This window comes from Streptomyces sp. NPDC059852 (genome assembly GCF_042731455.1).
Lineage (GTDB): Bacteria > Actinomycetota > Actinomycetes > Streptomycetales > Streptomycetaceae > Streptomyces.
In genome coordinates this window covers 1-56,638 of the sequence record NZ_JBHWJK010000016.1, presented here as the reverse complement: position 1 = coordinate 56,638, position 56,638 = coordinate 1, and the positions used below count along the sequence as shown (strand labels likewise).

General features: G+C 72.8%; 52 protein-coding genes. 28 read left to right on the top strand and 24 right to left on the bottom strand.

Annotated features, from left to right (window positions below):
* Positions 1–261 precede the first annotated feature (261 nt).
* Positions 262–2,010 (top strand): lytic transglycosylase domain-containing protein, encoded by a 1,749-nt coding sequence (locus ACFV46_RS21105; protein WP_385499194.1) that lies wholly within the window; start codon positions 262–264, stop codon positions 2,008–2,010.
* Between the two features lie 127 nt (positions 2,011–2,137).
* On the opposite strand, the gene hrpB is transcribed toward ACFV46_RS21105, so the two are convergent.
* Positions 2,138–4,618, bottom strand: coding sequence for an ATP-dependent helicase HrpB (gene hrpB, locus ACFV46_RS21100; protein ID WP_385499191.1), 2,481 nt, complete (start codon positions 4,616–4,618; stop codon positions 2,138–2,140).
* A gap of 49 nt (positions 4,619–4,667) precedes the next feature.
* On the bottom strand, positions 4,668–5,513 hold the full coding sequence (locus ACFV46_RS21095) for a class I SAM-dependent methyltransferase (protein WP_361930274.1): 846 nt from the start codon (positions 5,511–5,513) through the stop codon (positions 4,668–4,670).
* Positions 5,514–5,890: 377 nt separating this feature from the next.
* Here ACFV46_RS21095 and rpsA point away from each other — a divergent pair, with 377 nt between their 5' ends.
* From rpsA to ACFV46_RS21075, 4 genes are all read left to right on the top strand, one after another.
* Complete coding sequence (gene rpsA / locus ACFV46_RS21090; protein ID WP_361930045.1) at positions 5,891–7,384, top strand: 30S ribosomal protein S1; 1,494 nt, start codon at positions 5,891–5,893, stop codon at positions 7,382–7,384.
* Between the two features lie 191 nt (positions 7,385–7,575).
* Positions 7,576–8,514 carry a PAC2 family protein gene (locus tag ACFV46_RS21085; protein WP_361930043.1) on the top strand — a complete coding sequence of 313 codons (939 nt, stop codon included), beginning with the start codon at positions 7,576–7,578 and terminating at the stop codon, positions 8,512–8,514.
* Between the two features lie 30 nt (positions 8,515–8,544).
* Positions 8,545–9,150 carry a dephospho-CoA kinase gene (gene coaE / locus ACFV46_RS21080; RefSeq protein WP_376728003.1) on the top strand — a complete coding sequence of 202 codons (606 nt, stop codon included), beginning with the start codon at positions 8,545–8,547 and terminating at the stop codon, positions 9,148–9,150.
* Between the two features lie 73 nt (positions 9,151–9,223).
* A complete protein-coding gene (locus ACFV46_RS21075; RefSeq protein WP_361930037.1) occupies positions 9,224–9,604 on the top strand; it encodes a tetratricopeptide repeat protein in 381 nt (126 codons plus the stop codon).
* Positions 9,605–9,613: 9 nt separating this feature from the next.
* Here ACFV46_RS21075 and ACFV46_RS21070 read toward each other — a convergent pair whose 3' ends face one another.
* Positions 9,614–9,952 (bottom strand): DUF6343 family protein, encoded by a 339-nt coding sequence (locus tag ACFV46_RS21070; protein WP_361930035.1) that lies wholly within the window; start codon positions 9,950–9,952, stop codon positions 9,614–9,616.
* A gap of 135 nt (positions 9,953–10,087) precedes the next feature.
* Between ACFV46_RS21070 and ACFV46_RS21065 the strand changes: the two genes are divergently transcribed.
* Positions 10,088–10,525, top strand: a complete 438-nt coding sequence (locus tag ACFV46_RS21065; RefSeq protein WP_361930032.1) for a DoxX family protein — start codon at positions 10,088–10,090, stop codon at positions 10,523–10,525.
* A 20-nt stretch (positions 10,526–10,545) separates the two neighbouring features.
* Here ACFV46_RS21065 and ACFV46_RS21060 read toward each other — a convergent pair whose 3' ends face one another.
* Entirely contained in the window at positions 10,546–11,106 is a 561-nt protein-coding gene (locus tag ACFV46_RS21060) for an RNA-binding S4 domain-containing protein (RefSeq protein WP_361930030.1), read from the bottom strand.
* Positions 11,107–11,184: 78 nt separating this feature from the next.
* On the opposite strand from ACFV46_RS21060, the gene ACFV46_RS21055 reads away from it, so the two are divergent.
* The gene (locus ACFV46_RS21055) at positions 11,185–11,874 is read left to right on the top strand and encodes a uracil-DNA glycosylase (protein ID WP_361930028.1); all 690 of its coding nucleotides are present in this window, start codon (positions 11,185–11,187) and stop codon (positions 11,872–11,874) included.
* 9 nt (positions 11,875–11,883) lie between these two features.
* Here ACFV46_RS21055 and ACFV46_RS21050 read toward each other — a convergent pair whose 3' ends face one another.
* Together ACFV46_RS21050 and ACFV46_RS21045 are read right to left on the bottom strand one after the other, a co-directional pair.
* On the bottom strand, positions 11,884–12,342 hold the full coding sequence (locus ACFV46_RS21050; protein WP_376727999.1) for a GNAT family N-acetyltransferase: 459 nt from the start codon (positions 12,340–12,342) through the stop codon (positions 11,884–11,886).
* The gene (locus tag ACFV46_RS21045) at positions 12,339–12,755 is read right to left on the bottom strand and encodes a RidA family protein (RefSeq protein WP_361930023.1); all 417 of its coding nucleotides are present in this window, start codon (positions 12,753–12,755) and stop codon (positions 12,339–12,341) included. The genes ACFV46_RS21050 and ACFV46_RS21045 overlap by 4 nt, the downstream gene beginning before the upstream one ends.
* 158 nt (positions 12,756–12,913) lie before the next feature.
* Here ACFV46_RS21045 and ACFV46_RS21040 point away from each other — a divergent pair, with 158 nt between their 5' ends.
* The 5 genes from ACFV46_RS21040 (at position 12,914) to ACFV46_RS21020 (ending at position 18,264) form a co-directional block, all read left to right on the top strand.
* Entirely contained in the window at positions 12,914–13,675 is a 762-nt protein-coding gene (locus tag ACFV46_RS21040) for a nucleotidyltransferase domain-containing protein (protein ID WP_385499187.1), read from the top strand.
* Positions 13,676–13,832: 157 nt separating this feature from the next.
* Entirely contained in the window at positions 13,833–15,737 is a 1,905-nt protein-coding gene (locus tag ACFV46_RS21035) for an FUSC family protein (protein ID WP_385499185.1), read from the top strand.
* A 46-nt stretch (positions 15,738–15,783) separates the two neighbouring features.
* Positions 15,784–17,139, top strand: a complete 1,356-nt coding sequence (locus ACFV46_RS21030) for an amidohydrolase (protein WP_385499183.1) — start codon at positions 15,784–15,786, stop codon at positions 17,137–17,139.
* Positions 17,140–17,235: 96 nt separating this feature from the next.
* Entirely contained in the window at positions 17,236–17,925 is a 690-nt protein-coding gene (locus tag ACFV46_RS21025) for a DUF899 domain-containing protein (protein ID WP_385499181.1), read from the top strand.
* A 156-nt stretch (positions 17,926–18,081) separates the two neighbouring features.
* Positions 18,082–18,264 (top strand): hypothetical protein, encoded by a 183-nt coding sequence (locus ACFV46_RS21020; protein WP_361930272.1) that lies wholly within the window; start codon positions 18,082–18,084, stop codon positions 18,262–18,264.
* A gap of 19 nt (positions 18,265–18,283) precedes the next feature.
* On the opposite strand, the gene ACFV46_RS21015 is transcribed toward ACFV46_RS21020, so the two are convergent.
* The 3 genes from ACFV46_RS21015 to ACFV46_RS21005 all read right to left on the bottom strand — a co-directional run bounded on the left by ACFV46_RS21015 (position 18,284) and on the right by ACFV46_RS21005 (position 21,493).
* A complete protein-coding gene (locus ACFV46_RS21015; RefSeq protein ID WP_385499272.1) occupies positions 18,284–20,146 on the bottom strand; it encodes an ABC transporter ATP-binding protein in 1,863 nt (620 codons plus the stop codon).
* A 208-nt stretch (positions 20,147–20,354) separates the two neighbouring features.
* The gene (locus ACFV46_RS21010) at positions 20,355–20,789 is read right to left on the bottom strand and encodes a hypothetical protein (RefSeq protein ID WP_361930013.1); all 435 of its coding nucleotides are present in this window, start codon (positions 20,787–20,789) and stop codon (positions 20,355–20,357) included.
* Positions 20,780–21,493, bottom strand: a complete 714-nt coding sequence (locus ACFV46_RS21005; protein ID WP_385499179.1) for an ATP-binding protein — start codon at positions 21,491–21,493, stop codon at positions 20,780–20,782. The genes ACFV46_RS21010 and ACFV46_RS21005 overlap by 10 nt, the downstream gene beginning before the upstream one ends.
* Positions 21,494–21,755: 262 nt before the next feature.
* On the opposite strand from ACFV46_RS21005, the gene ACFV46_RS21000 reads away from it, so the two are divergent.
* The 3 genes from ACFV46_RS21000 (at position 21,756) to ACFV46_RS20990 (ending at position 23,775) form a co-directional block, all read left to right on the top strand.
* On the top strand, positions 21,756–22,616 hold the full coding sequence (locus ACFV46_RS21000; RefSeq protein WP_361930008.1) for a helix-turn-helix transcriptional regulator: 861 nt from the start codon (positions 21,756–21,758) through the stop codon (positions 22,614–22,616).
* Positions 22,617–22,871, top strand: coding sequence for a DUF397 domain-containing protein (locus ACFV46_RS20995; protein ID WP_151783493.1), 255 nt, complete (start codon positions 22,617–22,619; stop codon positions 22,869–22,871).
* A 100-nt stretch (positions 22,872–22,971) separates the two neighbouring features.
* Positions 22,972–23,775, top strand: coding sequence for an SAM-dependent methyltransferase (locus ACFV46_RS20990; RefSeq protein WP_385499176.1), 804 nt, complete (start codon positions 22,972–22,974; stop codon positions 23,773–23,775).
* Between the two features lie 270 nt (positions 23,776–24,045).
* Here ACFV46_RS20990 and ACFV46_RS20985 read toward each other — a convergent pair whose 3' ends face one another.
* Entirely contained in the window at positions 24,046–25,539 is a 1,494-nt protein-coding gene (locus tag ACFV46_RS20985) for a PLP-dependent aminotransferase family protein (RefSeq protein ID WP_385499174.1), read from the bottom strand.
* A 47-nt stretch (positions 25,540–25,586) separates the two neighbouring features.
* Between ACFV46_RS20985 and ACFV46_RS20980 the strand changes: the two genes are divergently transcribed.
* Positions 25,587–26,153: a carboxymuconolactone decarboxylase family protein gene (locus ACFV46_RS20980; protein WP_385499172.1), complete on the top strand. Its 567-nt coding sequence runs from the start codon at positions 25,587–25,589 to the stop codon at positions 26,151–26,153.
* 41 nt (positions 26,154–26,194) lie between these two features.
* Here the strand turns inward: ACFV46_RS20980 and ACFV46_RS20975 are convergent, their stop codons facing one another.
* The 3 genes from ACFV46_RS20975 to ACFV46_RS20965 form a co-directional block, all read right to left on the bottom strand.
* Complete coding sequence (locus tag ACFV46_RS20975) at positions 26,195–27,682, bottom strand: glutamate synthase subunit beta (RefSeq protein ID WP_361929998.1); 1,488 nt, start codon at positions 27,680–27,682, stop codon at positions 26,195–26,197.
* A 166-nt stretch (positions 27,683–27,848) separates the two neighbouring features.
* The gene (locus ACFV46_RS20970; RefSeq protein ID WP_385499270.1) at positions 27,849–28,328 is read right to left on the bottom strand and encodes a DUF1772 domain-containing protein; all 480 of its coding nucleotides are present in this window, start codon (positions 28,326–28,328) and stop codon (positions 27,849–27,851) included.
* Between the two features lie 289 nt (positions 28,329–28,617).
* Positions 28,618–29,481 carry a DUF2293 domain-containing protein gene (locus tag ACFV46_RS20965; RefSeq protein ID WP_385499170.1) on the bottom strand — a complete coding sequence of 288 codons (864 nt, stop codon included), beginning with the start codon at positions 29,479–29,481 and terminating at the stop codon, positions 28,618–28,620.
* A gap of 111 nt (positions 29,482–29,592) precedes the next feature.
* On the opposite strand from ACFV46_RS20965, the gene ACFV46_RS20960 reads away from it, so the two are divergent.
* Together ACFV46_RS20960 and ACFV46_RS20955 are read left to right on the top strand one after the other, a co-directional pair.
* A complete protein-coding gene (locus tag ACFV46_RS20960) occupies positions 29,593–30,225 on the top strand; it encodes a uridine kinase (RefSeq protein ID WP_385499168.1) in 633 nt (210 codons plus the stop codon).
* Positions 30,226–30,370: 145 nt separating this feature from the next.
* Positions 30,371–30,808, top strand: a complete 438-nt coding sequence (locus ACFV46_RS20955) for a CBS domain-containing protein (protein WP_361929989.1) — start codon at positions 30,371–30,373, stop codon at positions 30,806–30,808.
* A gap of 72 nt (positions 30,809–30,880) precedes the next feature.
* Here ACFV46_RS20955 and ACFV46_RS20950 read toward each other — a convergent pair whose 3' ends face one another.
* A complete protein-coding gene (locus tag ACFV46_RS20950) occupies positions 30,881–32,008 on the bottom strand; it encodes a magnesium and cobalt transport protein CorA (RefSeq protein WP_361929986.1) in 1,128 nt (375 codons plus the stop codon).
* A 274-nt stretch (positions 32,009–32,282) separates the two neighbouring features.
* Here ACFV46_RS20950 and ACFV46_RS20945 point away from each other — a divergent pair, with 274 nt between their 5' ends.
* Positions 32,283–33,095 carry a methyltransferase domain-containing protein gene (locus ACFV46_RS20945; protein ID WP_385499166.1) on the top strand — a complete coding sequence of 271 codons (813 nt, stop codon included), beginning with the start codon at positions 32,283–32,285 and terminating at the stop codon, positions 33,093–33,095.
* A gap of 30 nt (positions 33,096–33,125) precedes the next feature.
* Here the strand turns inward: ACFV46_RS20945 and ACFV46_RS20940 are convergent, their stop codons facing one another.
* Positions 33,126–34,061, bottom strand: a complete 936-nt coding sequence (locus tag ACFV46_RS20940; RefSeq protein ID WP_385499163.1) for a carbohydrate kinase family protein — start codon at positions 34,059–34,061, stop codon at positions 33,126–33,128.
* Positions 34,058–34,966 (bottom strand): pseudouridine-5'-phosphate glycosidase, encoded by a 909-nt coding sequence (locus ACFV46_RS20935; protein ID WP_385499161.1) that lies wholly within the window; start codon positions 34,964–34,966, stop codon positions 34,058–34,060. Before ACFV46_RS20935 ends, ACFV46_RS20940 begins: the two co-directional genes overlap by 4 nt.
* A 98-nt stretch (positions 34,967–35,064) precedes the next feature.
* Here ACFV46_RS20935 and ACFV46_RS20930 point away from each other — a divergent pair, with 98 nt between their 5' ends.
* On the top strand, positions 35,065–35,493 hold the full coding sequence (locus ACFV46_RS20930; RefSeq protein WP_376728029.1) for a VOC family protein: 429 nt from the start codon (positions 35,065–35,067) through the stop codon (positions 35,491–35,493).
* A gap of 74 nt (positions 35,494–35,567) precedes the next feature.
* Here the strand turns inward: ACFV46_RS20930 and fdhA are convergent, their stop codons facing one another.
* The 4 genes from fdhA to ACFV46_RS20910 form a co-directional block, all read right to left on the bottom strand.
* On the bottom strand, positions 35,568–36,794 hold the full coding sequence (gene fdhA, locus ACFV46_RS20925; protein ID WP_385499159.1) for a formaldehyde dehydrogenase, glutathione-independent: 1,227 nt from the start codon (positions 36,792–36,794) through the stop codon (positions 35,568–35,570).
* Positions 36,795–36,975: 181 nt separating this feature from the next.
* Positions 36,976–38,259, bottom strand: coding sequence for an MFS transporter (locus tag ACFV46_RS20920; protein ID WP_385499158.1), 1,284 nt, complete (start codon positions 38,257–38,259; stop codon positions 36,976–36,978).
* A 183-nt stretch (positions 38,260–38,442) separates the two neighbouring features.
* The gene (locus ACFV46_RS20915; protein ID WP_376727983.1) at positions 38,443–38,997 is read right to left on the bottom strand and encodes a methylated-DNA--[protein]-cysteine S-methyltransferase; all 555 of its coding nucleotides are present in this window, start codon (positions 38,995–38,997) and stop codon (positions 38,443–38,445) included.
* 47 nt (positions 38,998–39,044) lie between these two features.
* Positions 39,045–39,920: a glycerophosphodiester phosphodiesterase gene (locus ACFV46_RS20910; protein WP_376727982.1), complete on the bottom strand. Its 876-nt coding sequence runs from the start codon at positions 39,918–39,920 to the stop codon at positions 39,045–39,047.
* Between the two features lie 276 nt (positions 39,921–40,196).
* Here ACFV46_RS20910 and ACFV46_RS20905 point away from each other — a divergent pair, with 276 nt between their 5' ends.
* From ACFV46_RS20905 to ACFV46_RS20880, 6 genes are all read left to right on the top strand, one after another.
* Positions 40,197–41,060 carry an MHYT domain-containing protein gene (locus tag ACFV46_RS20905; protein WP_385499155.1) on the top strand — a complete coding sequence of 288 codons (864 nt, stop codon included), beginning with the start codon at positions 40,197–40,199 and terminating at the stop codon, positions 41,058–41,060.
* A 40-nt stretch (positions 41,061–41,100) separates the two neighbouring features.
* Positions 41,101–43,245 (top strand): excinuclease ABC subunit UvrB, encoded by a 2,145-nt coding sequence (gene uvrB / locus ACFV46_RS20900; RefSeq protein ID WP_385499152.1) that lies wholly within the window; start codon positions 41,101–41,103, stop codon positions 43,243–43,245.
* A gap of 167 nt (positions 43,246–43,412) precedes the next feature.
* Entirely contained in the window at positions 43,413–43,991 is a 579-nt protein-coding gene (locus tag ACFV46_RS20895; protein ID WP_361929962.1) for a TerD family protein, read from the top strand.
* Positions 43,992–44,044: 53 nt separating this feature from the next.
* On the top strand, positions 44,045–46,045 hold the full coding sequence (locus tag ACFV46_RS20890; protein WP_385499150.1) for a TerD family protein: 2,001 nt from the start codon (positions 44,045–44,047) through the stop codon (positions 46,043–46,045).
* Between the two features lie 223 nt (positions 46,046–46,268).
* Positions 46,269–47,270, top strand: a complete 1,002-nt coding sequence (locus tag ACFV46_RS20885) for a TerC/Alx family metal homeostasis membrane protein (RefSeq protein ID WP_385499148.1) — start codon at positions 46,269–46,271, stop codon at positions 47,268–47,270.
* Between the two features lie 255 nt (positions 47,271–47,525).
* Complete coding sequence (locus ACFV46_RS20880; protein ID WP_385499146.1) at positions 47,526–48,626, top strand: calcium:proton antiporter; 1,101 nt, start codon at positions 47,526–47,528, stop codon at positions 48,624–48,626.
* Positions 48,627–48,662: 36 nt separating this feature from the next.
* On the opposite strand, the gene ACFV46_RS20875 is transcribed toward ACFV46_RS20880, so the two are convergent.
* Both ACFV46_RS20875 and ACFV46_RS20870 read right to left on the bottom strand, forming a co-directional pair.
* Positions 48,663–49,940, bottom strand: a complete 1,278-nt coding sequence (locus ACFV46_RS20875) for an MFS transporter (RefSeq protein ID WP_361930264.1) — start codon at positions 49,938–49,940, stop codon at positions 48,663–48,665.
* Between the two features lie 94 nt (positions 49,941–50,034).
* Positions 50,035–51,081: a S66 peptidase family protein gene (locus tag ACFV46_RS20870; protein ID WP_385499145.1), complete on the bottom strand. Its 1,047-nt coding sequence runs from the start codon at positions 51,079–51,081 to the stop codon at positions 50,035–50,037.
* A 117-nt stretch (positions 51,082–51,198) separates the two neighbouring features.
* Between ACFV46_RS20870 and aroQ the strand changes: the two genes are divergently transcribed.
* Positions 51,199–51,672 carry a type II 3-dehydroquinate dehydratase gene (gene aroQ / locus ACFV46_RS20865; protein WP_385499143.1) on the top strand — a complete coding sequence of 158 codons (474 nt, stop codon included), beginning with the start codon at positions 51,199–51,201 and terminating at the stop codon, positions 51,670–51,672.
* A 204-nt stretch (positions 51,673–51,876) separates the two neighbouring features.
* Here the strand turns inward: aroQ and ACFV46_RS20860 are convergent, their stop codons facing one another.
* On the bottom strand, positions 51,877–52,533 hold the full coding sequence (locus ACFV46_RS20860) for an MBL fold metallo-hydrolase (protein ID WP_361929949.1): 657 nt from the start codon (positions 52,531–52,533) through the stop codon (positions 51,877–51,879).
* A 72-nt stretch (positions 52,534–52,605) separates the two neighbouring features.
* Entirely contained in the window at positions 52,606–53,292 is a 687-nt protein-coding gene (locus tag ACFV46_RS20855) for a maleylpyruvate isomerase family mycothiol-dependent enzyme (RefSeq protein ID WP_361929947.1), read from the bottom strand.
* A 221-nt stretch (positions 53,293–53,513) separates the two neighbouring features.
* Between ACFV46_RS20855 and uvrA the strand changes: the two genes are divergently transcribed.
* Positions 53,514–56,558, top strand: a complete 3,045-nt coding sequence (gene uvrA / locus ACFV46_RS20850) for an excinuclease ABC subunit UvrA (protein WP_385499140.1) — start codon at positions 53,514–53,516, stop codon at positions 56,556–56,558.
* Positions 56,559–56,638: the final 80 nt, after the last annotated feature.

Here is a 56,638-nt window from a genome sequence, read left to right as displayed (position 1 = left end):
GCGGGACGGCCCGCCCGGCGAACGGCGTGCGGCCAACCGGGAAAAATCGGGCAGCAACGGGTGTGCGGGTAAGGGAAGTTGTCGTAGGGTCGCCTGGGTCACAGTGCCGGGACCCGCGTACGAACAGATGAACGGCGACGTAACTGTCGCCGCGAGGGCAACTGTCGTGGCGGGTCGATCGTCACTACAGGAGCGGGCCCGGCACGGCGGGTCCGGCAGACCGACACGGACGTCAGGGCGTCCACGGGAGGGGTCCACCACATGGCGGCGGAATTCGGCAGGCTCCGCAAGGGGGCGGTGAACACCACGGTCGCCGCGGTCGTGGTCGCGGCACTGGCCGCGTCCCAGGCTCCGGGAGTGACGACCGACGGCGCCGGCAGAAAGGTGACCACCGGCACCCAGCCGTCCCCGGACGCCCCCGCCGCCGACAGCGCGACCGGCAACTCGCCGTACTACACGGACCTTCCGCCGCTCAACAGCCCCAACCCGGCCCCGTCCGCGGACACCACGGTGACCCCGGCGGCCGGTGAGGCGGGCATACCCGCCACGGTCCTCGACGCCTACAAGAAGGCGGCGGCCTCGCTGCGGTCGTCCAAGCCGGGCTGCAACCTGCCCTGGGAGCTGCTCGCCGCCATCGGCAAGGTCGAGTCGGGCCAGGCCCGCGGCGGCCGGGTCGACGCCGACGGCACCACGCTGTCCAAGATCCTCGGCCCGCAGCTCAACGGCGCCGGCTTCGCGAACATCAGCGACACCGACGGCGGCGCCTACGACGGCGACAGCCGGTACGACCGTGCCGTCGGCCCCATGCAGTTCATCCCCTCCACCTGGGAGTGGGCGGGCCGCGACGGCAACGGCGACGGCCGCAAGGACCCCAACAACATCTACGACGCGGCCCTCGCCGCCGGCCACTACCTGTGCCGCTTCGGCTGGAACCTGGCCGAGGACGGCGACCTCGACCGCGCCATCCTGAGCTACAACAACTCCCAGGACTACCTCCAGCTCGTCCGCAGGTGGCTGGACTACTACCGCAAGGGCACCCACGAGATCCCGGACGGCACGGGCACCCTCCCGTCCGACCGCAGCGACGACGCGGCGGGCACCCACCCGACGCCGTCGCCCACGCCGCCCGCCCCGCCGTCGGCACCGGGCGGCCCCTCCTCCCCGGCGAAGCCCACCACGCCGTCGAAGCCCGGCGGGTCCGAGCCGGGCGACGGCGGCTCCGGCAGCCCGAAGCCGACCCCGCCGCCCGGCACGGCGCCCACCCCCACCGACACGGTGGACCACCTGGAAGACGCCGGCACCGCGAAGCTCACCGCGATGGCGGGCGACACCTTCACCGAGAGGATCAGCGCCCGCGCCGAGACGGAGTCCGGCAAGGCCGTCGCCCGGGTCCGCGTCCGCTTCACCATCACCGGCGACACCGACGCCACCTTCAGCACCGGCGAGAAGTACGCCGCCGTCCTCACGGACGGCTCCGGCAAGGCGGTCGCCCCGGCGCTCCGGGCGGGCGAGGACACCGGCGCGTTCAAGGTCCGGGCCACCGTCGTCGGCCGGGTGATCCCCGGCCTGGACTACACGGCCACCGTCACCGAGCGCGCCGCCGACACCCTGGCCCGCACCGGCGACACCGCGCTGACCTGCGTGCCCGGTGGCGAGTTCGCCGAGCGGGTCGAGGTGAAGGCCACCCACAAGGGAGCCGTCGCGGACAAGGTCGCAGCCACCGCCACCCTGATCAAATCGGCCGACGACCCGGCGGAGAACGACAAGGGCCCCTTCTTCAAGGACGCCGACGGCAAGCCGGTGCGCACCCTGACCGGTCTGAAGACCGACGACAAGGGCCTGCTGGAACTGCCGAAGCTGTACGCCGACGACACCACCGGCACCTTCCTGCTGCGGATCACCACGGCGGGCGGCGCGACCCTGACGGTCGAGCTGAAGGTCGCCGCGGCCGAGACGTCGGAGCCGGAACCGTCGCAGGAGCCCACGGAGAGCGCCTCACCCTCCGCCTAACCACCACCGCACTCCATGAAGGGGCGTCCGGCCGCCGGGCGCCCCTTCGGCCTGTGCGCGACCTGTTCTCATCCCGGCCGCCGCCCCGGCGGCCCCGAGGCGGCGCGGGACACCCAGACGGAACCCGTCACCGCCTGAGCCGCGCGTTGGTGTGCCGGGTCGGCTCGGCGGACGCCGGGTCCTCCGGCCACGGATGCTTCGGGTAGCGGCCGCGCAGCTCCGCCCGGACACCCCGGTAGCCGTCCCGCCAGAACGAGGCGAGATCCGCGGTGACGGCCGCCGGGCGCCCGGCGGGGGAGAGAAGATGGACCAGGAGCGGCACCCCGGCGACCGCCGGGGACGTGTCCAGCCCGAACATCTCCTGCAGCTTCACGGCGAGGACGGGCTGCTCCGGATCGGCGTAGTCGACGCGGATCCGGGAGCCGCTCGGCACGGTGACCCGCTCCGGGGCCAGCTCGTCCAGCCGCCCCGCCTCGCCCGTGGCCCACGGCAGCAGACGTGCCAGCGCCTGCCCGGCGTCGATCCGCCCCAGGTCCGCCCGCCGCCTGGCCCGGCCCAGCTCGGGCTCCAGCCACTCGTCCACGCGCGCGTGCAGCGCCTCGTCGGACACGTCCGGCCACGGGTCGCCCCGGTGCAGCCGCAGGAACGCCAGCCGCTGCCGCAGCACCACGGCGTCCGGCGACCAGCGCAGCAGCCCGAACCCCTCCCGCCGCAACCCGTCGACCAGGGCGGCCCGGACCAGAGCGGGGTCCGCGCCCGGCAGCGGGCGTTCCGTCAGCTCGATCGCGCCCAGCCGCTCGACCCGCCGGGCCACCACGTCGCCGTCGGCCCAGTGCACCTCCTCGCCCTCCCGGTACAGGGAGGCCGCCGCCGAGCGGGCCGTGTCCTCGTCCACCGCGGCGGCGAGCCGCACGCGCGCGTGCCCGCGCCCCACCGGCCGGTCCGCGACCGCCACCGCGATCCACGGGGCGCCCCGCAGCGGGCTGCCCTCGGCGAGTTCCGCGCGTGTGCCCGACGCCATCAGATAGGAGCCGCCGTCCGCCCTCGCCACCCGTTCGGGGAACGCCAGCGCGGCGACGAGCCCCACCGTGCGGTCGTCCGGGGCGTCCGGGCCGCCACGGGTTCCGGCGCCCGACCGCAGCCGCCGCACCTCCGCCCGCCACCGCCCCGCATAGGCGTCGCCGCCGCGCCGGGCCGTCCGCAGCGCCGCCGCGAGATCGTCGCCGTACTCCCGCGGGGGTTCCTCGCTGAGCAGCGCCACCACCTCGGCGGCCGCGCCGGGCCCGTCCAGCAGGGCCCGGCCCAGCCGGGGATGCAGTCCGAGACGGGTCAGGGAGGCGCCCCGCTCCGTCGCCCGCCCGTCGGCGTCCACGGCGCCGACGGCCGTCAGCACGCTCCGCGCCGCCGCCATCGCCCCGGCCGGCGGCGGATCCAGCAGGGCCAGCCCGCCCGCGTCCGGGTCACCCCAGCACGCCGCCTGCAGCGCGAACGCCGTCAGATCGGCCACCTTGATCTCCGGTGCCGGGAAACGGGGCAGCCGCGCGTCCTCCGCCTCGGCCCAGCAGCGGTACACCCTCCCCGGCGCCTCCCGCCCGGCCCGGCCCGCCCGCTGTCGTCCGGCCGCCTGCGAGGCCCGTACCGTCGTCAGCGCGCTCAGCCCGCGCGCGTGATCGACACGGGGCTCGCGCGCCAGCCCGGAGTCGACGACGACCCGCACGCCGGGAACCGTCAGGGAGGACTCCGCCACGGACGTCGCCAGCACCACCCTGCGCCGGTCGCCCGCCGACAGCACCGCGTCCTGCACGGCGGCCGGCGCCCGCCCGTGCACCTGCAGCACCTCCACGTCCCCGAGATCGCCCAGCTGCCCGGCGACCCGCGCGATCTCCCCGACCCCCGGCAGGAAACACAGCACGTCGCCCGGCCGCTCGGCCAGCGCCCGCCGCACCACCGAGGTCACGTGCGCGAGCAGCGCCGGATCGACCCGCGTCCCGTGCGGCGGCCGTACGGGGCGCGCGGGCGGCGCCCACACCGTCTCCACCGGATACGCGGCGCCCTCGGCCACGACGACCGGCGCGCCGCCCAGCAGCCGCGCCCACCCGTCCGCGTCCGTCGTCGCCGACGCGGCCACCAGCCTCAGCTCCGGCCGCAGCGTCTCGCGGACGTCCCACAGGAAGGCGGCCGCGGTGTCCGCGTCCAGATGCCGCTCGTGGCACTCGTCGAGCACCACCACGTCCACACCGGCCAGCTCCGGGTCGCGCTGGAGCCGCTGGAGCAGCACCCCGGTCGTGACGACCTCCACCCGGGTACGGGGCCCGACGACCCGCTCCCCGCGCACGGTGTGCCCGACGCTCTCACCGGGCCGCTCGCCCAGCAGCCACGCCATCCGCCGGGCGGCGGCCCGCGCGGCGATCCGGCGCGGCTCGGCGACCACGACCCGCCGCCCCGGCCCCTCGCCGAGCAGGCCCGCGAGGGCGAGCGGCACGAGCGTCGTCTTGCCGGTGCCGGGCGGGGCGACCAGCACCGCGGTGCCGGGCCCGTCGAGAGCGTCGGTCAGGGCGGGCAGGGCGCCGCGCACCGGCAGCGCGTCCAGGGCGTCGTAGCGGATCACGCCCCCAGTGTCGTACGCCCCACGACCGGCCCCGCCGCGGGCGGCCGCGTCAGTCCCGCTCGCACACGAAGATCGCCGTGCCCGGGATCAGGCTGCCGCGCAGCGGCGACCAGCCGCCCCACTCCGAGCTGTTCCAGGCCGGCCACTCCGGCTCCACCAGGTCCACCAGCCGGAACCCGGCCGCCACCACGTCCCGCACCCGGTCGCCGATCGTGCGGTGGTGCTCCACGTAGACCGCGCGCCCCTCCTCGTCCTGCTCCACGTACGGGGTGCGGTCGAAGTAGGAGGCCGAGACCGACAGACCCTCGGGCCCGGGTTCGTCCGGGAACGCCCAGCGGATGGGGTGGGTCACGGAGAAGACGAACCGGCCGCCGGGCCGCAGCACCCGCCGCAGCTCCCGCAGCACCAGCACCGGGTCGGCGACGAACGGCACCGCCCCGTAGGCCGAGCACGCCAGGTCGAACGAGCCGTCGGCGAAGGGCAGCGCCCCGGCGTCGGCGCACACCAGCGGGAAGGCGCTCCCGATGCGCAGCGCGTGCTGGAGCTGGCGGTGGGAGATGTCCAGGGCGACCGGGCGTGCGCCCTGTGCGGCCAGCCAGCGCGAGCACTGCGCCGCGCCCGCCCCGATCTCCAGGACGTCCTTGTTCTTCAGTCCCTCGGGCGGGCCGAGCAGCTCGGCCTCCACCTCGTCCAGGCCCTCGGGTCCCCAGACGAAGCGGTCGTCCCCGAGGAAGGTGCCGTGCTCGATCTGGTACTCGTCGGCGTTGCGGTCCCACCAGCCCCGGTTGGCGCGGGAGCTCTCCGCGGTGCCGGCCGCGCGCCGGGTCGCCTCGGGCTCCTGCGGTTCGGGGGAGGCGCCGGACGGAATGTCGGGCGATACGGGCTCTTGGATGATCGGCTCCCTCGTCGTACTCTTCCGTCACCTGAACGGCGCGGCCCCTCCCGGCGCTGTCACGCGAGGGGTGTTCCCACGGCGCGTGTGGCCTGTGGAGACAGGTTTCGTGCCGGGTATGCGGCGATCCGCCCCGGGTGTGCGGCTTCGCGCATTGACCCTGCCCGGCTGCCCCCGTATGCTACAAGTTGCGCTGCGGGCCTGCGCACCTCAGACGTAGCAGGCTGCGCTCGCATCTGTTGTATGTCCCCTCGGTTGTCGAGGCGCCATAGGGTTTTCCTGTGTGGCGCTTCCTTGGCTGTCCGGCTTCATCAGAGCGATACGGGCTCCCGGCGTAGCAGTACCTACGACTCAATGTCCGTACCGGAGCCCTTTCCCACATGACGAGCAGCACCGAGACCACCGCCACCACCCCGCAGGTAGCGGTCAACGACATCGGTAACGAGGAAGCCTTCCTCGCCGCGATCGACGAGACGATCAAGTACTTCAACGACGGCGACATCGTCGACGGCGTCATCGTGAAGGTCGACCGGGACGAGGTCCTGCTCGACATCGGTTACAAGACCGAAGGTGTCATCCCGAGCCGAGAGCTCTCGATCAAGCACGACGTCGACCCGAACGAGGTCGTCGCCGTCGGCGACGAGATCGAGGCCCTGGTCCTCCAGAAGGAGGACAAGGAAGGCCGTCTGATCCTCTCGAAGAAGCGCGCCCAGTACGAGCGTGCCTGGGGCACCATCGAGAAGATCAAGGAAGAGGACGGCATCGTCACCGGTACCGTCATCGAGGTCGTCAAGGGTGGTCTCATCCTCGACATCGGCCTCCGCGGCTTCCTCCCGGCCTCCCTGGTCGAGATGCGCCGTGTCCGCGACCTCCAGCCCTACGTGGGCAAGGAGCTCGAGGCGAAGATCATCGAGCTGGACAAGAACCGCAACAACGTGGTCCTGTCCCGCCGTGCCTGGCTGGAGCAGACCCAGTCCGAGGTCCGCCAGACGTTCCTCACCACCCTCCAGAAGGGTCAGGTCCGTTCCGGCGTCGTCTCCTCGATCGTCAACTTCGGTGCCTTCGTGGACCTGGGTGGCGTCGACGGTCTGGTCCACGTCTCCGAGCTGTCCTGGAAGCACATCGACCACCCGTCCGAGGTCGTCGAGGTCGGTCAGGAAGTCACCGTCGAGGTCCTCGACGTCGACATGGACCGCGAGCGTGTCTCCCTGTCGCTGAAGGCGACCCAGGAAGACCCGTGGCAGCAGTTCGCCCGCACCCACCAGATCGGCCAGGTCGTGCCCGGCAAGGTCACGAAGCTGGTTCCGTTCGGTGCGTTCGTCCGCGTGGACGAGGGCATCGAGGGTCTGGTCCACATCTCCGAGCTGGCCGAGCGCCACGTGGAGATCCCGGAGCAGGTCGTCCAGGTCAACGACGAGATCTTCGTCAAGGTCATCGACATCGACCTCGAGCGCCGTCGCATCAGCCTCTCGCTGAAGCAGGCGAACGAGTCCTTCGGTGCCGACCCGGCCTCGGTCGAGTTCGACCCGACCCTGTACGGCATGGCCGCGTCGTACGACGACCAGGGCAACTACATCTACCCCGAGGGCTTCGACCCCGAGACCAACGACTGGCTCGAGGGTTACGAGAAGCAGCGCGAGGAGTGGGAGCGCCAGTACGCCGAGGCGCAGCAGCGCTTCGAGCAGCACCAGGCGCAGGTCATCAAGTCCCGCGAGGCGGACGAGAAGGCCGCTGCCGAGGGTGGCGAGGCTGCCGCTCCGGTCGCGTCCGGTGGCGGTTCGTACTCCTCCGAGGGTGCCGACAACAGCGGCGCGCTGGCCTCGGACGAGGCGCTCGCCGCTCTGCGCGAGAAGCTGGCGGGCGGCCAGAGCTGACGCTCACCGGCTGACCCAGCCCTTGACCGAGGGGCCGTACCTTCCGAGGTGCGGCCCTTCGGCCGTTCCCGGACACCACCGGCCGTTCCGGTCACCGCCCGGGCACAAAACGATCAAGAACTCCTCCGTCCGGGGAATGCCGCCGCCCGTAGGGGCGTTGTCACATACGGACACGAGGAGGAGCGGTCACTGTGCTTGATCCGCAGGATTTGTACACGTGGGAGCCGAAGGGCCTGGCCGTCGTCGACATGGCGCTCGCCCAGGAGTCGGCCGGCCTTGTCATGCTCTACCACTTCGACGGCTACATCGACGCGGGGGAGACCGGCGACCAGATCGTCGAGCGCGTCCTGGACTCCCTGCCCCACCAGGTCGTCGCCCGCTTCGATCACGACCGGCTCGTGGACTACCGGGCCCGCCGCCCGCTGCTGACCTTCCGGCGCGACCGCTGGGCCGGGTACGAGGTGCCCGCCATCGAGGTGCGGCTCGTCCAGGACGCCACCGGCGCCCCCTTCCTGCTGCTGTCCGGCCCCGAGCCGGACGTCGAGTGGGAGCGTTTCGCGGCCGCCGTGAAGGAGATCGTCGAACGGCTCGGCGTGCGTCTGTCGGTGAACTTCCACGGCATCCCCATGGGCGTCCCGCACACCCGCCCCGTCGGCCTCACCCCGCACGGCAACCGCACCGACCTCGTCCCCGGCCACACCAGCCCCTTCGAGGAGGCCCAGGTGCCCGGCAGCGCCGAGTCGCTGGTCGAGTACCGGCTGATGGAGGCCGGACACGACGTGCTCGGGGTCGCCGCGCACGTCCCCCACTACATCGCCCGCTCGCCGTACCCCGACGCCGCGCTCACCGTCCTGGAGGCGGTCACCGCGGCCACCGGACTGGTCCTGCCGGGCGTCGCGCACGCGCTGCGCACGGACGCCCACCGCACCCAGAACGAGATCGACCGCCAGATCCGCGAGGGCGACGAGGAGCTCACCAACCTCGTCGAGGGCCTCGAGCACCAGTACGACGCGGTCGCGGGCGCCGAGACCCGCGGCAACATGCTCGCCGAACCGGTGGACATCCCCTCCGCCGACGAGATCGGCCGCGAGTTCGAGCGTTTCCTGGCCGAGCGGGAGGGCGACGGCTGACGGACGGCGGGGGCGTCTAGGGTTGCGGTCATGTTGAAGGTGGGCCTGACCGGCGGCATCGGTGCCGGCAAGAGCGAGGTGTCCCGGCTGCTCGTGGAGCACGGGGCCGTCCTGATCGACGCGGACCGGATCGCCCGCGAGGTCGTCGCCCCCGGTACTCCGGGGCTGGCCGCCGTGGTCGAGGCGTTCGGCGAGGAGGTCCTCGCGGCGGACGGCGGTCTGGACCGGCCCAAGCTGGGCTCCATCGTCTTCGCCGACCCCGAGCGGCTGGCCGTGCTGAACTCGATCGTGCACCCGCTGGTCGGGGCGCGTTCACGCGAGCTGGAGGAGGCGGCCGCCGACGACGCCGTCGTCGTGCACGACGTGCCCCTCCTCACCGAGAACGGCCTCGCCCCGCTGTACGACCTCGTGATCGTCGTGGACGCCGGTCCCGGCACCCAGCTGGACCGGCTGGTACGGCTGCGCGGCATGACCGAGGAGGACGCCCGCGCCCGGATGGCCGCGCAGGCCAGCCGCGAGCAGCGCCGGGCGATCGCGGACATCGTCGTCGACAACGACGTACCGCTGGACGAGCTGCGGCGGCGCGTGGAGGACGTGTGGGAGGAGCTCGTGCGCCGGGCTCACGCGACGGCCTGAGCGAGCGGCACCGACCGGAATAGGGGCTTGCGGTCCGGGCGTTGAACCCTCCCAGTGAGGGAAGGACTCTGCCGTGCCCGAGATCAGCGGTTCCGCCGGACGTACTCCGGAGACCCATGTCATCGACTTCCGCGCCGCCGAGCACCTGCTCGCCGCGCGCGATCCGCGCGGCGCGGTCAAGCTGCTCGACGGCGTCATCGCCGCGCACCCGGAGAACACGGCGGCCCGGCTGCTGCGCGCGCGGGCCTTCTTCGCCGCCGCGCAGCTGCGCCCCGCCGAGCTGGAGTTCACCATCGTCCTGGAGCGCGAGCCGGACAACGCGTTCGCGCACTTCGCGCTCGCCCGCACCTATGAGCGCCAGGGCCGCCGCGACCAGGCGACCCGCCACTTCCGGCTGGCGGCGGCCCTCGACCCGAACCCCGAGTACGTCAAGGCGGCCCGGTTCGAGGACTGAGGGTTCCCGTCAGGGCTCCTCGTGGCGTGGGGGCGGCGGGCCGTGCGGGTCGCGCGGGCCCGGTCCGTGCGGCCGGGCGGGCGGCCGCCCCGGCTCCTCGTGGGGCGCGTACGGCGGCACGTCGCGGCCGGGCTGGTAGTGCGGGCCCTGCCGGATGTGCCGGACGACCATGATCATGTCGATCGTGATCACCAGCCACAGCACTCCGCAGGCCACGGCCCAGCCGGGGCGCCCGGCGATCGCGAAGGCGACGGTGCCGAAGGCGGCCCAGGCCACGCCCCACACGCACAGCCAGAAGCGGATCCGCAGCGGACTGCGCGCGGTCCTCGGCTCACTTCCCGAACGCATGGGAACCACCTCTCCTCCAGCATCGCCGAGCCTCCGGGTACCCAGGTCGTCCTGTGGCGGCCGATGAGTTCCCGGGCGGCGCCCGGTCTACCTCCGCGACCGCACACCACGGACCGCAGCCCCCAGGAGAGACCCATGTCCGAGACCACCGCCTCCCGTACCGTCCTCGCCCGGTCCGCGACCCCGCGAGGGCGCGGGGCCCGGATCGCGCTGCGCGGCCTGCAGATCGTGCTCGCCCTCTTCTACGCGGTCGCGAGCGCGCTGCCCAAGCTGATCGCCCACCCGTCGGCCGCGGAGACCTTCGACCGGCTCGGCTGGGGGAGCACCGGGATGTACACCATCGGTGTGCTCGAACTGGCCGGTGCCGTCGCCCTGTTGATCCCCGTGCTCCAGTCGGTCGCGGCGATCGCGCTGAGCGCGCTCATGGTGGGGGCGTTCATCGTCTCGGTGACCGCCCTGGGCGGGGAGAACGCGGCGACCCCGCTCATCCTCATCGTGCCGCTGGCCCTGATCGCCTGGGCGCGGCGCGGCTCCCTCACGTGGCTGCGGCGACCGGCCCACCGGGGCGCCTGAGCGCCCCGAGGGTCACGCCGTCACCGTCCGCGCGGCTGCCCCGGGCCGCCGGCGCCGCCCATCAGGCCGCGCAGCCGCTCCAGTTCCCGGCGGTCCCGCTTGGTCGGGCGGCCCGCGCCCCGGTCCCGGACACCGGCCGGGGCGACCGCCTCGCGCGGCGGCGGGGGCGGCGAGTTGTCGACGTAGCACTGGGCCGCGACGGGAGCGCCGACCCGCTTGCGGATGAGCCGCTTGACGACGACGACCCGCTCCCGGTGCTCCTGCCGCAGCCGGACCTCGTCGCCGACGCGCAGCAGATGTGACGGCTTCACGTTCTGCCCGTTCACGCGCACATGGCCGCCCTTGCAGGCGGTGGCGCCCATCGAGCGGGTCTTCACCAGCCGTACGGCCCAGATCCAGCTGTCGACCCGCACGGGCTCGCCGTTCTGCGGCACGGCGGCCTCCGCCGCGGCCACGGCGGCGGCGATCTTCGGATCGTCGGTGTCCGGACCGTCGGTCCTGGGGCCGGCGGGCGCCTCGGCGGCGTCCGGTCCGGCCGTCCCGCCGGCCGTCTCCTCGATGTCGGTGTCCTCGGAAGGCATGCCTCGACCTTAGTCCCCGGGCCCGGCCGGTGACGGTGTCCTCCCAGCCCTCCCACCCGGGGGCCGTACGGTGGAGGGGTGGACGCGCTCGCTGATCTCGACCGCCGGATCACCGGCTGCCGGGCCTGCCCGCGGCTGGTCGACTGGCGCGAGGAGGTGGCCCGTACCAAGCGCGCCGCCTTCGCCGGCCAGACCTACTGGGGCCGCCCGGTGCCCGGCTTCGGCCCGCCCGACGCCCGGCTGCTGATCGTCGGGCTCGCCCCGGCGGCGCACGGCGGCAACCGCACCGGCCGGATGTTCACCGGGGACCGCTCCGGAGACGTGCTCTACCAGGCCCTGTACGACGTGGGCCTGGCCTCGCAGCCCACCTCGGTCGCCGCCGACGACGGCCTGGAGCTGTACGGCGTCCGCGTCACCGCGCCCGTGCACTGCGCCCCGCCCGCCAACCGGCCCACCCCCGGCGAGCGGGAGACCTGCCGGGCGTGGCTCGTACGGGAACTGGGGCTGCTGCGGCCCACCGTGCGCGCCGTCGTCGTTCTCGGCGCCTTCGGCTGGCAGGCGACGCTGCCCGCGCTGCGGGAGGCCGGCTGGACCGTGCCCCGGCCCCGGCCCGCCTTCGCGCACGGCACCCGCGTCGCGCTCGACGGGCTCGACGTCTTCGGCTGCTTCCACGTGAGCCAGCGCAACACCTTCACCGGCCGGCTCACCCCCGCCATGCTGCGGGAGGTGCTGACGACGGCCGCCGAGGCGGCGGGCCTGAAGACGTGAGACACCCGCTCAGCGGGGTCCCGGGCGCCAGACGTACCGCACGTCCGGCTCGCGCTCCTCGTTGCCGCTGCCGTCGGTGGTCTCGGCGGTGACGAAGCCGTGCCGGGCGTAGAAGCGGTGGGCGGGACCGTTGACCTGGAAGGTCCACAGACTCAGCCCGTCCGGGCGGCGCCGCTTGGCGAGGCCCACGAACCGGTCGCCCACCCCCCGGCCCCGCCAGTCGGGGTCCAGGTACAGCTGGGCGAGCCGGTCGCCGTCGAGGACCATCAGCCCGACGACCGAGCCCTCGCAGTCGGCGACCCACGTCTCCTGCGACGGCAGCACGACCTCGCTGAAGTACGCCCGCACCTCGTCGTCGGAGTGCGGCCGCACGACGGACGGCAGGGCGGCCGTGAAGGACCGCAGCCACACGTCGGCGACGGCGCGCGCGTCGGCCGCGGTGGCCCGGCGCAGGGCGACGGCACTCACGACCGTCCCTCCGGCTCCGGAACGGCCGCAGTGGCCGTGATCTCCACGAGCTGGCCCGAGTAGCCGAGGCAGGCCACCCCGAGCAACGTCGACGCGTGCGGCCCCGCGCTCAGCCCGGACGCCTCGACGACCTCCCACACGGCGGAGAGCACGGCGGTGTCCGCGCTCACCACGTACACGTCGGTCGACAGCACATGCGCCAGATCACTGCCCACGGACCGCAGCTGCTCCTCCAGATTGGCCACGACCTGCTCGGCCTGCCGCACGGGATCGCCCTCGCCGACCAGCCCGCCCTCCGCGTCGAGCGGCACGGCGCCCGCGAGGAACGCGATCCGCGTGCCCGCCTCCACGACGCAGGCGTGGGAGTACGTGGGCGGCGGGAAGAGAGCGGGAGAGGTGACGCGCCGGATCATGAAGGCTGCTCCTGGGATGCTGAGACGTCGTGAGCCGTGAGGTGCCCAATCCGCCGATCATGCGCACCCGCAGGCTGGCGCGCATCCGAATTTCCGCCGGTCCCGCCCCCGCCCGATTCCCCGTGGCGGCGTGCCACCCGCCTCCGTACGCTTCCGGCATGGCCACCGCCCCCGACGACACCGTCTTCCTCGGCACCCTCGCCGACCGCCTGGCCGCCCTCCCCGCCGTCCGGGCCGTCGCGCTCGGCGGCTCCCGGGCCCAGGGCACCCACCGCCCGGACAGCGACTGGGACCTGGCCGTCTACTACCGGGGCCCCTTCGACCCGGACGACCTGCGCGCGGCCGGCTGGGAGGGCGAGGTGTCGGAGGTCGGCGGCTGGGGCGGGGGCGTCTTCAACGGGGGAGCGTGGCTGACCGTCGACGGACGGCGGGTCGACGTGCACTACCGCGACCTCGACGTCGTCGAGCGGGAACTGGCGGAGGCGCAGCGGGGACGGTTCCGGGTGGAGCCGCTGCTGTTCCACCTCGCCGGCATCCCCAGCTATCTCGTGGTCGCCGAGCTGGCGATCAACCGCGTGCTGCGCGGCGAACTGCCGCGCCCGGACGGCTACCCCCGGGAGCTGCGGCGCACGGCGAGCGAGCGCTGGCACGGCACCGCCCGCGCCACCCTCGGCTACGCCCGGGCGCACCACGCCCCGGCCGGCCGGCTCACGGAGGTGGCGGGCGCCGTCGCCACGGCGGCCGTCCAGACCGGGCACGCCGTGCTGGCGGCGCGCGGGGAGTGGGTGACCAACGAGAAGCGGCTGCTGGAGCGGGCCGGACTGCGGGCCGTGGACGCCGTCCTCGCGGGGCTGGAACCCCGGCCGGAGGCGTTGCTGCGGGCCGTCAGCGAGGCGGAGACCCTGTTCGCCTCGCTCTGACCTGCTGCCGGAGCGTCCCACGTCCTGCCGGACCGTCACACGTCCGAAACACCGCTGTCCCCCTGGCCACACGTCCGGGCGGTACCGTGGAGCGCACAGTCCACAGCCCGGCCACCGTCGCCCGAAGGCACCTCCGCCCTCGCCCGACAGGAGCCCCGTGACCCGCCCCGCGCGCCCGGCCCGTCCGCTTCCCCCCTGGCTCGCCCACGCCCTGCGCGCCCAGCGGGGCCCGGTGCCGTGGAGCGCGGTCGTCCGGGGCGCGCTGTCCGCCGGGCCCCTCCTGCTCGCGGCGGTGCTCGCCGGCCGGGCCACCCTCGGGGTCGTCGCCGCCATCGCCGCCATGCTCGCCGGGATCAACGACCGTCCCGGCAGCCGCCGTTCGTCCGTGCACCGGATCGGGGTGCCCGCGCTGGCCGGGGCCGCCGGGGTGTTCGGCGGGACGTACGCCGGGGACCACCTGGGCGCCGTACCGCTCACCCTGGTGCTCACCGTGCTCGGGCTCGTCGCCGGCGGGGTCTGCGCGATCGGGCCCGTCGCCTCCGCCGCCGGCACCCAGGTGCTCGTCGCCGCGGCCGTCGGCGCCGGGATGCCACTGCCCGAGAGCGCGGGGCAGCGGGCCCTGGCGTTCCTCGCCGGCGCGGCCTGGCTGCTCGCGCTGCGGCTGGCGCTGCCCACGCCGGGCTCCCTCGCCGGCGACTTCCGGTTCGACGGGGAGCGGGCCGCCGTCGCCGACGTGTACGACGCGGTCGCCGCCCTGCTGGACGCCGCCGGCACCGAGCGGGCCACCGCACGCCGGGCCGCCCTGACCGCCGCCCTCGACCACGCCCAGGACGCCCTGACCGGACCCCGGCTGCGGCGGTACGCGTCCTCCTCCGCCGAGCGGCGGCTGCACGCCCAGTACGCCGCCGCCCTGCCGCTCGCCGAGGCGGCGACCGCGCTCGCCTGGGCCGGGGAGGCCGTGCCCGCCCGGGCCGGCGAGGCACCCCGGCGGCTCGCCGCCGCCGTGCGGGGCGGCACCCACACCGGGCCGCTGCCCGCGCCCTCCCGTTCGGCGCCCGCCCTGCGCGCCCTCGACGACGCGCTGCTGCACGCCGCCGAGGCGTTCGACCGGGGCCGGGAGAACCGGAACCTGCACACCCGCCGCCGTACCGTGCGGGACCGGGTCCGGGCCGTGCTCGGGGCGGGCGGACGCGAGTACGGGCTGCGCGTCGCGCTCTGCTTCGGCGCCGGCGCGGGCATCGCCCAGGCGCTGCACCACGCCCGCTGGTACGGGCAGCACACCCACTGGTACTGGCTGCCGGCCACCGCCGTCTTCCTCGTCAAGCCCGACCTCGGGCCGCTCGTCTCCCGCGTGCTGTGCCGGGCGGCCGGGACGGTCCTCGGCGCGCTGGTCTTCGCCGGCCTCGCGGCCGTACTGCCCCGGCCCGCGGGGCTCGTCGCGCTCGTGGCGGTCAGCGGCGCCCTGATCCCCGTGGCCACCCGGCACTTCGCCGCGCAGACCGCCGTCGTCACCGTCCTCGTGCTCGCCCTGGTCATGGTGGGCGGTGAACCGCAGGCGTCCGCCGGGCGGATCGGGGAGACCCTGCTGGCGTGCGCGATCGTGCTCGTCGCCGGCCATCTGCCGGTGCCCGGGCAGCGGGGCGGGGGAGTGCGGGCGCGGCTCACGGCGGCCGGGGACGCCGTCTCCGCCTATCTCGCCCATGTGCTCGACGAGTCCGGTACCCGCGCGGACGGGGACGTCCGCGAACCGCGCGCCGTGCGCTGGACGTTGCGCCGCGAGGCGTACCGGACGCTCGCCGAGGCACGGGCCGCCGTCGCGCTCGCCGCCGCCGAACTGCCCGCGCTCGCCCGGCACGCGCAGGGCGCCGACCAGATCGTCGCCACCCTCGAACAGCTCGTCGACGCCACCACCGCGTGCGCCGTGCACCTCGACGACACCGGCGGGCTCACGCCCCGGCACACCGCGCGGCTCACCGAACTCCTCGACGCGCTCGCCGGGGAACGCCACCGCACCGGGCTGCGCGTCCCGGAGGCCGCCGCGGTGTCGGCCCTCGCCGGCTGACGCCACAACGGCCACGCGGGACACCGCGGAGCCGTACCGTGACACCATGACGCCTCCTCCCGCCGATCTCGTCATCACCCGGTGCACGGTGCTCACGCACGACGAGCGGGAGGAGATCGGCTTCGCCGAGGACGCCTCCGTCATCGTCCGCGACGGGGTCGTCGAGGCGGTCGTCAGCGGAGCGGAGGCCGGCGGGGTGCCGGCCCGTGAACGCATCGACGCGCAGGGGCAGATCGCCCTGCCCGGACTGATCAACTGCCACACCCACGCCCCGATGGCCGCCCTGCGCGGGGGGGTCGCCGAGGACCTGCCGACGGACGCCTGGTTCAACGACGTCGTATGGCCCGTCGAGTCCAACCTCACCGCACGGGACGTGGAGTTGGGGGCGCGGCTGGCCTGCGCCGAGATGATCCGGGCCGGGGTCACCTGCTTCGCCGACCACTACTTCTCCATGGACGCCGTCGCCGCCGTCGTCGAGGAGTGCGGGATCAGGGCCCATCTCGGCGAGGCGTTCTTCTCCTCGCAGGGGCCCCGGGGCCGGGAGAGATCGCTGGAGTTCGCGCTGGCGCACCGTGGCGGAGCGGGCGGCCGGATCACCACCGCCCTCGCCCCGCACGCCCCGTACACCGTGGACGACGCCGACCTCGCGGCCACCGCGGACCTCGCCCGCGAACACCGCCTCCCCGTCCATCTCCACGCCGCCGAGAACCGCGACCAGACCACCACCAGCCTGGCCCGGCACGGTGTCACCCCCGTCGAGGTGCTCCGGCGCACCGGCCTCCTCGACACCGACCTCCTCATCGCGCACGGCACCGGCATCCTCGACGAGGACCTGCCCGCGCTCCGGGACGCCGGCGGCCGGGTCGCCGTCGCCACCGCGCCGCGCGGCTACCTCAAGTTCGGCTGGCCCACCACGACACCGGTCCGGGCGCTGCGCGAGATCGGCGTCCCGGTCGGGCTCGCCACCGACGGGGCCGCCTCCAACAACTCCCTCGACGTGTGGGAGTCGATGGCGCTGACCGCCCTCGTGCAGAAGTCCACGACCGGCGACCCCCGCTGGCTGACCGCCCGTCAGGCCCTGCACCACGCCACCCTGCAGAGCGCGCGGGCCGTCGGCCTCGGCGACACCGTCGGCAGCATCGCGCCGGGGCGGCGCGCCGACCTCGTGCTGGTCGACGTCAGCGGCCCGCACACCCAGCCGGTGCACGACCTGGCCGCCACCCTCGTGCACAGCGCCCGCTCCTGCGACGTGCGCACCACCATCGTGGACGGCCGGGTCCTGATGCGCGACCGCGAGCTTCTGACCATCGACGTGCCGTCCGTCGTACGGGAGTTGGGGGAGCGGCTGCCCGCGCTCCTGGACCGCGGGCACGGCCGGCGCATCCAGGAGTACGACACATAGCAGGGGTCCCGCCGAGAAATTCCACGGCGCGGCGATGAGTTCCGGCGACGGCCGCGGTCACCCCTGCGGACGGACCGTCGCACAGAAGGGGCGCCGATGTCGCTTCCGGAGATCGTTTCGCGTGAGCAGTGGCGCGCGGCACGCGAGGAACTGCTGGCCAAGGAGAAGGCGGCGACCCGCGCGCGGGACGCGCTCAACGCGGAGCGGCGCGCCCTGCCCATGGTCGAGATCACCGAGGAGTACGTGTTCGAGGGCGGCGACGGCAAGGCCACCCTGCTCGATCTGTTCGAGGGCCGGCACCAGCTGGTCGTGTACCACTTCATGTTCGCGCCCGAGTGGGACACCGGCTGCCGCGGCTGCTCGGCGTTCCTCGACGAGATCGGCCAGCTCGCGCATCTGCACGCGCGCGGCACGACCTTCGCCGCCGTCTCCCGGGCGCCGCTGACGCGCATCCTGCCGTTCAAGGCGCGGATGGGCTGGGCGGTCCCCTGGTACTCGTCCTCCGGCACCGGCTTCCACCACGACTTCGAGGCGACCCTCGAACGTGACGGCGAGCTGGTGGAGCGGCCCGGTCTGAGCTGCTTCCTGCGGGACCGGGACCGCGTCTTCCACACCTACTCGACGTACGAGCGCGGACTCGACGGGCTCGGCTCGACCACCGGGTTCCTGGACCTCACCGCGCTGGGCCGGCAGGAGGAGTGGGAGGAGCCCCGGGGGCGCGCGTCCGCTTTCGGGGCGCCCGCGGGCGGCAAGCCCGTCCGCTATCACGACGAGTACGACGACTGACACGGTCCGTCGCCCCGGATGATGCACGGTGCCCATCCGTTCACGGACAGCGGTGAACGGGTGTCAAGTACGTCTCAGTACCGTCACCGGCCGAGGCGATCCGCACCCCCCTGGCGTTAACTCCTACAAGTACGACGCCACTGGAGGTGCAGGATGGTGAACGGGCGAACGGTGCTCGAACGCTTTCCCGCGGGCGGGCCACGCGGATCGTGGCCGGCCGAGGAGTTCGCGCACGCGCGGCGCATGGAGGGCCTGCCGGCCGAGGTCGTGATGGACCTGGCCACGGACGCCTTCCTGGTGATCGTCCGCGGTGACGCGGCGGCGGACGCCACGGCCTGAGCGCGGGCCGGGCGCCGGGTCAGCGCGGCTCCGGCGCGGGCACCCGGGCCGTGAACTGGTCCGCCTGCAGTGCATACAGCTCCGCGTAGAGGCCGCCGGTGGCCAGCAGCTCCTCCGGGGTGCCGGACTCCACGAGCCGGCCCTGGTCGAGGACGTGCACCAGATCGGCGTGCCGGACGGACGCCAGCCGGTGGGTGATCAGCACGACGGTCTGGCCGGCCGAGGCCAGGGCGCGGATCTTCTCGAAGACCTCCAGCTCCGCCCGGGCGTCCAGGGCGGCCGTCGGCTCGTCCACGATGAGGATGCGTCCGCGCCGGTAGGCGGCCCGGGCGATCCCGAGCCGCTGCCACTGGCCGCCGGACAGCTCGTGACCGCCGCTGAAGTGCCGCGCCAGCAGCGTGTCCAGGCCGCGCGGCAGGTCCGCCACCACGTCCTGCGCCCCGGCCTGGTCGAGCGCGCCGGCCAGCCGCTCCTCGGTCAGCGGCGCGGACGAACGGCCGACGGCCACGTTGACCCGGGCGGTGAACGGCCAGCGCTTGAAGTCCTGCGCCACCATCGCGATGCGCTCGGCGAGCTGGTGCCGGTCGGCGGCCGACGCGTCGACGTCGTCCCACAGGATGCGGCCCCGGTCCGGGGTGTAGAGACCCGCGAGCAGCTTGACCAGCGTCGTCTTGCCCGAGCCGTTCTCGCCGACGAGCGCGACGATCCGGCCGAGCGGCAGGGTGAGCGTGACGTCGTCCAGGGCGGGGCGGGACGACTCGCCGGGGTAGGAGAAGCTGACGTGCTCGAAGCGGACCTCGCGCGGGTCCTCGGGCAGCGGCTCCCCGCCCTCCGGGATCGCCCGCTCGGCGGCCTCCGCGTACAGCCGCTGGAGATCGCCGACGAAGAGGGCCTCCTCGTGGAGCGCGTTGACCTCCAGGACGAGGCTGTCCAGGCTCGACGAGCCGGTCCGGATCGCGATGACCGCCGTACCGGCCACCGAGAGCGCCATGGTCCCGGCGAGCAGCAGCCCGCCGAGCGTCGCATAGGTCGCGACGGTCGCGAGCCCCGTCCAGGCCGCCGCGATCAGCCCGGTGCGCGCCGCCAGCCGGGCGAGGCGCGCCTGCTCCGCCTCGGCGGTCTCGGACATCGCCCGGTAGTGCCGCAGCAGGAACGGCGCCACGCCGTGGACGCGGATCTCCGGCGCGGCGGCCGGCTCGGTCAGCAGCCCGCTGATCAGCTGGCCGGCGCGGGCGTGCTGCACCCAGGTGTGGAAGGACTCGTAACGGCGCCGGGCGTTGGTCAGGGCGCTCCAGGCGCTGGGCAGCGTCATGGTGGCGAGGAGCGGCAGCAGCGCGGGGTGCAGCACGGTCAGGACACCGGCGGCGGCGATCAGCGAGATGGCCGCGTTTACGACCCGGGTGCTGTACGCGATCATGCGGCGGGCGGACGCCGCCCCGTACTGCGCCGTGTCCAGCAGCTTGTGGAAGGCGTGGTCCTCGATCGCGGCCAGCTCCACGGCCGCCGCCCGCTCCAGGTACAGCTCGGTCGCCACCCGCTCCACCTTGGGCTCCAGCCGCCCGGTGGCGTACGTGGAGGCGGCGCGCAGCAGAGTCGAGACGACCATGACGGCGGCCATGGTGACGAGCGCGGGAGCGGCGTCCCGCAGCCGCTCGTCGATGGCCCCGCCGCCGATGAGCCGTCCCAGTACGCTGTTCACGGCCAGCAGCGCGACGGCCTGGGCGAGGCCCCGCGCGACCTCCGCCACCAGCACGGTCCGGGCGGCCCGCCGGTCGGCCTGCCAGGCCAGCCGGAAGCTGGTGGCCAGCAGGGACGGCAGCCGCCGCACCATGGCCCGAAGGCTCAGCTCCAGGAAGGCGTCACGGTGCTGGTTCCACCCCATGTCGTAGCGCAGCGGTCCGCCGAACAGCAGCCGCTCCGACTCCGACACCCCGGCGTCCTCGTCGCCCTGCTTCTTCCCCACCTCACGCCCTCCCCCGGACCCGCAGCGACCGAGCGCCCACTATGGCGGGGCGGACGTGTGCGGTGGGAGGGCGCGGGCCGGTCGGGCGGATGCGCGCGGGCGTACGGGCGGTTCGGTCGGGTGAAGGTCACGCGCTGAGCTGGCGGGACCAGCTCGGGGTCGTGCCGATCACCCGGCACAGCGCCAGATACAGCGGGATCGGCGGCGTGTACGGCACCGTGCCGTCCGGCAGATGGATCAGCCGGGGCGTGTCGGGGACGATCGCGCCCGTCGAGTAGCGGACGGACTCCGGCCACTCCAGGGCGTAGTCCGAGTCCGAGGGGACGATCCACCACCAGTGCGACTCGTCGGCGTACACGCACCCCACGCGCGGCAGCCGGGGCAGCACCAGGGGCCCGATGCGGGCGGGGACCGCCACCGCGTCGCACCCCAGGGGAGCCGTCATGCCCTCCGGGAGGGGCAGGCGGCGCGGAGCGGCCGTCGTGCGCATCCCGCGGCGGAAACGGACGAGCGAGTCCAGGCTCAGCGCCTGGCCGCCGCCGGACAGACCGATCACAGCCATGCGGCGGCCCCCGTCCCGTCGTGCCGTCCCCGTGCCTCGTCGTGCCGTCCCCGTGCCTCGTCCTCGTCGTCCGGCCCGCCGGCCGGTCCCGGCTTGGGCCGGGACCCCCAGCCGAGGTCGCCTCGCGGCTCCCCGCCTGCCACCGGGTCGCCGGCCGCGGCGCGCGGCAGCTCCGCCCACACGATCAGTCCGGAACCGTGCTCGTGAGCCCCCCACGCATGGCACAGCGCGTCTATGAGGAGCAGCCCCCTGCCGTGCTCCTCCTCCTGACGCGCGGGCGACGAGTGGGGCTCACCCGCCGCGCAGCCCTCGTCGCGTACGGCTATGCGGACGAGGTCGGCGCCGTCGTGCAGCTCGCACACGATGTGTTCGCTCGCGGTGTGCACGATCGCGTTGGTGACCAGCTCCGACACCACCAGCGCCGCCGTCTCGCAGGTGTCCTCGCACACCGCCCACCCGCTCAGCCGCGCCGTGGTCAGGCGTCTCGCCTGGGCGGCGGAACCCGGGTGCGCGGCCAGTTCGAACCGGAACCGGCGCTCACCGGCCCCGCGCTGGAGGCCGACTCCCTTCCCCGCGGCGGAGTCCGTACGGGCGGAGGGAGCCCCGTCGGCACCGAGGCCGTGGGGGACCACAGTGGCGTCTGTTCCTAAGGGCGGGGACGGAATCACGCTTGCCACTATCGCCCCGCCGTGAACACTTGGCAAGTGTCACTCTGAAAAATGCAGAGTGCCGTATGACTCTCTGGAAGGGCGTGGCACACTGCTCGCAACAGCAAGCCGAGCGGCGCCAGTTGGGATCACCGAAGATCCACCAGATCTTCGAACAGATCTTCGAATGGCGCCGTCGTCCTGTCGGTGACCAGCACCCCCGCCCGTGTGCGGAGGGCCCGCTCCCGCCGGCGGGACCGAGTCGGTCAGTGGTGGATGAGCCGGCCCCCAGGGGCCGAACCCGTGTCTGGAGGTGGACGTGAGCGAACCGCGGTCCGCGCCGACGGTGGGCCAGGTCGTTCTCGGCCGGCGCCTGCTCGACCTGCGCGAAAGCGCCGGTCTCAAGCGGGAGGAGGCCGCCCGCATCCTGCGGGTCGCACCCGCGACCGTCCGCCGTATGGAGATGGCCGAGGTCTCGCTCAAGATCCCGTACCTCCAGTTGCTGCTGAAGGCGTACGGCGTCTCCGACGCGGAGGCCGAGGCCTTCGTGCACCTCGCCGAGGAGGCGAACAAGCCCGGCTGGTGGCAGCGCTTCCACGACATCCTGCCGGGCTGGTTCTCGATGTACGTCAGCCTGGAGGGGGCCGCGGCGCTCATCCGGTCCTACGAGCCGCACTTCGTGCCGGGGCTGCTCCAGACCGAGGACTACGCGCGTGGTGTGCTGCGCTCGGGCGCCATCGGCCAGACCAGCCCCGACGACATCGAGCGCCATGTCGCCCTCCGGATGCGGCGCCAGCGTCTGCTCACCCGCGAGGACGCGCCCCGGATCTGGGCCGTGATGGACGAGACCGTGCTGCGCCGCCATGTCGGCGGGCCGGAGGTGATGCGCGCCCAGATCGACAAACTGCTCGACGCCACGAAGCTGCCCAACGTGACGCTGCAGATCGCCCCGTTCGCCAACGGGGTGCATCCCGGCACGTTCGGCCCCTTCGTGCTGTTCCGATTCGCCATGCCGGAACTCCCGGACATGGTCTACAGCGAGTACCTGACCGGCGCGGTCTACCTCGACGCGCGCAACGAGGTGGCGACCCACCTCGAGGTCATGGACCGCATGGCGGCTCAGGCCGCTACGGCACATCGCACGAAGGAGATCCTGCGGGATCTCCGCAAGGAGCTGTGAATGGATCGCATCAAGCCGCGCATACCCGTCTACAACGGCATGCCCGCGCGGGACTTGGGCACGGAGGGCTGGCACAAGCCGTGGAGCGGGGGCAACGGCGGCAACTGCCTGGAGGCGATGAAGCTCGCCGACGGACGCATCGCCGTCCGGCAGTCCACCGACCCGGACGGGCCGGCCCTGATCTACACGACGGACGAGATGACGGCGTTCATCGAGGGCGCCAAGGCGGGAAAGGCGGACTTCCTGCTCTCCTGACCTCCCGCACGACCCGTTGCTCACCTGTTGTGTTCCAGCAATTCCCTTAAATTGGTGCTGAGTTGATGACGTACTGCCGACGGACCTCAGGGAGCTCGCCATGACCGGGCCGCACCCCGCCGAGATCGACACGAGCAAGCCGCACCCCGCGCGGATGTACGACTGGTATCTCGGCGGGAAGGACAACTACCCCGTGGACGAGGCCATGGGCCGGCAGATGCTGGCCCTGGACCCGCGGGTGCCGGTCATGGCGCGGGTCAACCGCGCGTTCATGCACCGGTCCGTGACCTGGCTGGCGCAGCGCGGGGTGCGCCAGTTCCTGGACGTCGGCACGGGCATCCCGACCGAGCCGAACCTCCACCAGGTCGCCCAGCGCGTCGCACCCGACGCCCGCGTCGTCTACTGCGACAACGATCCCATCGTGCTGGCGCACGCCGAGGCCCTGCTGCGCGGGACCGACGAGGGCGCCACGCAGTACCTCCAGGCCGACGTGCGCGACCCGGACGCCATCCTCGACGGTGCCCGCAAGGTCCTGGACCTCGACCGCCCGGTGGCCCTCTCGCTCATCGCGCTGCTGCACTTCGTCCCCGACGAGGACGGCGCGCACGAGCTGGTCGGCCGCCTGCTGTCCGAACTCCCCTCGGGCAGCTACCTGGTGATGACCCACGCGACCGCCGACTTCACGCCCGAGGAGTCGGAGGCCGCCGCCGGAAAGCTCCGCGCGGCGGGCGTCACCCTGGCCCTGCGCTCCCGCGAGGAGTTCACGCGGTTCTTCGACGGACTGGAACTCGTCGAGCCGGGGGTGCGGGTGCCGCACCAGTGGCACCCGGACCTGGGCGATCCCGTCCCCGGACAGGACGACGGGATCATCCCGGGGTACGGGGCGGTGGGGCGCAAGCCGTAGGCACTCGGGGGCGGCTCTCGCGGAGCCGGTGCCGGCCCTCCCGTACCGGGTGCCGGGTTCAGCAGCGCCGGCCGGCGGTGCCGGTGCGAGCCACGCACCCGGGAGCTGCTTCTCGGACGGTTCGAAGGGACGGTTCGAAAGACCCGCTCGATACGGGGCCTCCGGGTCGTCCTCCCGGTGGGGTGGGCCGCCGTCCGGGGGCGTCCCGGCCTTCCTTCGGTTCGATCAGCTGCCGCCGTCCGAGGGCGTCCCGGCCTTCCTCCGGTTCGATCAGCCGCCGTCCCCCGGTGGCAGCACCCCGCACAGGGCCTCCAGCGCGGACTCGTAGGCGTGCTCCGGGGGTGTGGCGTAGCCGACGACGATGCCGTCCCGGGCCGGCATGGCCGCCTCCGCCACGGCCGGGTGCCGGAACGCGGCGAGGCCGTCCAGCGCGACGCCCTGCCAGGCCGCCGCCTTCACCGTGGACCGCTCGGTGCCGGGCGGCAGCCTCAGCACCGCGTGCAGTCCGGCGGCGACGCCGGTGACCTCGACGTGCGGCGCGTGCGCGGCGAGCGCGGCCACGAGGCGGTCGCGCCGGCTCCGGTACCGCTGCCGCATCCGCCGTACATGCCGGTCGTAGGCCCCCGAGGCGATCAGGTCGGCCAGGCTCAGCTGGTCCAGGACGCTCGCCCACGCCTCCCGCTCACCCTTGGCCGCGAGCACGTCCCCGACCAGCCGCTCCGGCAGCACCATCCAGCCCAGCCGCACCGCCGGGGACAGGCTCTTGCTGACCGAGCCGACGAGGACGACGTGCTCGGGGTCGAGTCCCTGGAGTGCGCCGACGGGCTTGCGGTCGTAGCGGAACTCCCCGTCGTAGTCGTCCTCCAGGACCACCGCGCCGCGCGCGCGGGCCCAGTCGGTCACGGCGGCCCGGCGCTCGGCGTGCAGCGGACCGCCGGTCGGGAACTGGTGCGCCGGGGTCAGCAGCACGGCCCGCTCGCGTGCCAGCAGGTCGACGCGGGCGCCGTCCTCGTCGAGGGGGAGCGGCACGGTCCGCACGCCCGCGGCGGCGAGCAGCTCCCGGTGGAAACCCAGCCCGTACGCCTCCACGGCCAGCGGGCCGCGCAGCACCCCGCCGGGCGCGCCGCGGTCCTGCCCGAACAGCAGCCGCAGCGCGTGCGCGAAACCCGAGCAGATCACGATGCGGTCCGGCCGGGTGCGCACGCCCCGCGCGCGGGCCAGATACTCGGTCAGCGCCTCCCGCAGCTCGATCCGTCCGGCCGGGTCGCCGGGCCCGAAGACCTCGTTCGGCGCCCGGTGCAGGGCGCGCCGGTAGGAGGCCAGCCAGGCCGCGCGGGGGAACGCCGACGCGTCCGGGGTGCCCTGCCGCAGGTCGTGCCGGGGGCCGCGGGCCCGCGCCGGCGCCCCGCGGGACGGGTGCTCCGTGCGCCGGGCGGGACGGGTCCGCTCGGCCACCCGGGTCCGCTCGGCCTTCCGGGTCCGCTCGGCCACCCGGGTCCCCGAGCCCTGCCGGGCGGTGAGCCAGCCCTCGGCCACCAGTTCCGCGTACGCGTCCGCCACGGTGTTCCGGGCGACCCCGAGGTCGGCGGCGAGCGAACGGTACGGCGGGAGCCGGGTGCCCGGCGCGAGCCGCCCCGCCCGTACGGCCTCGCGCAGCGCCCGGGCCAGCGCGGCCCGCCGGCCGCCCGCACCGGCGTGCGCCGCCAGATCCAGATGCAGGTCGGCCCCGATCCGCTCGGCCGAATTGACCCATGATTCCGCCATGGAATTGCACCCTACAGCCGGTCGCCGACCGCCGTAGGTTGGAGCACATGACGACGAACACCAGCACGTCTGACGGAACTTGGGATGCCACCGGAGTCGAGGGCGGGGCCGTCCCGGACATCGGCGCGACGGTGACGGCGGCCGGGGCCGCGCGGACCCGCCTGGACTTCGCGAAGGCCGCTCCCAAGGTCTTCCGCGCGATCATCGGCCTCGACGCCGCCGCCCGGGCCGGCCTCGACCCCGCCCTCGTCGAACTCGTCCAGATCCGCGCCTCGCACCTCAACCGCTGCGCCTACTGCCTGCACATGCACACGAACGACGCCCGCAAGGCCGGGGAGAGCGAGGACCGGCTGCACATGGTCGCCGTCTGGCGCGAGGCCCGGCACTTCTTCACCGAGCGGGAACAGGCCGCCCTGGCCCTCACCGAGGCGGTCACCCTGGTGTCCGGCGGCGGTGTGACGGACGACGTCTACGCCCACGCGGCGGCCCACTTCGACGAGGGAGAACTGGCCCAGCTCCTGGGCCTGATCATGACCATCAACACCTGGAACAGGGTGGCCCTGGCGACGGGCAAGGTCGCGGGGACGGACGAGCGGCGCCAGGCGGGCCGGTAGCCGGCCGCACGCCTGCGCCGCCACCCGCACCTGTGCCTCGTCTACACCGTCATCGGCCGGTCGTACGGCGATATCGGTGCCGGCAGACGGGACTGGCCGGTCAGATAGCGGTCGACGGCCGCCGCCACCGCCCGTCCCTCGGCGATCGCCCACACGATGAGCGACTGCCCCCGGGCGGCGTCCCCGGCGGCGAACACGCCGGGCACGTTCGTCGCGAACCCGGCGTCCCGGGTGATCGTGCCGCGCGGCTCCATCTCCAGCCCGAGCTGATCGACCAGCCCGTCCGCGCGGTCCGGACCGGAGAAGCCGAGCGCGAGCAGCACGAGGTCGGCGGGCAGGGTCCGCTCGGTGCCGGGCACGGGTTGGCGCAGCGCGTCCACCTCGACCAGGTGCAGCCGCCGCACATGCCCGTCGTCGTCGCCGGAGAAGCGGAGCGTGGACGCGGCGAACAGCCGGGCGTCGGCGTCCGCCGCCGGAGCCGACCCCAGGTCCCGCGCCTCCTCGTGGGCGGCCGACAACCGGTAGATCTTCGGATACGTCGGCCAGGGCTCGGCGTCGTCGTCCCGCTCGGCGTCCGGCTGGGCGTAGATGTCCAGCTGCGTCACGGACGCGGCGCCCTCCCGGACGGCGGTGCCGAGGCAGTCGGCTCCGGTGTCGCCGCCGCCGACGATGACGACGTGCTTCCCGGCGGCGGACATCGGAGACGACTCGAGGTCCCCCTCGCACACCCGGTTCGCCAGCGGCAGATACGCCATCGCCTGCTCGATGCCGCGCAACTCGCGGCCCGGCACCGGAAGTTCACGCCAGGCCGTGGCCCCCGTGGCGAGCACGACGGCGTCGTAGCGGGACCTCAGCTCGGCCGCCCCGATGTCCCGTCCGACCGCCGTGGACGTCCGGAACCGGGTCCCCTCGGCACGCATCTGCTCGATCCGCCGCTCCAGATGGTGCTTCTCCATCTTGAACTCGGGGATGCCGTACCGCATCAACCCGCCGATCCGGTCGTCCTTCTCGTACACGGCGACCGTGTGCCCCGCGCGGGTCAGCTGCTGGGCCGCCGCGAGGCCGGTGGGCCCCGACCCGATCACCGCGACCGTCCGGCCCGACAGCCGGTCCGGGGGGCGGGGTGGCGTGAGGCCGTCCTGCCAGGCCCGGTCGGCGATCGCGCACTCGACGTTCTTGATGGTGACGGCGGGCTGGTTGATCGCCAGCACGCACCCGGCCTCGCAGGGCGCCGGGCACAGCCGCCCGGTGAACTCGGGGAAGTTGTTCGTCGCGTGCAGCCGGTTCGCCGCGTCCCGCCAGTCCTCCCGCGAGACCAGGTCGTTCCACTCGGGGATGAGGTTGCCCAGCGGGCAGGCGTCGTGGCAGAAGGGAATGCCGCAGTCCATGCAGCGGTCGGCCTGTTCGCTGATGATCGGCAGCAGCGCCCCCGGGACGTACACCTCGTCCCAGTCCCTCACCCGTTCCCCGACCGGCCGGCGCGGCCAGTCCTGGCGGGGGGTGTTCAGGAAACCCTTGGGATCGGCCATGGCCGTCTTCCTCGCGCGCGTGTGCCGCGTCCGCGGATCACGTCCGCGTGCCGGGTCGGTGTGTCAGGTCCGTGTGCCGTGCCTCGTCGGGCGGCACCCTTGCGGCCACGATACGTCCCGTCCGGCACGTGCGCAGGGTGGCCGGCAGCGCTTTCCCGGGCGGTGATCAGCTGAGCGCCAGCGCGTACGACACCGTCGCGGCGGCCGAGGCCACCGTGCGGACGTGGTTCCACACCGACCACTCCCGCACATACGCCGGCCAGTACGCGCTCGCTTCCTGGGCGCCGGGCTCCAGCTTCGCCAGCGCCTCGTTCCGGGGCACGTTCGCCGTCATCGTCACCCCGAACGAACCGAACAGATACAGCGCGCTGCCCAGCAGCAGCTCCACGGTCACCCCGTCCGGCCACAGCACGAAGGTCACCACGGCGATCACCGCGCACAGCACCGCCGCCCCCAGGAACAGCAGCATGAACGCCGGCCTCAGCGCGGCCCTGTTGATCGCCCTCATCGCGGCCACGCCCTGCGCCGGGGGCAGCGCGGCGAGTGCGGGCATCACGAACGTCGAGAACGCGCAGAAGACGCCCGCCACCAGGCCGGTCCCCACCACCCCGAGCACGACGAGTACGAAGTACGGCCCGTCCATCATGTCCAACGTCATCTCCCGTGTTCCGCCGGGTTCCTGCCCGGCCCCTCCCGCCACCACAGCTCCCCACCAGGAAAACCCTGTGCGCATACGGTGCCCATGGCCGAGCGACCCGATCACATACGTGAGCGTCCATGGGAGCGAGGGCCTTCGGCGGTTTGCCTGGCCAACGGTGACGGGGAGAAGGCGACGCGAGGTCCCCGGTGTCGGACGGGGCCTCCGGGGTGTGGGCCGGAGGGCGGTCACGGGGGCGGCGGCGCGTGATGCCCGGTCGGCGTCCGCGACCGGCCCGTCAGAGGCGGCCGGCACTGCCCGGGTACGCCGGGGCGTCGGGAGCGCCAGAGGGACCGGTTCCTCCAGCCCTTCGAGCACCGGCTCCTTCGGCGCCCGGCGGACCCACACTCCCGGCACCCGGCGGACCCGATCCCTCGACGCCCGTCAGACCCGATCCCTCGGCGCCCGTCAGACCCGATCCCCCCGCCCGCCACCCCCGCAACGCCGTCTCCACCGTCGCCGCGATCCGCCGGCGCGCCTCGGGCCGGGGCAGGCCGCTCATCAGCAGGTCGTCGTACGGGGTGTCCAGGTGCCGTACGGACGCCGCGACCGCCGAGGTGACGGCACCCTCGGACAACGCGCGCCCCGCCGCGCTGCGGCCCACCCGTCCGCTGCCCCGTACCGCGGCGTGCCCGGCGATGTCCCGCGCCCGGTCCGGTGGGCACCCCGGGAACAGCCGCCGTATCTCCGCCGCGAAGGCGTCCGTGAACCGCGCGTCCTCGTGCTCGCGCCGCCGCGCGTCCCGCGCCCGGCGCCGTCGCCGGGCCTCCGCGTCCGCCAGGCAGCGCCGCTCCGCCCGGGCGAGCCCCGCCTCCTCCACCAGGACGCCCTGCCGCTCGTACCGTCCCTTGCGCCGGTTGAACCTGACGACCACCGCCGACAGCCCGCTCTCCTCCCGCGACCGGCGCGTCAACGCCGTGTCGCCGCGTGGCAGGAACACCAGATGCCCGAGGTCGGCACAGTCCAGGCACCGCGGCGCTCCGTCCTCCAGCACGAGCATCCGCAACGGCCCCGCGTGGCACGCCGCGCAGTGCCGCCTCCGGAGCGGCTGCACGACGAGGGGACCGGTGCGTGTCGCGGGGGTGGCCGAGGGCGCTGCCATGCCCGGTTCATCCCCTCCCGGCCCGGCCGCGGAACGTCTCGGCCCACCGCGCGCCCCACGGCACCGGGGGCGCCGGGCCCCGAGGTCGCCGGCTGCCGCATCATGGGCCCTGTGCGACTCGAAGCGATCACCTGGGAGCGGCTCGCCGACCGGCTGGCCGAACGGCTTCTCGACCTGAAGCCGGCCGACGGCGGCGCCTGGCCGCGGGTCGCCCTCGACGGCGCCCCGGCGGCCCGCCCGGGAGAGCTGGCCGAGCGGGTCGCCCAGGTACTGCAGGTACGCGGCCGTCCCGCCCTCACCGTCGGCGCGGAGGGCTTCCTGCGGCCCGCCTCGGTCCGGCTGGAGTACGGGCACCGGGACGTGGACGCCTACTACGACGGCTGGTTCGACACCGGTGCCCTGTGGCGCGAGGTCTTCGGCCCCCTCGAACCCGGCGGTGACGGCCGTGTGCTGCCCGACCTGTGGGACCCGGTCACCGACCGGGCGACCCGCAGCGCCTACACCCTGCTCCCACCCGGCGGTGTGCTCCTGCTCCACGGCCCCCTCCTCCTGCGGCACTGGTTCCCGTTCGATCTGACCGTCCACGTCCTCCTCTCACCCGGCGCCCTGCGCCGCCGCACCCCCGAGGCCGACCAGTGGACCCTTCCGGCCTTCGAGCGCTACGACCGGGAGACCGACCCGGCCGGCGCGGCCGACGTCCTGGTCCGCGCCGACGACCCCCGCCATCCCGCCTGGAACGGCTGACCGGGGCCTCCCCGCCCGCCGCCGCCCCGGAGGCGGCGCCCGGCGCTCCAGGTGCGTGGGTCCGCGGGCCCGGAGAGAATTGACTCCGCCGGGACTAGCGGTGCGTCCCGCGCCGCGCCGGCCGTCCGGCAACGGGAGGTAATCCATGACCACTGCCGGAGACATCATGCACCGCGGCGCCCAGTGGATCCCGGCTCACGAGACCCTGGACCGGGCCGCCCAGATGATGCGTGACCTGGGCGTCGGAGCCCTGCCCATCAGCGACCAGAACGAACGGCTCTGCGGCATCCTCACCGACCGCGACATCGTCGTCGGCTGTGTGGCCATGGGCCACGACCCGAGCAAGGTGACCGCCGGCGACATGGCCCAGGGGACGCCCCGCTGGATCCCCTCGGACGCCGACATCAGCGATGTCCTCCGCGAGATGACGGAGCACCAGATCCGCCGTCTCCCGGTCATCGAGGACAAGCGCCTCGTCGGCATGATCAGCGAGGCCGACCTGGCCCGGAACCTGCCCGAGGGCGACATCGGCCACTGGGCCGAGAGCGTCTACGCCCGCAGCGGGGAGACGATGACGCATTGACCCGCGGCCCACGGGGTCACCTCCCGGACGCCTCCGCCCGGCCGGCCGTGCCGGACGGGGGCGTGGCGCCGCTCAGAGCCAGCCGTTGCGCCGGAATCCGCGGTACAGGACCACGCACGCCACGGATATGACGACCAGCACGAGCGGGTAGCCGAACGTCCACCGCAACTCCGGCATGTGTTCGAAGTTCATCCCGTACACGCCGCACACCATCGTCGGCACGGCGATGATCGCGGCCCACGCCGTGATCTTCCGCATGTCCTCGTTCTGGGCGACGGTGACCTGCGCCAGATGCGCCTGGAGGATCGAGTTCAGCAACTCGTCGAAGGCGAACAGCTGCTCCTTGACCCGCAGCAGATGGTCGGCGACATCCCGGAAGTACGCCTGTATCTCCGGCGCCACCACCCGGATCGGCACGGTGGCCAGTTCCTCCAGCGGACGGCTGAGCGGCACCACGGCCCGCTTCAGCTCCAGGAGTTCACGCTTGAGCTGGTAGATCCGCCCCGGGTCGGCGCGTGCGCCGTTCTCCGCGAAGACGTCCGTCTCGACCTCGTCGATGTCCTCCTGCACCGAGTCGATGACGCTCAGATAGTCGTCCACGACATGGTCCGCGATCGCGTGCAGCACCGCGGCCGGCCCCTTGGTGAGCTGCTCGGCGTCCGACTCCAGCTCCTCGCGCAACGGCCCGAGCGAGCCGTGCCGTCCGTGCCGCACGGTGATCACGAAGTCATGGCCGGTGAAGACCATGATCTCGCCCGTGTCGACCACCTCACTGGTCGACGTGAGCTTCTCGTGCTCGATGTAGCAGACCGTCTTGAACACGGCGAACAGCGTGTCGCCGTACCGCTCCAGCTTCGGCCGCTGATGCGCCTCCACCGCGTCCTCGACCGCCAGCGGATGCAGGGCGAACAGCTCCGCGATGCCGGCGAACTCTGCGTCCGTGGGCTCGTGAAGACCCAGCCAGACGAATCCGCCGCCGCGCTTGCGCACCCGCCGCAGGGCCTCGGCCGCGTCACCGCTCTCCGGAACCCGCGCACCGTCCTGATAGATCACGCAGTTCACCACCGAGGAGCCCAGCGGGGACCTGGCCGGATGGCTGAGGTCGACGCGGGGACGCCGACGGGTCAGCCGTGCCACCTTGCGCAGGCGGCCGACCTTCGACAGGCCGGTGACCTTGCGCAGATTGCCTGCCATGGACATCTGAACCCCCCTGCGTCCCTGCGTCGGATCTCCTGCGGGTCATCTCGACGGCCCCCGGGCCGTGTTTCTCGCCGCGGAGTGCGTCGTGGCCGCCAGTCTGCCAGGTGGGGGAGAGACGCGGGTGAGCCTGTGGGAGCAGCGCATTCCGCTTGGTTCCCGCCTGTGGACGACGCGGGCGCAGCCGGGTCCGGCGGCGGTGGGAACGGCGGAAATCGGGGCGGCGGGCCGAGCGTCGCCCTCTTCGGACAAGGGCGGCAACTGGGATGATCGGCCCATGACGCGAACCGACGGATACCTCCTCGACAACCGGCAGGCCGAGGCAGCCGAGCGCTTCGACGCCTTCGCCGCACTCTTCGACCCCACGACGTTCCGGCACCTCGAACGGCTCGGCACCGGCCCCGGCTGGCGTTGCTGGGAGGTCGGCGCCGGAGGCACCTCGGTGGTGTCCTGGCTGGCCAAGAAGGTCGGTCCCACCGGGCGGGTCGTCGCCACCGACATCGACACCTCCCGGCTCACCCCGGCCGCGCGCCCGCCGGTCGAGGTGCGCGTCCACGACGTCGCCGCCGACGAGGCCCCGGGCGAGGGCTTCGACCTGGTGCACGCCCGGCTCGTCCTCGTCCATGTGCCGGACCGGGACAAGGCGTTGAAGTCGATGATCGGCGCCCTGCGGCCCGGCGGCCGCCTGCTGATCGAGGACGCCGACCCGGCCCTGCAGCCCCTGCTCTGCCCCGAGGACCACGGCCCCGAGCAGCAGCTCGCGAACCGGCTGCGCAACGGCTTCCGCACCCTCCTGGCCGACCGCGGCGCCGACCTCTCCTACGGCCGCCGGCTGCCGCGGCTGCTGCGCGAGGCCGGGCTGCAGCGGGTGGAGGCCGACGCCTACTTCCCGCTCGCCTCGACCGCCTGCGCAGCGCTGGAGTCCGCCACCGTCCGGCAGATCCGCGACCGGCTCGTCGCCGAAGGCATCGCCACCGACGCGGAGATCGACCGCCACCTCGCCAACGTGGCCGCCGGCACCATGGACCTGGCCACCGCCCCGATGATCTCGGCGTGGGGCCGCAAGGCGCCGGAGGAGAACGGCGGCTGAGCCGCCCAGCCCGACCTCACCTGCAGCGCCTCATGTCGCCGAGGGGGGTCTGCCACCCACCCGTCCCACGGCCAGCGCACCGGCCCGGCAACCCTCCCGCGCCGCCTCCTCGGGACCGGTGCCCCTGAGCAGCGCGGCCAGGAAGGCGCCCGTGAAGGCGTCCCCCGCCCCGGTCGTGTCCCGCGCCTCCGCCGGTTCGGCCGGAAGACGCGCGCACACGGCCCCGCCCCGGGCCACCAGCGCCCCGTCCGCGCCCTGCTTGGCGACCACCAGCGGCACCAGTCGGCTCAGTTCGGCCGCCGCCCGCGCCGCGTCGGCCACTCCCGTGAGCAGGCGGGCCTCGTCCCGGCTGGGCAGCAGGACGTCCACTCCCGCCACCGCCTCCAGGAAGCGGTCTGCGCCCAGGCGCACCAGGAACCCGGCCGACGCCGGATCCAGACTCACCCGCACGCCCCGCGCGCGTGCCGACCGCAGAGCCGCCGCCACCAGCGCCCGGCTCGGCTCCGAGAACAGCAGATACCCCGACAGATGCAGATGCCCGACCCCGTCGAGCAGGTCCTCCGACCAGTCCCCGGGGTCCAGCCGCAGGGACGCGCCGCTGTCGGTGAGGAACGTCCGCTCGGCGGCGGCGCCGCCGTCGACCAGGCAGATCACCGTCCCGGTCGGCGCCTTCGGATCGACGACGAGCAGGGGCCGTACCCCGCCGGCCACCAGCTCCCGCTCGTGCCAGGCCGCCGCGTCCGCCCCGACCCGCCCCAGCAGCCGTACGTCCGCGCAGCCCCGGTACGCCGCCCAGCAGGCCACGTTGGCGCCCGCGCCGCCCGGCACGGTCCGGATGGCCGCCGCCGTGTCCGTGCCGGAGGCGAGCGGCCCGTCGTGGCGGGCGACGACGTCCGTCACCACGTCCCCGACGACCAGGAGGGCACCCGGCGAGGGCGCCGGGTCCTGGGCCGCCTCCGCGCTCACATCCCGGTCCAGGCCGCCGCGATCCGGCCCGCCAGCCGTACGTTGCCGCGCACCGCCGCCAGGTTGGCGCTCAGGGAGGCGCCGTCGGTGTGCCGTACCAGGTGGTCCAGGAGGAACGGGGTGACGGCCTGGCCGGTCACGCCGCGCTCCTCGCACGCCTGCAGCGCTTCGGCCAGCACACGCGCGTGCAGGTCCGGGTCGAGCTGCTCCTCCTCCGGCACCGGGTTGGCGACGATCAGCGCCGACGGGGGCCCGTCGAGATCGTCCTGAGCGCGCATCACCTCCGCCACCTCCCTCGGTGAGCGCACCGTCCAGTCCACCGGGTGTCCCGAGTCGGACAGATAGAAGCCGGGGAAGCGCTCGGTGCCGTACCCGGCCACCGCCACCCCCAGGGTCTCCAGCCGCTGCAGCGTCGCCGGGACGTCCAGGATCGACTTCACACCCGCGCACACCACGGTGATGCGGGTCCGTGCCAGCAGTCCCAGGTCGGCCGACTCGTCCTGCGTCACCGTCCACTCCCGGTGCACACCGCCCAGACCGCCCGTCGCGAACACCCGCACACCGGCCAGTGCCGCCAGCTGGGCCGTCGCCGACACCGTCGTCGCGCCGCTCGCCCCTGCCGCGATCGCAAGCGGCAGATCCCGGTGCCCCAGCTTCCGGATGCCGTCCTCGTTGGCGATCCGCTCCAACTGCTGCTTGTCGAGGCCGACATGCGGCCGTCCGTCCAGCACGGCGATCGTCGCGGGCACCGCGCCCTCCCGCCGTACGACGTCCTCCAGTTCCAGCGCCACCTGGAGGTTGTGCGGACGGGGCAGCCCGTGCGCGATGATCGTGGACTCCAGGGCCACCACCGGGCGACGCGCGTCGACCGCCTCCCGCACTTCCTCCGACACCACCAGCACCACGCGACCGCCTCCTGTCTGTCGGTACACCTCATCCCTGGCGACACACGCGGCCGGTCAAACCCTTGCGGCCTGTGGGGGACGACACCAGCCTGGAGCGCATGAAGGACAACACCGCACGTCTCGACCATGTCGTCCTGTGGGTCCGCGACCCGGTGGCGGCCGCCGGCTTCTACGAGAAGACGGTCGGCATGGAGCCCGTCCGGCTCACCGAGTTCACCGAAGGAGCGGTGCCGTTCCCGTCCGTCCGCCTCAACGACGAGACGATCATCGACCTCATGCCGCTCACCATGGCCGAGCGGATGAAGATGCTGCCCGGCGCCGCGGGGAGCGCCGGCCACCCCGTCAACCACGTCTGCCTCGCCCTGCCCGGCGACGACTTCGACACCCTGCGCGCCCGCCTGGAGGAGGGCGGCACACCGGTGTCGGACATCTCGCGCGACTCCTTCGGCGCCCGCGGGAACGCCACGCGCAGCTTCTACTTCCGCGACCCCGACGGCAATGTGTTCGAGGCCCGGCATTACGACTGACCTGGTGAGTAGGTGACCTGGTGACCTGGAAAGGGGGCCACGCGCGCGTGGCCCCCTCCCGCATGCCTCCGGCGTCAGACCCGCTGCAGGCCGTCCAGCGCCCCGTGCGGGTTGAGCACGTACTTGCGGCTCGCCCCCTGGTCGAAGTCGGCGTAGCCGGCCGGTGCGTCCTCCAGCCCGATCACGGTGGCGTTGACCGCCTTCGCGATGTGGACCCGCTCGTGCAGGATCGCCATCATCAGGCCCCGGTGGTACTTCATGACGGGGCACTGCCCGGTCGTCAGGGTGTGGCTCTTGGCCCAGCCGAGACCGAGGCGCACCTTCAGGGTGCCGGTCTGCGCGTCCTGGTCGACGCCACCCGGGTCGTCCGTGACGTACAGGCCGGGGATGCCGAGGGCACCGCCCGCGCGCGTGAGGCCCATCAGCGAGTTGAGGACCGTGGCGGGCGCCTCCCCGGCGTCCTTGCCATGGGCCCGTGCCTCAAAGCCGACCGCGTCGACCGCGGCGTCCACCTCGGGCTCCCCGAGGATCTGCGCGATCTGGTCCTCGGCGCTGCCCTGCGAGACGTCGACCGTCTCGCACCCGAAGCTGCGGGCCTGCGCGAGGCGTTCGGCGTTCAGGTCGCCGACGATGACGACGGCTGCGCCCAGCAGCTGCGCCGAGGCGGCGGCCGCGAGCCCCACCGGGCCCGCCCCGGCGACGTACACCGTCGACCCGACCCCGGCGCCCGAACTGACCACACCGTGGAAGCCGGTCGGGAAGATGTCCGACAGCATGGTCAGGTCGAGCAGCTTCTCGCGCGCCTGCTCCCGGTCGGGGAACTTCAGCGCGTTGAAGTCCGCGTAGGGGACCATCACGTACTCGGCCTGCCCGCCGACCCAGCCGCCCATGTCGACATAGCCGTAGGCGGCGCCCGGCCGGGCCGGGTTCACGTTCAGGCAGATGCCCGTCTTGCGTTCCTTGCAGTTGCGGCAACGCCCGCAGGCGATGTTGAACGGTACGGAGACGATGTCGCCCACGTCGAGGAACTCGACGTCGGGCCCCCGCTCGACGATCTCTCCGGTGATCTCGTGACCCAGGACCAGCCCCGCCGGCGCGGTCGTCCGCCCGCGCACCATGTGCTGGTCGCTTCCGCAGATGTTGGTCGCGAGGATCTTCAGGATCACCCCGTGCCGGCAGACCCGGCCGACGTTGTCAGGATGGACTCCCGGACCGTCCTTCAGCTCGAGCGTCGGATAGTCGATGGTCCTGACCTCGACCGCGCCCGGCTTCAGATACGCCACTGCCCTGTTTCCGCTCATGCGTGACCTCCGTCCCTTCGGCTCCCGTGTCTTCCGGAAGTCAGTCGGATACCAGCGGCTGCGCGCACATCCGAGTCTGCTACCGCTCACGCCGTCCGGCCAGCCGTCACGCGTCCACCGGCCGCGGCGGTCCATGACGGCTTGAGAGGAGCCTTGTTCGGGGGCGGGGGGGGGCCACGTGTCAGTCGCCCGCGACGGCTCCCGTCCGTCCGCTCCGGGTGAACAGGGCCAGCGTCGCCAGCGGCAGCAGCAGACAGGCGGCGAAGAGGTTCAGCCAGGCGTAGCTGGCCGTGGCGACGACGAGACCCGCGGCCGCGCCGCCGATGCCCGCCGAGGCGTTCATGACCAAGTCCGACAGGCCCTGCGCGGCGGCTCGCGCGGCCTGCGGCACCGAGTCCGTGAGCAGCGCCGAACCCGCGACGAGACCCGCGGACCAGCCGAGGCCCAGCACGAACAGGCCGACCGCCGTCTGCCCGTGCCGGCCGCCCGCCGTACCGGCGAGGAACACCGCGCACGCCAGCAGCCCCACGGCCAGCCCGATCCCGGACAGCCGCCCCAGCCGGTCGGACAGCCGGCCCATCAGCGGGGCGAAGGCGTACATGCCCGCGATGTGCCCGCTGATGACCAGCCCGATCAGCTCGATCCCGGCGCCGTGATGTTCCAGGTCCACCGGGGTCATCGACATGACCGACACCATCGCGGTGTGCGCCACGGCGACCGCCACGACGGCCAGCCGGGCCCGCGGCGAGGCGGCCACCGCGGCCACGCCCGCGCGCAGGGAGCGCCCCGCGGGCGACCGCTCCTCCACCGGTGCGAGGGCACGCGCCGTCAGCAGCGGGTCCGGGCGCAGCAGTACGGCCACCACGACCGCGGACAGCAGGAAGATCCCCGCCGCCCACAGGAACGGGCCGGCCGCCGCGGGTATCCCGAGGCCGGTGACGCTGCGGCCGGCGGGTGCCGCGATGTTCGGCCCGATCACCGCGCCGATGGTGGTCGCCCACACGACCAGCGAGATGGCACGCGCGCGCTGCTCGGGCTCGGCCAGGTCGGCGGCCGCGAAACGGGCCTGGAGGTTCGCCGAGGAGGCCGCGCCGAACGCCGCCAGCCCGCACAGGAGCAGCGGGAAGCTTCCGGCCCTGGCCGCGACCACGCTGACCCCGGCGCCCAGGGCGCCGATCAGATAGGCCAGGACGAGCCCCGGACGGCGCCCCCGCGCGTTCATCAGCGCGGCCAGCGGCATCGACAGCACCGCTGTGCCCGCGACGGTCGCCGTGGGGGCGAGCCCCGACAGCGACTCGGTGCCGCTGACCTCCTTGGCGAGGACCGCGGCGAGCGCGATGCCGGTGGCGACCCCGAGGCCGCCCAGGATCTGCGTGGCGATCAGCACGGCCGACGTCCGACGCCGCAGTGCCGCGAGATCCTGGGGTGTCGCCGGCGCGGCCGCCCGGCGCTCCACACTCGTCATGACGCCTGCCCGGACGCGGCGTGCGTCCAGCCGGACGGCGCAAGGCGACACACCGGACCGGCCGCGTACGGGCGGGTGAAAAATGTCGTCGTCACGGGCGCAGTCTCCCCCCTTCGAAGCGCCGGCCCAACCGATTACCCCGGCCGGTCCGCCGCTCGTCGCCGCTCGGACACGGCGCCCCGGTCAGAACAGCGGCTCCGGCAGGACCCCTTCCAGCGCCAGCAGCTTCCGCTTGGTCTCCAGGCCACCCCCGAAGCCCCCGATGCCGCCGCCGCTCTCCACGACCCGGTGGCACGGCACCACGACCGGCAGTGGGTTGGCGCCCATCGCCATACCGACCGCCTGGGCCGCGCCCGGCTGCCCGACCCGCCCCGCCAGATCGCCGTACCCGACGACCGCCCCGAACGGCACCGACGAGGCCAGCTCGCGCAGGACCTGCCGGTTGAAGCCCGAGATCAGCGACCAGTCCAGCGGCAGGTCGAAGTCCTTGCGCGTCCCCGCGAAGTACTCCTCCATCTGCCGTATCGGCTCGGCGAGCAGGGCGGACCCGGAGTCCTCGACCGGATCGGCGCCCAGCCGCGCGGCCAGCCGCTCCAGCGTCTTCTCGCGTATCTCCGGCGTGGCGTGGAACACGACGCTGACCAGGCCGTCCCGTGTGGCGGCCAGCATCAGCGGACCGATGGCGGTGCCGACGACGGCCCACACCACCCGCTGCTCGTCCTGCCCGTGGCTGTCCATGTGCTCACCGTACGGGCCGGCACTGACAACGCGTCCCGGAGCACCGCTCAGCCGGCCGGCAACGCGTCCCGCACCACGTCCGGGCTGTTGGTGATGATCCCGTCGACCCCGTACCCGGCGACCTGCCGGGCGGTGTCCGCGTCGTTCACGGTCCAGGTGAACACCTCCAGCGGCCCGCCGTGCGGTCCGTCGAACTCGTGGACGGAGGAGACGTAGCCGGGGGAGACCGTCGTGTACGACGGGTTGATCTGGTCGGCGAAGACCGCGTACCGCGACAGGTCCGCCACGGACGGCGTGCCGAGGAGACCGGTCTTCACCGTCGGCCGCAGCTCGTGCACGGCACGGACGCTGTCGGCGCTGAAGCTCTGCACGATCAGCCGGCCCGCCAGGTGCGAGGCGTCGAGCCAGCCCTCGTCGTCCAGCGTCTTCAGGATCTGCTGCTCGATGCCCGGGTACAGCTCGGGGTTCTTGATCTCCAGCAGCAGCTTCTGCCCGTGCGACTCCACCCGGTCCACGAACTGCCTCAGGGTCGGCACGCGCGCGCCCGCGAACTCCGGCCCGAACCAGCTGCCCGCGTCCAGCCGGGCGATCTCCGCCGCTGTGAAGTCCTTCACCTTCCACGGGGACCGGCCGGGAAAGACCTCCTCCACGTCCGTGGTGCGCTTCAGGTTGTCGTCGTGGATCACGACCAGCTCGCCGTCCTTGGTGCGCTGCACGTCGTTCTCGACCCACTCGACGCCCAGGCCGGCGGCCGCGTCGACGGCGGCCAACGTGTTCTCTGGCGCGTAGGAGGAGGCCCCGCGGTGGGCGATGACCGTCGGTCGCTCCGCCCGGACGCCCGCGCCGGCGGCGGGAGCGGGAAACAGCAGGGCGGCCGTTCCCAGCAGTGCGGCCGTCGTGGCGGCAACAGCGCGCGCGTGCATACGTACTCCTCGTGTCGAAGATCACGGTCAGCTCAACTCTGACAGCACAGGGTCAACGACGAAGGAGTGCGGGTCGGCCGCAGAACGCCCGGAGTTGCCCCGTCCGCTCACTCGTGCCGCACAACTGAGGCAGGCTCGTGTTTCTTTGCAGGAGAATCGTTCGAGCCTTGCGGTGGGGGTTACTCTCTGCCTCAACCCTGGCCCGCTCGGGCGGTCCCGGGAGGGGGCGCACGATCGAACATTCCGGGATGTAAACAGGCGGAAGGGCAGCCTCGTATGCAGGGGACGGTCGACGGTTTCAGCTACGGGATCGTCACACCGCTGGTGGCCTACCTCATGGCCTGCCTCGGCGGTGCGCTCGGGCTGCGCTGCACCACCAGGTCGATGCTCGTCGCGCGCTCCCGGCGCCCCGCCTGGCTCGCCCTCGGCTCGGTCGCCATCGGGTCCGGCATCTGGACCATGCACTTCATCGCCATGATGGGCTTCACCGTCGACGAGACGCCGATCCACTACGACAAGCCCATCACGTTCGCGAGCCTCGCCCTCGCCATCGTCATGGTGGGCATCGGCATCTTCATCGTCGGCAGCCGCGGCGCGCGCGGGACGGCCCTGTTCACCGGCGGCACCATCACCGGCCTGGGCGTCGCCTCCATGCACTACCTCGGTATGGCGGGCATGCGCCTGGACGGCAGGCTGGAGTACAACACGCTCACCGTCGCCGCCTCCGTCTTGATAGCGATGCTCGCCGCCACCGCGGCCCTCTGGGCCGCCGGACAGGTCAGGGGTGTGCTCTGGAGCGTCGGCGCCAGCCTGATCATGGGCCTCGCCGCCAGCGGCATGCACTACACCGGCATGGCCGCCCTCAGCGTCCATCTGCATCACACCGTGCCCGCCACGGCCGGCGACTCACCCGCCTCCCTGCTCGCGCCGATGCTGGTCGGCCCGCTCGCCTTCCTCCTCCTCGCCGGAGCCGTCATGATCTTCGGGCCCAGGACGGTCCTGGGACAGCCCGAGGAACCCCCTGCCGAGGAGAAGCCCGGCGTACCGGCCCACGCCACCGTCCCGCGCCGGCTCCGCCACCCGGCGCACACCGCCCGCCGTACCGTCCAGCGAGCCGCCCGGACCCCCCAGAACCACTGATCGGGCCGCGTTGTCAGTGGCGGGTCGTACGGTTGATGGCATGCGGCCCGTTTCCAGCATCGAACGCACGGTGGCGCCCTTCGAGGTCGTCAGCCCCTACCAGCCCAACGGCGACCAGCCCGCGGCCATCGCCGACCTCGCCCGGCGCATCCAGGCAGGCGAGAAGGACGTCGTCCTCCTCGGCGCGACCGGCACCGGCAAGTCCGCGACCACCGCGTGGATGATCGAGAAGCTCCAGCGCCCCACCCTGGTGATGGCGCCGAACAAGACGCTGGCCGCCCAGCTGGCGAACGAGTTCCGCGAACTCCTGCCGAACAACGCCGTCGAGTACTTCGTCTCGTACTACGACTACTACCAGCCCGAGGCGTACGTCCCGCAGTCGGACACCTACATCGAGAAGGACTCCTCGATCAACGAGGAGGTCGAGCGCCTGCGCCACTCCGCGACCAACTCGCTGCTCACCCGCCGCGACGTCGTCGTGGTCGCCTCGGTCTCCTGCATCTACGGCCTCGGCACCCCGCAGGAGTACGTGGACCGCATGGTCCCGCTGAGGGTCGGCGAGGAGATCGACCGGGACGAGCTGCTGCGCCGCTTCGTCGACATCCAGTACACGCGCAACGACCTCGCGTTCACCCGCGGCACCTTCCGGGTCCGCGGCGACACCATCGAGATCTTCCCGGTCTACGAGGAGCTCGCCGTACGCATCGAGATGTTCGGCGACGAGATCGAGGCGCTGTCCACGCTGCATCCGCTCACCGGCGAGATCATCAGCGACGACCAGCAGCTCTACGTGTTCCCGGCGTCCCACTACGTCGCGGGCCCGGAGCGCATGGAGCGCGCCGTCAACGACATCGAGAAGGAGCTCGGCGAGCGCCTCGCCGAGCTGGAGAAGCAGGGCAAGCTGCTCGAGGCCCAGCGGCTGCGCATGCGCACCACGTACGACCTGGAGATGCTCCGCCAGATCGGCACCTGCTCCGGCGTCGAGAACTACTCGATGCACTTCGACGGCCGCGAGCCCGGCTCCCCGCCGAACACACTGCTGGACTACTTCCCGGACGACTTCCTGCTCGTCATCGACGAGTCGCATGTCACGGTGCCGCAGATCGGCGCCATGTACGAGGGCGACGCCTCCCGCAAGCGCACCCTCGTCGACCACGGCTTCCGTCTGCCCTCGGCCCTCGACAACCGGCCGCTGAAGTGGGAGGAGTTCCAGGAGCGCATCGGCCAGACCGTGTACCTGTCGGCCACCCCCGGCACCTACGAGCTCTCCCGCTCCGACGGCCAGGTCGAGCAGATCATCCGCCCGACCGGCCTCGTCGACCCGCAGGTCGTCGTCAAGCCCACCGAGGGCCAGATCGACGACCTGGTCCACGAGATCCGCGGCCGCGTCGAGAAGGACGAGCGCGTCCTGGTCACGACGCTCACCAAGAAGATGGCCGAGGACCTCACGGACTACTTCCTGGAGCTCGGCATCCAGGTGCGCTACCTCCACAGCGACGTCGACACGCTCCGCCGCGTCGAGCTGCTGCGCGAGCTGCGCGCCGGAGAGTTCGACGTCCTCGTCGGCATCAACCTGCTGCGCGAGGGCCTCGACCTGCCGGAGGTGTCCCTGGTGGCGATCCTCGACGCGGACAAGGAGGGCTTCCTGCGCTCCGGCACGTCCCTCATCCAGACCATCGGCCGCGCGGCGCGCAACGTCTCCGGCGAGGTCCATATGTACGCGGACAAGATCACCCCGGCGATGGAGAAGGCCATCGACGAGACCAACCGCCGCCGTGAGAAGCAGATCGCGTACAACGAGGCGCACGGCATCGACCCGCAGCCGCTGCGCAAGAAGATCAACGACATCGTCGCGCAGATCGCCCGCGAGGACGTCGACACCGAGCAACTGCTCGGCACCGGCTACCGGGCGAAGAAGGACGGCCGGGGCACCAAGGCGCCCGTCCCGTCGCTCGGCGGCAAGGCCGCGCAGGCCGCGAAGCCGGCCAAGGGGAGGTCCAAGGCCAAGGAGACCGTCCCGACCGACCAGCCGGCGGCCGAACTCGCCCAGCAGATCGAGGACCTGACGGAGCGTATGCGCGCCGCCGCCGCGGACCTCCAGTTCGAGATCGCGGCCCGGCTGCGGGACGAGGTGTCCGAGATGAAGAAGGAGCTGCGTCAGATGAAGGAGGCAGGAATCGCCTGACCGGCCCATGTCCTCGCCCGTTGACCCGGCCCGCGCGTACGCGCAGTGTTGCAAGACCGACACAAAGTGGGGACCGGGGTACGTCACTGTCAGTGCCCCTGCGTAGGGTTCTCGTCATCCGCGGAGCCCGCGGGCAACAGGGGACTGTTCGAGAGGGGAATCAGCACGTGACCGTCAACATGACCAAGGGTCAGGCCATCAGTCTGCAGAAGAACGACGGGGGCAGCCTGACCGCGGTGCGCATGGGTCTCGGCTGGCAGGCGGCTCCCCGGCGCGGCCTGTTCGGTTCGCGCACGCGGGAGATCGACCTCGACGCCTCCGCGGTCCTCTTCGCGGACAAGCAGCCGGTCGACGTCGTCTTCTTCCGCCACCTGGTGAGCGACGACGGCTCGGTCCGCCACACCGGCGACAACCTCGTCGGCGGTGTCGGCCAGGGCGGCGACGACGAGGCCATCCTCGTCGACCTCGCGCGGGTACCGGTCCACATCGACCAGATCGTCTTCACCGTGAACTCCTTCACGGGCCAGACGTTCCAGGAGGTGCAGAACGCGTTCTGCCGCATCGTCGACGAGACCAACGGCCAGGAGCTGGCCCGCTACACGCTGGCGGGCGGCGGCGCCTACACGGCCCAGATCATGGCGAAGGTGCACCGCGCGGGCGCGGGCTGGACGATGACCGCCCTCGGCACCCCGGCCAACGGCCGCACCTTCCAGGACCTGATGCCGGCGATCCTGCCGCACCTGTAGGCCCGCCCGGCGAGCAGCACACGACACGACAAGCGACACAGGGGGACGAGGGCATGACGGCCGAGCTGGTGCGGGGGCAGAACCACCCGCTTCCCCAGTCCCGTCTGGAGATCAGGGTCTCGGCCGGCACGCCGATGGTTGCGGCTGCCACGCTCGGCGACGAGCAGGGCAGGATCCACGGCGTGGACTGGGTGGCCCATCCCGGCACCCCCACCCTGCCCGGCCTGGAGGTCTCCCGGCAGGCGGCCGCCGACCATCGTCTCGCGGTGGACCTGGACGCCATGCCGGAGGCCGTCCACCGGGTCAGTGTGCTGCTCGCCCTGCCGACCGGCGCCGGGGGGCCGACCCGCTTCGGTGCCGTCCCCGCCCCCTTCGTCGCGGTCACGGGCCTCGACGGCACCGGGATCGCCAGCTTCACCGTGGCCGGTCTGGACACCGAGTCGGCCGTGATCGCCCTGGAGCTCTACCGCCGCCAGGGCGCCTGGAAGGTACGGGCCATCGGCCAGGGCTACGCGGGCGGTCTCGCCGACCTCTTCACCGACCAGGGCCTGGCCGAGGCCCGCCAACTCGCCGGCGGCATCCATGAGGCGGTGGCCCAAGGGCTGGCGCGCTCCGTACCGGCCCCCTCGTCCCGCCCTGACGGCGACCGCTCCCGGCAGCCGGCCGCACCGGCTCTCGGCCCGGACCAGGGCGGCCCCGCCTCCACCTCCAGCGGGTCCGGTCCCGTGCCGACGTCGCCTTACGGCACGCAGACGCCGGGGATACCGGGCCAGCCCGCGCCCCAGTCTCCCTACCAGGGCGGCGACGCCCAGCCGGCCGCGCCCACCTCCGGCGGCGGCATCGACTACAGCCACCCGCGCCGGCAGACCTCCGCTCCGCCGCCACCGCCGCCCACCGCGCCCCCGGCCGAGCCCGGCAGGCCGGCGCAGCCCGTGGCCGGTGACGCCACCGGCTGGTCCATGGACGAGCGGCTCTACAACCAGGTCTGGGGCATGTTCGAGGACCTGGCCCGCACCACGGCCGCCTACCGCAGCGCGGTCGACTTCGCCGAGTCGCGCATGGAGAAGGAGCTCGACCAGGTCCTGTCGGACCCGCGCAGCAGGATCGGCGGCCAGGGCGACGCGGCCCGCGAGGCGGCGCAGGCCCGGCACACCGAGCTGGTCGACCAGGCCCAGGCGGCCCTCGACCGGGACGTGGCCCAGCTGACCGCCGAGTCCGAGGTCGTCGAGCCCGCGCTGCCACCGGCGTTCGCGCGCTGGGACAACCCCGTCTGGCACGGCTACCGCGTCCCGATGGAGATCCCCATGGCTCTGCGTCTGGGCGACCTCCATCTGCCCGAGTGCGCCGACCTGCGTATCCCGATGCTGATCCGGCTGCCGCTCGAGCGCGGCCTGTGGATCGACAGCGGACGCGGCGCGTCGCTCGATGGCTCCTTCACCGACACCCACGACATGCGCCGCCTCGCGATGGAGACGGCCGTGGCGCACGCGGCCCGGCTTCTCGCGGTCTACCCGGCGGGCGAGTTCACCGTGCATGTGATCGACCCGGCGGGTTCGGGCGCCCAGGCCCTCGACCCGCTGGTGCGCACGGGCGTGCTCGCGGGCCCGCCTGCCACGGGGGCGGCCGGCGTGACGGACGTCCTGGCCCGTCTCACCCAGCGCGTCGACCTAGTGCAGATGGCGCTGCGCGGTGGAGCGCCCGACTCCCTCCCGCCCGGCTTCGACACCTCCCAGCAGCTCCTGATCGTCAACGACTTCCCGCACGGCTTCGACGACCGGGCCGTTAACCAACTGCGCTACCTCGCCGACGAGGGCCCGGCCGTCGGCGTCCATCTGATGATGGTGGCAGACCGTGAGGACGCCTCGGCCTACGGGCCGCTGCTCGACCCCCTGTGGCGGGCGCTGCTACGTCTGACTCCGCTGCCGGACGACCACCTGGCCGACCCCTGGGTAGGGCACGCCTGGACCTACGAGCCCCCGGTCGTGCCGCCCGGCAGCCAGGTGCTCCAGCAGGTGCTGACGAAGGTCGCCGAGGCCCGCGCCAAGCATTGGTAAAAGGCGCCTGACCTGCATACTTGATGATTCTTTTGCCCAGCGCTTTACCTTTCCTTGGTGATTGGTTACTGTTGATCCCACGGAGGGGAGTACTCCCTGTCTGCTGCGGCGTACCCGTCAATACGGATCAGGCCAGATCCCGGGGCGTCGGCCCATCGTGGGTGGAAGAGACCTCCGGCGCGCGACGACGCTGACATCTGCCGTTACGACTGCCGGAGGCGCAGTGGAAGTTTCAACGACCTTGTGGGTCCTGACCATCGTGGGCCTCGCCGCCCTGATCGCCGTCGACTTCTTCATCGGCCGCAAGCCGCATGACGTGTCCATCAAGGAAGCCGGAATCTGGACGGTCGTCTGGATCGCCCTGGCCGGCCTCTTCGGCCTCGGTCTGCTGCTCTTCGGCGGCGGGCAGGCAGGCGGAGAGTTCTTCGCCGGCTTCATCACCGAGAAATCGCTGAGCGTCGACAACCTCTTCGTCTTCGTCCTTATCATGGCGAAATTCGCGGTGCCGTCGCAGTACCAGCAGCGCGTCCTGCTGGTCGGTGTCCTCATAGCCCTGGTGCTGCGGGCGATCTTCATCGCCGCCGGCGCCGCGATCCTCGCCAGCTTCGCCTGGGTGTTCTACCTCTTCGGCGCCTTCCTCATCTGGACGGCCTGGAAGCTCATCCAGGAGGCCCGCGCCGACCAGGAGGAAGAGGAGTTCGAGGAGAACAAGCTCCTCAAGGCCGCCGAGCGCAGGTTCGGCGTCGCCGACCGCTACCACGGCACGAAACTGTGGATCCAGGAGAACGGCAAGCGGGTCATGACCCCGATGCTGGTCGTGATGCTCGCGATCGGCACGACCGACGTGCTCTTCGCCCTGGACTCCATCCCCGCGATCTTCGGCCTCACGCAGGACCCGTACATCGTCTTCACCGCCAACGCCTTCGCCCTGATGGGCCTCCGGCAGCTGTACTTCCTCATCGGCGGTCTGCTGCGCAAGCTGGTCCACCTGAGCTACGGCCTGTCGATCATCCTCGGCTTCATCGGCGTGAAGCTGGTGCTGCACGCTCTGCACGAGTCGGGGGTCCACGTCCCCGAGATCAGCATCCCCGTCTCGCTCGGCGTGATCTGCTCCGTCCTGATCATCACCACGATCACCAGCCTCCGGGCCTCCCGGAAGCAGGCGGCGGCCGAGGCCGTGGAGCAGGGCGGGGAGGGCACTCCCAAGGACCGCGTCGACGTCTGACCGCCGGCCGGCGGCAGGACGCCGAAGGACCGACACCGGGAGCGGTGCACGGCAAGCGCCGTGCACCGCTCCCGTCGCACGGCAGACCGCCCACCGGGGCGATCGGCCCCGACCTGGACCGCGACGTACAGGAGATGACCGATTTCGCACCACGACACGAGACACGCGAGCCACCCGCTCCACGAGGCGCCCGCAGGGCCGCCCGAGCACTCCTCAGACAATGCGAACCCGAAGAGCCTTTGCGACGATCACTCCATGATCGATCGGCTCAGACCGCTCGCGACCCGGTGGACGACCGTCGTGCCGGTGCTCGCGGTCGTGCTGCTGGTCCTCACCTGGGGGCGGGACCTGCCCGGCGCTGTGGTCGCGGTGGTCACGCTCGTCCTGGCCGGCGCCGTCCTCGCCGCCGTGCACCACGCCGAGGTGGTCGCCCACCGGGTGGGTGAACCCTTCGGATCACTCGTCCTCGCCGTCGCCGTCACGATCATCGAGGTCGCCCTCATCGTGACCCTGATGATCGACGGCGGTGACAAGAGCTCCACCCTGGCCAGGGACACCGTCTTCGCGGCCGTGATGATCACCTGCAACGGCATCGTCGGCCTGTCCCTGCTGGTCGCCTCCTTGCGGCACCGCACAGCGGTCTTCAACCCCGAGGGCACCGGCGCCGCCCTGGCGACCGTCGCCACGCTCGCCACCCTGAGCCTGGTGCTCCCCACTTTCACCACCAGCAAGCCCGGCGCCGAGTTCTCCACGGTGCAGCTGACGTTCGCCGCGGTCTCCTCGCTGATCCTCTACGGCCTGTTCGTGACGACCCAGACCGTCCGGCACCGCGACTACTTCCTGCCCGTCAGCCGGAAGGGGGAGGTGATCACCTCCGACGTCCATGCCGACGCGCCCTCCAAGCGCGCCGCACTGACCAGCCTCGGACTGCTCGGCATGGCCCTGGTCGGCGTCGTCGGCCTCGCCAAGGGCGTCTCGCCCACCATCGAGTCCGGTGTCGAGGCAGCCGGGCTGCACCAGGCCGTCGTCGGCGTCGTCATCGCCCTGCTGGTGCTGCTTCCCGAGACGATCGCCGCTCTGCGCGCCGCGCGCCGGGACCGTGTGCAGACCAGCCTGAATCTGGCCCTCGGCTCGGCGATGGCCAGCATCGGCCTCACCATCCCCGCGGTGGCGCTGGCCTCCCTCTGGCTTTCCGGTCCGCTCGTCCTCGGGCTCAGCCCCACCCATATGGTGCTGCTCGCCCTGACGGTGGTGGTGAGCTCGCTGACGGTGGTTCCGGGGCGGGCGACCCCGCTCCAGGGCGGCGTCCACCTGGTCCTGTTCGCGGCCTATCTGGAACTCGCGATCAACCCCTGAGACCGCGCCGGCCGCGCAGCCCGTCACCGGCTCCCGTCATCCGGTGGCGGGCTCCGCCGCCGTCGTCACCGCCGCCACCGGGCGAGTCTCGGGCAGCAGTGCGAAACATCCCAGGCTGAGCAGCGCGATCCCCGTCAGATACGCCCCCACGCCCCACGGCACCCTGCCGCCCTGCCCCGCGAGCGCGGTGGCCACGATCGGGGTGAGCGCGCCGCCCAGGACCCCGCCGAGGTTGTAGCCGACCGCCGCACCCGTGCAGCGCACCCGGGGTGCGTACAGCTCCGGCAGATACGCGGCGATCACCGCGAACATGGTGATGAACGCGATCAGCGCACCGGTGAAGCCCAGGAACATCGGCAGAGGCCGGCCCGTGGCGAGCAGGGCGACCATCGGCAACATCCACAGGGCGGCCGCGGCACACCCGGCCAGGCACAGGGGCCGGCGCCCGTACCGATCGCCGAGCATGGCCATCACCGGGGTGAGCGCGCCCTTCACCACCACCGCGCCCATCACACACGTCAGCATGACGGTGCGGCTCGCCCCGAGCCGTTCCGTGCCGTACGCCAGCGACCAGGTCGTCACCGCGTAGAAGATCGCGTAACCGACCGACAGCGCCCCGGCCGTCAGCAGCAGAACCCGCCAGTGGTCGCGCAGCACCTCGACGAGCGGCACGCGCGCGTGGTCGTCGATCTCCAGGAACCGCGGGCTTTCCGCGAGCGACGACCGCAGCCACAGCCCCGCCACGGCGAGCACCCCGGCAGCCCAGAACGGCACGCGCCATCCCCACGACGCGAACTGCTCCTCGGACAGCCCCGCCGACAACCCCAGCACCACCCCGTTGGCCAGCAGGAAGCCCAGCGCCGGACCGACCTGCGGGAAGCTCGACCACAGTGCGCGCCGGTGGGCGGGGGCGTGCTCCACGGCCAGCAGCACGGCCCCGCCCCACTCGCCCCCGAGCCCCAGCCCCTGCAGGAAGCGCAACACGAGCAGCAGCAGGGGCGCGGCGACGCCGATCGTCCCGTACGCCGGCACACAGCCGACCGCGACCGTGGCACCCCCGGTCAGCAGCAGGGAGGCCACGAGCACCGGCCGGCGCCCGCGCCGGTCCCCGATGTGCCCGAACAGCACCGACCCCAGCGGCCGCGCCACGAAACCCACGCCGAACGTGGCGAACGCGGCGAGCGTTCCCGCCAGCGGCGAGAACGTCGGGAAGAACAACGGCCCCAGCACGAGGGCGGCCGCGGTCCCGTAGACGAAGAAGTCGTAGAACTCGATGGCCGTCCCGGCGAGCGAGGCGCTCGCCAGCCGCAGCATGGAGGGCGCCCTTACGGTGCGTGCGTCGCGCATACCGGAGCAACTACCCAGCGTGATCGCCGGTTACGGGGGCGTGGGGGCGCGCCGGGGGTGATCAGTACGTAACGGTGATGCGCCGGGCGGGACCGTCCACGCGCACGGTGCCGCCGTACGGGATCACGAGCTGCGGATCGGTGTGCCCGAAGTCGACGTCGAAGACGATCATCGTCTCGGGGGCGTACGCCCGCATGGCGCGCTCGACGGCCGCGCGCTGCTCGGCGGCGTACCGGGCGGCCTCCTGCGGGGAGTTGGGGCGCTCGAAGGACCAGGTTTTCGCGCGGCCCATGAGCAACGCCGAGAAGCGCTGCAGCAGCCCGCGCTCGCCCATGTTCCGCAGGGTGCGGAAGACCTCCTCGCCGCTCGGCATCTCCTCGCTCGTCTCCAGCAGCAGGACGCCGCCGTCGTACTCGGAGAGGTCGTGGGCGATCTCGCGGTCCGCCATCAGCAGCCAGCCGAGGATCTCCAGACAGCCGCCCCAGGTGCGGCCCTCCACCACACGGCCGGCGTCGACCCAGCTCCAGGGGCCGGCGGGCCGCAGCTCCGCCTCCGACTCGAAGGTCGCGGGATCGGCCCAGTCGCGGTTGATGTCGTTCCAGCGCTCGGCGGGGGTGAGGGTGTACTCGCCGGAGGTGAACAGCGCGGCCCGCAGGGAGTCGGCGGTTCGCGGGTTCATGGCGCCGGGGCGGCCGAGCTCGACCATCACGCTCGTGCCGTGGTAGGCGACGATGCCGGTGTTGCGCAGGAACATCAGCAGGTTCGTGTTGTCGCTCATACCGAAGAACGGCTTCGGGTTCGCCCGGATCAACTCCCGGTCCAGATAGGGCAGCACGGTGATCTGGTCGTCCCCGCCGATGGACGCGATGACCGCCTTGATGTCCGGGTCGGCGAAGGCGGCGTGGATGTCGTCCGCCCGCTCCTTCGGCGTGGACCCCATCCTGCGGGTCGCCGGATACTCGACCGGTACGAGTCCGAAGTCCTCGCGCAGCCGCTTGAGTCCCAGTTCGAAGGGCTGCGGGAAGAGACCGGGCAGACCCGCTCCGGGCGAGATGACGGCGACGCGGTCACCGGGGGAGGGCTTGGGAGGGTAGGCGATCATGGTCATGCCCAGAGGGTAGGGGCGGGGAGCGCGCTCCGCACCGTGATAAACCGGGGTCCGGGCAGCGGTGGTTCCCGCACCGCACGCCCCGCACCGCACGACCCTGAACGGACCGGAGGAACCGTGCCCCGCACCCTCGCCGACGCCCCCATCATGATCCTGAACGGCCCCAACCTGAACCTGCTCGGACAGCGTCAGCCGGAGATCTACGGCTCCGATACCCTCGCGGACGTGGAGGCCCTGTGCGCCAGGACGGCGGCCGCGCACGGCGGCACCGTCGACTTCCGGCAGTCCAACCACGAGGGCGAGCTGGTCGACTGGATCCACGAGGCACGGCTCGGCCACTGCGGGATCGTGATCAACCCGGGGGCCTACTCGCACACCTCCGTGGCGATCCTGGACGCCCTCAACGCCTGCGACGGGCTGCCCGTGCTGGAGGTCCACATCTCCAACATCCACCGCAGGGAGTCGTTCCGGCACCACTCCTACGTCTCCCTGCGGGCCGACGGCGTCATCGCGGGCTGCGGGGTGCAGGGGTATGCGTTCGGCGTGGAGCGCGTCGCGGCGCTGGCGGGGGAGGGCCGGGCGGACACCTGACAGGACGGTTCGCCGGGGCCGCCGGCCGAGGGCGGGGATGGAAAGACCGGCGGCCCGTTCCGCTCAGGAGCCGTCATCCTGCGCGGGGCTGACACCAGTGGACCGCGCGCCGGCGCGCGCCGGGAGCGCGCGCGTGGCTTCACCGTGTGCGCGGCGTTCACACGGGGCGCGCACGCCGGGGCCCGTGAGGGCACGGGCGCCGCGTCACCAGCCGCGGGCGCGCCACTCCGGCAGATGCGGGCGCTCGGCGCCCAGCGTGGTGTCGTTCCCGTGCCCCGGATAGACCCACGTCTCGTCGGGCAGCACGTCGAAGATCTTGGTCTCGACGTCGTGGATCAGGCTGGCGAACGCCTCGGGATCCTTGCGGGTGTTGCCGACACCGCCCGGGAAGAGGCAGTCCCCGGTGAACACATGGGGATGCCCGTGCGGGTCGTCGTAGACAAGGGCGATCGAACCCGGCGTGTGCCCGGCCAGGTGGCGCGCGGTGAGCTCCACGCGCCCCACCCGGATGACGTCGCCGTCGTCGACGAGGACGTCCGTGGGGACCGGGATGCCGTCGGCGTCCTCGCGTCCGGCGTAGGTGCGCGCGCCGGTGGCGTCCACGACTGCGGCGAGGGCCTGCCAGTGGTCGCCGTGCTGGTGGGTGGTGACGACGGACGCGATGCCGTCGTCACCGATCGTGCCCAGCAGGGTGTCCGCCTCGTTGGCGGCGTCGATCAGCAGTTGCTCGTCCGTGGCCCGGCAGCGCAGCAGATAGGCGTTGTTGTCCATCGGGCCGACCGCGATCTTGGTGATCATCAGGTCCTTGAGCTCGTGCACGTCGGCGGGGCCACCGACCGTCACCTGTCCGCTGTACGTCATGGCGGCAGCCTATAGCGGGGGCTCACGGCCGGTCGTCCCGACGCCGGAGAAGGCCGGCCGCTCCTGCGAGGGCTAGAGCGGCGGAAGCGTCGGAAGGGCGCCGCCCTCGACCGTCAGCGCGGAGCCGGTGCGACGTCCGGAGAGCCAGCCGAGCAGGTCGGCTCCGGTGCCCCGGACGGTGATCCCGGCCACGTCCTCGTCCCGTCCGGTGCGCCACACGCGTGTGCCGTCCGTCAGCCGGACCGGCTCGACGTCCGGGTGCCCGGCGAAGCGCTCCGCGAGGAAGTCGGTCTCCCGCTCCACGAACTCGGCGGGCAGATCCTCCAGCTCGTATCCGATGCCCAGGTCGACGTGGTGGAGCTCCACCTCGACCCACCGGCGGAACGGCAGACGGGCCGCCGTGTCCGTCACACCGTTGCGCAGCTCCACCGTGCGGGACCAGTCGGCGGGCACGGCCGCCGCCTGCTGGAAGCGGTCGGCGCTCTGCCGGACGTCGGTGAGCTGGACGTCCAGCGGCCGGGGAGCGTCCCGCTCGATGTCGGCGTCACGGGCGGCAGCGGAGACGTACATGGGGCGTCCCTCGAGGACGTTCACCAGGGCGTCCGCGTTGCGCGCGAGGTGGGCGAGGACGTGACCGCGGCTCCAGCCGGGAAGCCGTGACGGCTCGGTCACAGAGGCGTTGTCCACCTTGGCGGCTGCGGTGAGCAGCCGTTCGGTCGCCTCGCGTACAGACTCCAGGTCACGAGCGTGATCAATCATGGGCCTGACATTAGCTCCACCACACCTTTGGGTGAAGGTGGTGAACGTGGACCATAAATCGAATGCGCGTGCTATAGGCTCGATCGCGGCGTCGGGCATGCTGGAAGCCCCGGGATTGTTGTCCCTCACGGAATCCGACCGGCGTTGTCAGTGGCTCCCCCTAGTCTGGAAATGACGGGGCCTCGCCCCTGTCACTTCTCTCAAGAAAGGTGCGGACCGGCGTGGCCGACCGTCTCATCGTCCGTGGCGCGCGCGAGCACAATCTGAAGAATGTCTCGCTCGACCTGCCGCGCGACTCGCTCATCGTCTTCACGGGCCTGTCGGGGTCGGGCAAGTCCTCGCTGGCCTTCGACACCATCTTCGCCGAGGGGCAGCGGCGCTACGTCGAGTCGCTGTCGTCGTACGCCCGGCAGTTCCTCGGACAGATGGACAAGCCGGACGTCGACTTCATCGAGGGTCTGTCCCCGGCCGTCTCCATCGACCAGAAGTCGACCTCGCGCAACCCGCGCTCCACGGTCGGCACCATCACCGAGGTCTACGACTACCTCCGGCTGCTCTTCGCGCGCATCGGCAAGCCGCACTGTCCCGAGTGCGGCCGCCCCATCACGCGCCAGTCGCCGCAGGCCATCGTCGACAGGGTCCTGGAGCTGCCGGAGGGCAGCCGCTTCCAGGTCCTTTCGCCGCTGGTGCGCGAGCGCAAGGGCGAGTTCGTCGACCTCTTCTCCGACCTCCAGACCAAGGGCTACTCACGCGCACGCGTGGACGGCGAGACGATCCAGCTGTCCAGCCCGCCCACGCTGAAGAAGCAGGAGAAGCACACCATCGAGGTGGTCGTCGACCGCCTCACCGTCAAGGACTCCGCCAAGCGCCGCCTCACCGACTCCGTCGAGACCGCTCTCGGCCTGTCCGGCGGCATGGTCGTGCTCGACTTCGTCGACCTCCCCGAGGACGACCCCGAGCGCGAGCGCATGTTCTCGGAGCACCTTTACTGCCCGTACGACGACCTCTCCTTCGAGGAGCTGGAGCCGCGCTCCTTCTCCTTCAACTCGCCGTTCGGCGCCTGCCCCGAGTGCACCGGCATCGGCACGCGCATGGAGGTCGACGCCGAGCTGATCGTCCCGGACGAGGACAAGTCCCTCGACGAGGGTGCCATCCACCCCTGGTCGCACGGGCACACCAAGGACTACTTTGGCCGTCTGATCGGCGCTCTCGCGGACGCCCTCGGCTTCCGGACGGACATCCCGTTCGCCGGTCTGCCGCAGCGTGCCAAGAGGGCCCTCCTCTACGGCCACAAGACGCAGATCGAGGTGCGGTACCGCAACCGGTACGGCCGCGAGCGTGTCTACACGACGCCGTTCGAAGGCGCCGTCCCCTTCGTCAAGCGCCGGCACAGCGAGGCCGAGAGCGACGCCAGCCGCGAGCGCTTCGAGGGCTATATGCGCGAGGTGCCCTGCCCCTCGTGCCAGGGCACCCGGCTGAAGCCGATCGTCCTCGCCGTCACGGTCATGGGGAAGTCCATCGCCGAGGTCTCCGCCATGTCCATCAGCGACTGCGCGGACTTCCTCGGCGAGCTGAAGCTGACCGCCCGCGACAAGAAGATCGCCGAGCGCGTGCTGAAGGAGGTCAACGAGCGGCTGCGGTTCCTGGTCGACGTCGGCCTGGACTACCTCTCGCTCAACCGCGCGGCCGGCACCCTGTCCGGCGGCGAGGCCCAGCGCATCCGGCTCGCCACCCAGATCGGCTCCGGACTCGTCGGCGTCCTGTACGTCCTCGACGAGCCGTCCATCGGTCTGCACCAGCGGGACAATCACCGGCTGATCGAGACCCTGGTCCGCCTGCGCGACATGGGCAACACACTCATCGTCGTGGAGCACGACGAGGACACCATCAAGGTCGCCGACTGGATCGTCGACATCGGCCCCGGCGCCGGCGAGCACGGCGGCAAGGTCGTCCACAGCGGCTCCCTGAAGGAGCTGCTCGCCAACGACGAGTCGCAGACCGGCCAGTACCTGGCGGGCAAGAAGGCCATCCCGGTGCCCGACATCCGGCGCCCGCTCGACCCGTCCCGGCAGCTCACGGTCCACGGCGCCCGGGAGAACAACCTCCAGGACATCGACGTCTCCTTCCCGCTCGGCGTCTTCACCGCGGTGACCGGCGTCTCCGGCTCGGGCAAGTCGACCCTGGTCAACGACATCCTGTACACGCACCTGGCCCGTGAGCTGAACGGCGCCCGCAGCGTCCCCGGACGGCACACGCGCGTGGACGGCGACGACCTGGTCGACAAGGTCGTGCACGTCGACCAGTCGCCCATCGGCCGTACGCCGAGGTCCAACCCGGCGACGTACACCGGCGTCTTCGACCACATCCGCAAGCTGTTCGCCGAGACGACCGAGGCGAAGGTCCGCGGCTATCTGCCGGGGCGCTTCTCCTTCAACGTCAAGGGCGGCCGCTGCGAGAACTGCGCGGGCGACGGCACCATCAAGATCGAGATGAACTTCCTCCCGGACGTCTACGTCCCGTGCGAGGTCTGCCACGGCGCCCGGTACAACCGGGAGACCCTGGAGGTCCACTACAAGGGCAAGTCCATCGCCGAGGTCCTGAACATGCCGATCGAGGAGGCCATGGACTTCTTCGAGGCCGTCCCGGCGATCAACCGGCACCTCAAGACGCTGAACGACGTCGGTCTCGGCTACGTCCGGCTCGGCCAGGCGGCGACCACGCTGTCCGGCGGTGAGGCACAGCGCGTGAAGCTCGCCAGCGAGCTGCAGAAGCGCTCCACCGGCCGCACGGTCTACGTCCTCGACGAGCCGACCACCGGTCTGCACTTCGAGGACATCAGCAAGCTGCTGAAGGTCCTCTCCGGCCTGGTCGACAAGGGCAACACGGTCATCGTCATCGAGCACAACCTCGACGTGATCAAGACCGCCGACTGGCTCGTCGACATGGGTCCCGAGGGAGGTGCCGGAGGCGGCCTCGTCGTCGCCGAGGGCACGCCCGAGGAGGTCGCCGCGGTCCCGGCCAGCCACACCGGCAAGTTCCTGCGCGAGATCCTCGACGCCGACAGGATCAGCGACGCCGCCTCCGTGAAGGCCCCCCGCAAGACGGCCAGGAAGACCGTCGCGGCCGGCTCGGCGACGCGCAGGACCGCGACGGCCAGGACGGCCGACAAGGCCACCGGCGCCTCGGCCACGAAGAAGACGGCGGCCAAGAAGACGGCCACGAAGAAGACCGCGGCGACGAAGACGACGCGGGCTCGCAAGGCCTGAGCGACCGGTCCGTCCCTCCGAGGGCCGGACCAGACGATTCCGGAACGGGCGGCGCCCCGCGGGAACTTCCCGCGGGGCGC

Coding starts and splice junctions, on each gene's coding strand:
- coaE (WP_376728003.1), top strand. CDS start 8,545: ATGTTGAAGGTGGGCCTGACCGGCGGCATCGGTGCCGGCAAGAGCGAG.
- ACFV46_RS21015 (WP_385499272.1), bottom strand. CDS start 20,146: ATGGGGTGGAACCAGCACCGTGACGCCTTCCTGGAGCTGAGCCTTCGG.
- ACFV46_RS20965 (WP_385499170.1), bottom strand. CDS start 29,481: ATGGCAGCGCCCTCGGCCACCCCCGCGACACGCACCGGTCCCCTCGTC.
- ACFV46_RS20855 (WP_361929947.1), bottom strand. CDS start 53,292: ATGATTGATCACGCTCGTGACCTGGAGTCTGTACGCGAGGCGACCGAA.
- ACFV46_RS20915 (WP_376727983.1), bottom strand. CDS start 38,997: ATGGACAGCCACGGGCAGGACGAGCAGCGGGTGGTGTGGGCCGTCGTC.
- ACFV46_RS20930 (WP_376728029.1), top strand. CDS start 35,065: ATGAAGGACAACACCGCACGTCTCGACCATGTCGTCCTGTGGGTCCGC.
- ACFV46_RS20905 (WP_385499155.1), top strand. CDS start 40,197: ATGCAGGGGACGGTCGACGGTTTCAGCTACGGGATCGTCACACCGCTG.
- ACFV46_RS21060 (WP_361930030.1), bottom strand. CDS start 11,106: ATGCCTTCCGAGGACACCGACATCGAGGAGACGGCCGGCGGGACGGCC.
- ACFV46_RS21025 (WP_385499181.1), top strand. CDS start 17,236: ATGTCGCTTCCGGAGATCGTTTCGCGTGAGCAGTGGCGCGCGGCACGC.
- uvrB (WP_385499152.1), top strand. CDS start 41,101: ATGCGGCCCGTTTCCAGCATCGAACGCACGGTGGCGCCCTTCGAGGTC.
- ACFV46_RS20950 (WP_361929986.1), bottom strand. CDS start 32,008: ATGTCCATGGCAGGCAATCTGCGCAAGGTCACCGGCCTGTCGAAGGTC.
- ACFV46_RS20985 (WP_385499174.1), bottom strand. CDS start 25,539: ATGGCGGAATCATGGGTCAATTCGGCCGAGCGGATCGGGGCCGACCTG.
- ACFV46_RS20980 (WP_385499172.1), top strand. CDS start 25,587: ATGACGACGAACACCAGCACGTCTGACGGAACTTGGGATGCCACCGGA.
- ACFV46_RS20995 (WP_151783493.1), top strand. CDS start 22,617: ATGGATCGCATCAAGCCGCGCATACCCGTCTACAACGGCATGCCCGCG.
- ACFV46_RS21045 (WP_361930023.1), bottom strand. CDS start 12,755: ATGATCCGGCGCGTCACCTCTCCCGCTCTCTTCCCGCCGCCCACGTAC.
- ACFV46_RS21065 (WP_361930032.1), top strand. CDS start 10,088: ATGTCCGAGACCACCGCCTCCCGTACCGTCCTCGCCCGGTCCGCGACC.
- ACFV46_RS20955 (WP_361929989.1), top strand. CDS start 30,371: ATGACCACTGCCGGAGACATCATGCACCGCGGCGCCCAGTGGATCCCG.
- ACFV46_RS20970 (WP_385499270.1), bottom strand. CDS start 28,328: ATGATGGACGGGCCGTACTTCGTACTCGTCGTGCTCGGGGTGGTGGGG.
- ACFV46_RS20910 (WP_376727982.1), bottom strand. CDS start 39,920: ATGCACGCGCGCGCTGTTGCCGCCACGACGGCCGCACTGCTGGGAACG.
- ACFV46_RS21040 (WP_385499187.1), top strand. CDS start 12,914: ATGGCCACCGCCCCCGACGACACCGTCTTCCTCGGCACCCTCGCCGAC.
- ACFV46_RS21070 (WP_361930035.1), bottom strand. CDS start 9,952: ATGCGTTCGGGAAGTGAGCCGAGGACCGCGCGCAGTCCGCTGCGGATC.
- ACFV46_RS20880 (WP_385499146.1), top strand. CDS start 47,526: ATGATCGATCGGCTCAGACCGCTCGCGACCCGGTGGACGACCGTCGTG.
- fdhA (WP_385499159.1), bottom strand. CDS start 36,794: ATGAGCGGAAACAGGGCAGTGGCGTATCTGAAGCCGGGCGCGGTCGAG.
- ACFV46_RS20875 (WP_361930264.1), bottom strand. CDS start 49,940: ATGCTGCGGCTGGCGAGCGCCTCGCTCGCCGGGACGGCCATCGAGTTC.
- ACFV46_RS20990 (WP_385499176.1), top strand. CDS start 22,972: ATGACCGGGCCGCACCCCGCCGAGATCGACACGAGCAAGCCGCACCCC.
- ACFV46_RS21105 (WP_385499194.1), top strand. CDS start 262: ATGGCGGCGGAATTCGGCAGGCTCCGCAAGGGGGCGGTGAACACCACG.
- ACFV46_RS21010 (WP_361930013.1), bottom strand. CDS start 20,789: ATGGCTGTGATCGGTCTGTCCGGCGGCGGCCAGGCGCTGAGCCTGGAC.
- ACFV46_RS20860 (WP_361929949.1), bottom strand. CDS start 52,533: ATGACGTACAGCGGACAGGTGACGGTCGGTGGCCCCGCCGACGTGCAC.
- ACFV46_RS20870 (WP_385499145.1), bottom strand. CDS start 51,081: ATGACCATGATCGCCTACCCTCCCAAGCCCTCCCCCGGTGACCGCGTC.
- rpsA (WP_361930045.1), top strand. CDS start 5,891: ATGACGAGCAGCACCGAGACCACCGCCACCACCCCGCAGGTAGCGGTC.
- ACFV46_RS20975 (WP_361929998.1), bottom strand. CDS start 27,682: ATGGCCGATCCCAAGGGTTTCCTGAACACCCCCCGCCAGGACTGGCCG.
- ACFV46_RS20890 (WP_385499150.1), top strand. CDS start 44,045: ATGACGGCCGAGCTGGTGCGGGGGCAGAACCACCCGCTTCCCCAGTCC.
- ACFV46_RS20920 (WP_385499158.1), bottom strand. CDS start 38,259: ATGACGAGTGTGGAGCGCCGGGCGGCCGCGCCGGCGACACCCCAGGAT.
- ACFV46_RS21030 (WP_385499183.1), top strand. CDS start 15,784: ATGACGCCTCCTCCCGCCGATCTCGTCATCACCCGGTGCACGGTGCTC.
- ACFV46_RS20945 (WP_385499166.1), top strand. CDS start 32,283: ATGACGCGAACCGACGGATACCTCCTCGACAACCGGCAGGCCGAGGCA.